Source organism: Nocardia brevicatena NBRC 12119, assembly GCF_000308495.1.
Lineage (GTDB): Bacteria > Actinomycetota > Actinomycetes > Mycobacteriales > Mycobacteriaceae > Nocardia > Nocardia brevicatena.
Genome location: NZ_BAFU01000245.1, coordinates 1 through 56049, shown reverse-complemented (window position 1 = coordinate 56049; position 56049 = coordinate 1). Strand labels below are relative to the sequence as shown.

General features: G+C 66.0%; 60 protein-coding genes and 6 pseudogenes (1 of these 66 only partly in view). 49 read left to right on the top strand and 17 right to left on the bottom strand.

Annotated features, from left to right (window positions below; genetic code table 11):
- A protein-coding gene (locus ON20_RS30700) for a hypothetical protein (RefSeq protein WP_040841527.1) crosses the window boundary here: on the bottom strand, window positions 1-355 show its 5' end (the start). The gene continues 803 nt to the left of window position 1, outside the view; the window shows 355 of its 1158 coding nt (coding positions 1-355); its start codon is at window positions 353-355; its stop codon lies beyond the left edge, outside the window.
- 236 nt (window positions 356-591) lie between these two features.
- Window positions 592-1812 carry a CaiB/BaiF CoA transferase family protein gene (locus tag ON20_RS30695; protein WP_040841526.1) on the bottom strand — a complete coding sequence of 407 codons (1221 nt, stop codon included), beginning with the start codon at window positions 1810-1812 and terminating at the stop codon, window positions 592-594.
- A gap of 300 nt (window positions 1813-2112) precedes the next feature.
- Here ON20_RS30695 and ON20_RS30690 point away from each other — a divergent pair, with 300 nt between their 5' ends.
- From ON20_RS30690 to ON20_RS37545, 12 genes and pseudogenes are all read left to right on the top strand, one after another.
- The gene (locus tag ON20_RS30690; protein WP_040841585.1) at window positions 2113-2514 is read left to right on the top strand and encodes a DUF427 domain-containing protein; all 402 of its coding nucleotides are present in this window, start codon (window positions 2113-2115) and stop codon (window positions 2512-2514) included.
- Window positions 2511-3383 (top strand): acyl-CoA thioesterase, encoded by an 873-nt coding sequence (locus ON20_RS30685; protein WP_040841525.1) that lies wholly within the window; start codon window positions 2511-2513, stop codon window positions 3381-3383. Before ON20_RS30690 ends, ON20_RS30685 begins: the two co-directional genes overlap by 4 nt.
- 338 nt (window positions 3384-3721) lie before the next feature.
- Window positions 3722-5239 carry a serine/threonine-protein kinase gene (locus tag ON20_RS39530; RefSeq protein ID WP_083865519.1) on the top strand — a complete coding sequence of 506 codons (1518 nt, stop codon included), beginning with the start codon at window positions 3722-3724 and terminating at the stop codon, window positions 5237-5239.
- 235 nt (window positions 5240-5474) lie between these two features.
- A complete protein-coding gene (locus tag ON20_RS30675) occupies window positions 5475-6800 on the top strand; it encodes a bifunctional o-acetylhomoserine/o-acetylserine sulfhydrylase (RefSeq protein WP_040841524.1) in 1326 nt (441 codons plus the stop codon).
- Between the two features lie 148 nt (window positions 6801-6948).
- Window positions 6949-7692, top strand: a complete 744-nt coding sequence (locus ON20_RS30670) for a hypothetical protein (RefSeq protein ID WP_040841523.1) — start codon at window positions 6949-6951, stop codon at window positions 7690-7692.
- A gap of 141 nt (window positions 7693-7833) precedes the next feature.
- Window positions 7834-8766 carry an ATP-grasp domain-containing protein gene (locus ON20_RS30665; protein WP_245547583.1) on the top strand — a complete coding sequence of 311 codons (933 nt, stop codon included), beginning with the start codon at window positions 7834-7836 and terminating at the stop codon, window positions 8764-8766.
- Window positions 8721-9083, top strand: coding sequence for a CocE/NonD family hydrolase (locus tag ON20_RS39525; protein ID WP_245547582.1), 363 nt, complete (start codon window positions 8721-8723; stop codon window positions 9081-9083). The genes ON20_RS30665 and ON20_RS39525 overlap by 46 nt, the downstream gene beginning before the upstream one ends.
- Before the next feature lie 8 nt (window positions 9084-9091).
- Window positions 9092-9751, top strand: a pseudogene (locus tag ON20_RS41170) (CocE/NonD family hydrolase); the annotation flags it as partial.
- Between the two features lie 19 nt (window positions 9752-9770).
- A pseudogene (locus ON20_RS40770) lies at window positions 9771-9854 on the top strand (hypothetical protein); the annotation flags it as partial.
- A gap of 246 nt (window positions 9855-10100) precedes the next feature.
- Window positions 10101-10373 carry a hypothetical protein gene (locus ON20_RS39520; protein WP_245547580.1) on the top strand — a complete coding sequence of 91 codons (273 nt, stop codon included), beginning with the start codon at window positions 10101-10103 and terminating at the stop codon, window positions 10371-10373.
- Window positions 10374-10460: 87 nt separating this feature from the next.
- A pseudogene (locus tag ON20_RS30655) lies at window positions 10461-10697 on the top strand (DUF3140 domain-containing protein); the annotation flags it as partial.
- 22 nt (window positions 10698-10719) lie between these two features.
- A complete protein-coding gene (locus tag ON20_RS37545) occupies window positions 10720-10866 on the top strand; it encodes a hypothetical protein (RefSeq protein ID WP_086009110.1) in 147 nt (48 codons plus the stop codon).
- A gap of 476 nt (window positions 10867-11342) precedes the next feature.
- Here ON20_RS37545 and ON20_RS30650 read toward each other — a convergent pair whose 3' ends face one another.
- Window positions 11343-12695 carry an NAD(P)/FAD-dependent oxidoreductase gene (locus tag ON20_RS30650; RefSeq protein WP_040841522.1) on the bottom strand — a complete coding sequence of 451 codons (1353 nt, stop codon included), beginning with the start codon at window positions 12693-12695 and terminating at the stop codon, window positions 11343-11345.
- Between the two features lie 215 nt (window positions 12696-12910).
- Between ON20_RS30650 and ON20_RS30645 the strand changes: the two genes are divergently transcribed.
- From ON20_RS30645 to ON20_RS30630, 4 genes are all read left to right on the top strand, one after another.
- Window positions 12911-14008: an NAD-dependent epimerase/dehydratase family protein gene (locus tag ON20_RS30645; RefSeq protein ID WP_040841520.1), complete on the top strand. Its 1098-nt coding sequence runs from the start codon at window positions 12911-12913 to the stop codon at window positions 14006-14008.
- A gap of 180 nt (window positions 14009-14188) precedes the next feature.
- Window positions 14189-14614 carry a DUF4383 domain-containing protein gene (locus ON20_RS30640; protein WP_083865539.1) on the top strand — a complete coding sequence of 142 codons (426 nt, stop codon included), beginning with the start codon at window positions 14189-14191 and terminating at the stop codon, window positions 14612-14614.
- Window positions 14615-14721: 107 nt separating this feature from the next.
- Window positions 14722-15156, top strand: a complete 435-nt coding sequence (locus ON20_RS30635) for a phage holin family protein (protein ID WP_040841580.1) — start codon at window positions 14722-14724, stop codon at window positions 15154-15156.
- Complete coding sequence (locus ON20_RS30630; protein ID WP_040841518.1) at window positions 15153-15875, top strand: DUF3618 domain-containing protein; 723 nt, start codon at window positions 15153-15155, stop codon at window positions 15873-15875. Before ON20_RS30635 ends, ON20_RS30630 begins: the two co-directional genes overlap by 4 nt.
- Here ON20_RS30630 and ON20_RS30625 read toward each other — a convergent pair.
- A complete protein-coding gene (locus tag ON20_RS30625; RefSeq protein ID WP_040841517.1) occupies window positions 15872-17059 on the bottom strand; it encodes a zinc-dependent alcohol dehydrogenase in 1188 nt (395 codons plus the stop codon). The two genes, ON20_RS30630 and ON20_RS30625, sit on opposite strands and share 4 nt — an antisense overlap.
- 287 nt (window positions 17060-17346) lie before the next feature.
- Here ON20_RS30625 and ON20_RS30620 point away from each other — a divergent pair, with 287 nt between their 5' ends.
- The 4 genes from ON20_RS30620 to ON20_RS30605 all read left to right on the top strand — a co-directional run bounded on the left by ON20_RS30620 (window position 17347) and on the right by ON20_RS30605 (window position 19658).
- Window positions 17347-17532 carry a DUF2795 domain-containing protein gene (locus tag ON20_RS30620; RefSeq protein WP_040841578.1) on the top strand — a complete coding sequence of 62 codons (186 nt, stop codon included), beginning with the start codon at window positions 17347-17349 and terminating at the stop codon, window positions 17530-17532.
- A 43-nt stretch (window positions 17533-17575) separates the two neighbouring features.
- Complete coding sequence (locus ON20_RS30615) at window positions 17576-18043, top strand: DUF6098 family protein (RefSeq protein ID WP_040841577.1); 468 nt, start codon at window positions 17576-17578, stop codon at window positions 18041-18043.
- A 66-nt stretch (window positions 18044-18109) separates the two neighbouring features.
- Entirely contained in the window at window positions 18110-18988 is an 879-nt protein-coding gene (locus ON20_RS30610) for an SDR family oxidoreductase (protein WP_083865518.1), read from the top strand.
- Window positions 18981-19658, top strand: coding sequence for a catalase family protein (locus ON20_RS30605; RefSeq protein WP_040841515.1), 678 nt, complete (start codon window positions 18981-18983; stop codon window positions 19656-19658). Before ON20_RS30610 ends, ON20_RS30605 begins: the two co-directional genes overlap by 8 nt.
- A gap of 22 nt (window positions 19659-19680) precedes the next feature.
- Here the strand turns inward: ON20_RS30605 and ON20_RS37540 are convergent, their stop codons facing one another.
- Window positions 19681-19839, bottom strand: coding sequence for a hypothetical protein (locus ON20_RS37540; RefSeq protein ID WP_169332409.1), 159 nt, complete (start codon window positions 19837-19839; stop codon window positions 19681-19683).
- Window positions 19840-19959: 120 nt separating this feature from the next.
- Entirely contained in the window at window positions 19960-20520 is a 561-nt protein-coding gene (locus ON20_RS30600) for a CGNR zinc finger domain-containing protein (RefSeq protein WP_040841513.1), read from the bottom strand.
- 87 nt (window positions 20521-20607) lie between these two features.
- On the opposite strand from ON20_RS30600, the gene ON20_RS30595 reads away from it, so the two are divergent.
- Both ON20_RS30595 and ON20_RS30590 read left to right on the top strand, forming a co-directional pair.
- A complete protein-coding gene (locus ON20_RS30595) occupies window positions 20608-21564 on the top strand; it encodes an alpha/beta fold hydrolase (protein WP_245547579.1) in 957 nt (318 codons plus the stop codon).
- Window positions 21565-21988: 424 nt separating this feature from the next.
- On the top strand, window positions 21989-22417 hold the full coding sequence (locus tag ON20_RS30590) for a hypothetical protein (RefSeq protein ID WP_218002712.1): 429 nt from the start codon (window positions 21989-21991) through the stop codon (window positions 22415-22417).
- 70 nt (window positions 22418-22487) lie between these two features.
- Here ON20_RS30590 and ON20_RS30585 read toward each other — a convergent pair whose 3' ends face one another.
- Window positions 22488-23195 carry a hypothetical protein gene (locus ON20_RS30585; protein WP_051163658.1) on the bottom strand — a complete coding sequence of 236 codons (708 nt, stop codon included), beginning with the start codon at window positions 23193-23195 and terminating at the stop codon, window positions 22488-22490.
- A gap of 304 nt (window positions 23196-23499) precedes the next feature.
- Window positions 23500-24606, bottom strand: a complete 1107-nt coding sequence (locus tag ON20_RS30580; RefSeq protein ID WP_040841511.1) for a type III PLP-dependent enzyme — start codon at window positions 24604-24606, stop codon at window positions 23500-23502.
- 136 nt (window positions 24607-24742) lie between these two features.
- Here ON20_RS30580 and ON20_RS40765 point away from each other — a divergent pair.
- The 10 genes and pseudogenes from ON20_RS40765 to ON20_RS37100 all read left to right on the top strand — a co-directional run.
- Window positions 24743-24982 (top strand): annotated as a pseudogene (locus ON20_RS40765) (acyl carrier protein); the annotation flags it as partial.
- A 117-nt stretch (window positions 24983-25099) separates the two neighbouring features.
- A complete protein-coding gene (locus ON20_RS30575) occupies window positions 25100-26380 on the top strand; it encodes a condensation domain-containing protein (RefSeq protein WP_040841510.1) in 1281 nt (426 codons plus the stop codon).
- Window positions 26381-26393: 13 nt separating this feature from the next.
- A complete protein-coding gene (locus ON20_RS30570; protein ID WP_051163657.1) occupies window positions 26394-27968 on the top strand; it encodes a (2,3-dihydroxybenzoyl)adenylate synthase in 1575 nt (524 codons plus the stop codon).
- A gap of 416 nt (window positions 27969-28384) precedes the next feature.
- Entirely contained in the window at window positions 28385-29377 is a 993-nt protein-coding gene (locus ON20_RS30565) for an NADPH:quinone oxidoreductase family protein (protein WP_040841509.1), read from the top strand.
- Between the two features lie 277 nt (window positions 29378-29654).
- Window positions 29655-29738: pseudogene (locus ON20_RS39515) on the top strand (sigma factor); the annotation flags it as partial.
- A 136-nt stretch (window positions 29739-29874) separates the two neighbouring features.
- Window positions 29875-30558 (top strand): sigma factor-like helix-turn-helix DNA-binding protein, encoded by a 684-nt coding sequence (locus ON20_RS30560; RefSeq protein ID WP_245547578.1) that lies wholly within the window; start codon window positions 29875-29877, stop codon window positions 30556-30558.
- 596 nt (window positions 30559-31154) lie between these two features.
- Window positions 31155-31862, top strand: coding sequence for a DUF8017 domain-containing protein (locus tag ON20_RS30550; RefSeq protein WP_218002711.1), 708 nt, complete (start codon window positions 31155-31157; stop codon window positions 31860-31862).
- 29 nt (window positions 31863-31891) lie between these two features.
- A complete protein-coding gene (locus ON20_RS33725) occupies window positions 31892-32914 on the top strand; it encodes a hypothetical protein (RefSeq protein ID WP_051163656.1) in 1023 nt (340 codons plus the stop codon).
- A gap of 7 nt (window positions 32915-32921) precedes the next feature.
- The gene (locus ON20_RS30540; protein ID WP_040841504.1) at window positions 32922-33176 is read left to right on the top strand and encodes a hypothetical protein; all 255 of its coding nucleotides are present in this window, start codon (window positions 32922-32924) and stop codon (window positions 33174-33176) included.
- A gap of 484 nt (window positions 33177-33660) precedes the next feature.
- Window positions 33661-34158, top strand: a complete 498-nt coding sequence (locus ON20_RS37100) for a hypothetical protein (protein ID WP_218002710.1) — start codon at window positions 33661-33663, stop codon at window positions 34156-34158.
- Between the two features lie 205 nt (window positions 34159-34363).
- On the opposite strand, the gene ON20_RS38305 is transcribed toward ON20_RS37100, so the two are convergent.
- From ON20_RS38305 to ON20_RS30490, 7 genes and pseudogenes are all read right to left on the bottom strand, one after another.
- On the bottom strand, window positions 34364-34486 hold the full coding sequence (locus ON20_RS38305) for a DUF262 domain-containing protein (RefSeq protein WP_218002709.1): 123 nt from the start codon (window positions 34484-34486) through the stop codon (window positions 34364-34366).
- Window positions 34487-34943: 457 nt separating this feature from the next.
- Window positions 34944-35940: pseudogene (locus ON20_RS30515) on the bottom strand (DEAD/DEAH box helicase); the annotation flags it as partial.
- Window positions 35941-36149: 209 nt separating this feature from the next.
- Entirely contained in the window at window positions 36150-36554 is a 405-nt protein-coding gene (locus ON20_RS30510) for a hypothetical protein (protein ID WP_218002708.1), read from the bottom strand.
- 139 nt (window positions 36555-36693) lie between these two features.
- Entirely contained in the window at window positions 36694-38109 is a 1416-nt protein-coding gene (locus tag ON20_RS30505) for a hypothetical protein (RefSeq protein ID WP_040841492.1), read from the bottom strand.
- Window positions 38102-38401 carry a WXG100 family type VII secretion target gene (locus tag ON20_RS30500; RefSeq protein ID WP_040841491.1) on the bottom strand — a complete coding sequence of 100 codons (300 nt, stop codon included), beginning with the start codon at window positions 38399-38401 and terminating at the stop codon, window positions 38102-38104. The genes ON20_RS30505 and ON20_RS30500 overlap by 8 nt, the downstream gene beginning before the upstream one ends.
- On the bottom strand, window positions 38398-38730 hold the full coding sequence (locus ON20_RS37095) for a WXG100 family type VII secretion target (RefSeq protein ID WP_281032939.1): 333 nt from the start codon (window positions 38728-38730) through the stop codon (window positions 38398-38400). Before ON20_RS37095 ends, ON20_RS30500 begins: the two co-directional genes overlap by 4 nt.
- Before the next feature lie 191 nt (window positions 38731-38921).
- On the bottom strand, window positions 38922-39332 hold the full coding sequence (locus ON20_RS30490; protein WP_040841489.1) for a MerR family transcriptional regulator: 411 nt from the start codon (window positions 39330-39332) through the stop codon (window positions 38922-38924).
- Window positions 39333-39382: 50 nt separating this feature from the next.
- Here ON20_RS30490 and lipP1 point away from each other — a divergent pair, with 50 nt between their 5' ends.
- Window positions 39383-40336 (top strand): LipP1 family hormone-sensitive lipase, encoded by a 954-nt coding sequence (gene lipP1 / locus ON20_RS30485; protein ID WP_083865508.1) that lies wholly within the window; start codon window positions 39383-39385, stop codon window positions 40334-40336.
- Window positions 40337-40534: 198 nt separating this feature from the next.
- On the opposite strand, the gene ON20_RS30480 is transcribed toward lipP1, so the two are convergent.
- Window positions 40535-41242: a WD40 repeat domain-containing protein gene (locus ON20_RS30480; RefSeq protein WP_040841487.1), complete on the bottom strand. Its 708-nt coding sequence runs from the start codon at window positions 41240-41242 to the stop codon at window positions 40535-40537.
- 305 nt (window positions 41243-41547) lie between these two features.
- Between ON20_RS30480 and ON20_RS30475 the strand changes: the two genes are divergently transcribed.
- The 15 genes from ON20_RS30475 to ON20_RS30405 all read left to right on the top strand — a co-directional run bounded on the left by ON20_RS30475 (window position 41548) and on the right by ON20_RS30405 (window position 53956).
- Window positions 41548-42342 (top strand): TspO-related membrane protein, encoded by a 795-nt coding sequence (locus tag ON20_RS30475; protein ID WP_040841568.1) that lies wholly within the window; start codon window positions 41548-41550, stop codon window positions 42340-42342.
- Between the two features lie 147 nt (window positions 42343-42489).
- The gene (locus tag ON20_RS30470) at window positions 42490-43428 is read left to right on the top strand and encodes a zinc-binding dehydrogenase (protein WP_438803457.1); all 939 of its coding nucleotides are present in this window, start codon (window positions 42490-42492) and stop codon (window positions 43426-43428) included.
- 85 nt (window positions 43429-43513) lie between these two features.
- On the top strand, window positions 43514-44026 hold the full coding sequence (locus tag ON20_RS30465) for a hypothetical protein (protein WP_040841486.1): 513 nt from the start codon (window positions 43514-43516) through the stop codon (window positions 44024-44026).
- A gap of 583 nt (window positions 44027-44609) precedes the next feature.
- Window positions 44610-45020 (top strand): hypothetical protein, encoded by a 411-nt coding sequence (locus tag ON20_RS30460; RefSeq protein WP_157229137.1) that lies wholly within the window; start codon window positions 44610-44612, stop codon window positions 45018-45020.
- 138 nt (window positions 45021-45158) lie between these two features.
- The gene (locus tag ON20_RS37090) at window positions 45159-45428 is read left to right on the top strand and encodes a transposase (protein ID WP_157229136.1); all 270 of its coding nucleotides are present in this window, start codon (window positions 45159-45161) and stop codon (window positions 45426-45428) included.
- A gap of 238 nt (window positions 45429-45666) precedes the next feature.
- Entirely contained in the window at window positions 45667-46767 is a 1101-nt protein-coding gene (locus ON20_RS30450) for a PQQ-binding-like beta-propeller repeat protein (protein ID WP_051163654.1), read from the top strand.
- Window positions 46739-46963 (top strand): hypothetical protein, encoded by a 225-nt coding sequence (locus ON20_RS30445; RefSeq protein WP_157229135.1) that lies wholly within the window; start codon window positions 46739-46741, stop codon window positions 46961-46963. Before ON20_RS30450 ends, ON20_RS30445 begins: the two co-directional genes overlap by 29 nt.
- A gap of 107 nt (window positions 46964-47070) precedes the next feature.
- Entirely contained in the window at window positions 47071-47556 is a 486-nt protein-coding gene (locus tag ON20_RS30440) for a tetratricopeptide repeat protein (RefSeq protein WP_218002707.1), read from the top strand.
- Between the two features lie 54 nt (window positions 47557-47610).
- Window positions 47611-48156, top strand: a complete 546-nt coding sequence (locus ON20_RS30435; RefSeq protein ID WP_218002706.1) for a tetratricopeptide repeat protein — start codon at window positions 47611-47613, stop codon at window positions 48154-48156.
- Window positions 48099-49040 (top strand): dihydrodipicolinate synthase family protein, encoded by a 942-nt coding sequence (locus ON20_RS30430; protein WP_083865505.1) that lies wholly within the window; start codon window positions 48099-48101, stop codon window positions 49038-49040. The genes ON20_RS30435 and ON20_RS30430 overlap by 58 nt, the downstream gene beginning before the upstream one ends.
- Window positions 49037-49513 carry a hypothetical protein gene (locus tag ON20_RS30425; protein ID WP_040841477.1) on the top strand — a complete coding sequence of 159 codons (477 nt, stop codon included), beginning with the start codon at window positions 49037-49039 and terminating at the stop codon, window positions 49511-49513. The genes ON20_RS30430 and ON20_RS30425 overlap by 4 nt, the downstream gene beginning before the upstream one ends.
- Window positions 49514-49617: 104 nt before the next feature.
- Window positions 49618-50490 carry a DUF4231 domain-containing protein gene (locus tag ON20_RS30420; RefSeq protein WP_040841476.1) on the top strand — a complete coding sequence of 291 codons (873 nt, stop codon included), beginning with the start codon at window positions 49618-49620 and terminating at the stop codon, window positions 50488-50490.
- Window positions 50491-50629: 139 nt separating this feature from the next.
- Entirely contained in the window at window positions 50630-51895 is a 1266-nt protein-coding gene (locus ON20_RS30415) for a TIR domain-containing protein (protein WP_040841475.1), read from the top strand.
- Window positions 51892-52797, top strand: coding sequence for a PfkB family carbohydrate kinase (locus tag ON20_RS30410; protein ID WP_157229134.1), 906 nt, complete (start codon window positions 51892-51894; stop codon window positions 52795-52797). Before ON20_RS30415 ends, ON20_RS30410 begins: the two co-directional genes overlap by 4 nt.
- A 214-nt stretch (window positions 52798-53011) precedes the next feature.
- Window positions 53012-53956 carry a DUF3048 domain-containing protein gene (locus tag ON20_RS30405; RefSeq protein WP_040841472.1) on the top strand — a complete coding sequence of 315 codons (945 nt, stop codon included), beginning with the start codon at window positions 53012-53014 and terminating at the stop codon, window positions 53954-53956.
- A gap of 204 nt (window positions 53957-54160) precedes the next feature.
- Here the strand turns inward: ON20_RS30405 and ON20_RS30400 are convergent, their stop codons facing one another.
- The gene (locus ON20_RS30400; RefSeq protein WP_040841470.1) at window positions 54161-54511 is read right to left on the bottom strand and encodes a hypothetical protein; all 351 of its coding nucleotides are present in this window, start codon (window positions 54509-54511) and stop codon (window positions 54161-54163) included.
- Between the two features lie 167 nt (window positions 54512-54678).
- Between ON20_RS30400 and ON20_RS33720 the strand changes: the two genes are divergently transcribed.
- Complete coding sequence (locus ON20_RS33720) at window positions 54679-55953, top strand: NsdA family TPR-like regulatory protein (protein WP_083865500.1); 1275 nt, start codon at window positions 54679-54681, stop codon at window positions 55951-55953.
- The last annotated feature ends 96 nt before the right edge of the window (window positions 55954-56049 follow it).

Below are 56049 nucleotides of genomic sequence, written 5' to 3'. Positions count from 1 at the left end.
CCGTGCTCACGGTTTTCTGGTACGCCGGGTTGATCTCACCCTCGCCGACCTTGTAAGGACCCGCTCTCATTACCAGTGGGGGTTTGGATGTGGGAGGAGGAACGGGTGCGCCGCTGCCGAGTACGTCGACCGCCTTCTGAATGATGACCTCGGCGCCCTTCTTGGGGTCGCGGATGGCCGCCTTCAATGCGGGCGACGCACCGGATGGGCACACCAGTGTGACCTTCCAGACGTGCTCTACCTTGATCGGAAGGATTTTGTTTCCGTCTTTTCTGATTCCGTCGGGCGTCTCACCTTCCTCGAGCAGCACGGCCTGGGCGGCTTTCTTGCCGCTGTCTCCGTCGGTGTTCGTCATCTCTGGTCCCTGGTATCTCATCCGCCGGTTCGGGTTCCCACCGAGGAATTCCGCCGAGCCCAGCCCGTAGTGGCGTTGGTCGCAATTGCTGTGGCCATTCTCGCATCTCTCCAACAGCGGGAGTACGGCCGAGCGGGTTGTACGGCGGTGGGGTACAGGGGCCGCTTGCCGATGGTCACCGGCCCCACGCGTTGTGTCGCCCGGTGATCCACACTGTGGTCGGACACGGAAGGCGGTTACAGCACCCCCTCGTTCCGCAGCGCTTCCAGTTCCGCCTCCGTTTTGCCGAGCAACCCGGTGTAGATCTCGTCGTTGTGTTGTCCGGGGGTGGCGGGTCCGGCGTTGCGGATCGTGCCCGGGGTGCCGGACAGCACCGGGACGATTCCCGGGCCGAGGACGGTGCGCCCGATACGTTCGTCGTAGTGTTCGGCGATCATCCCGCGGGCGCGCAGCTGCGGATCGTCGACGACCTCGGCGACGGTGTTGATGGGTCCGCTGATCACCCCGACTGCGTTGAGCGTGGCGATGATGTCGTCGGGCCGGCGGCCGGCCGCCCAGTCGCCGATGATCTTGTCCAGTTCGTCCTGGTTGCGTCCCCGGGCGGTATGGGTGGCGAATCGTTCGTCCGTCGCCAGTTCGGGCCGGTCCATCGCCGCGCACAGGCGGCGGAAGACGGTGTCCTGGTTGGCGGCGATCACCACCCAGCTGCCGTCGGCAGTGCGGTAGATATTCGACGGCGCGATGCCCTCCAGGCGAGTGCCGGACGGTCCGCGCACCACGCCGCCGATATCGTAGTCGGGGATGGTGGATTCCTGGACGGCCAGACAGGATTCGGTGAGCGCGGTGTCGACGATCTGCCCCTCCCCGGTGAGGGTGCGCCGGTAGAGCGCGGCCAGCGCGCCCTGGACCGCGAACATGCCGGCCAGGCTGTCGCCCAGCGAGAGGGCCGGCCGCGGTGGCGGCCCGCCGGGGAAACCGTTCATATGGCGCAGGCCGCTGACGGCTTCGGCGACCGAAGCGTAACCGGCCTTGTGTGCATCGGGACCGGTCTGACCGTAGCCGGACACCCGGACCAGGATGATGCCGCGGTTGCGCGCGCGTAGCGTCTCATAGTCGAGACCCCATTTCTCCAGGGTGCCGGGCCGGAAGTTCTCCACGACGATGTCGCAGCGTTCCACCAATTCCAGGAACAGCTCGCGGCCGGCGGGCTCGCGCAGGTTGAGCGTGACGGCCTTCTTGTTGCGGGCGTGCACCGTCCAGAAGAAGTGGTGTCCGTCGAGTTCGGCCTGACCCCATGTGCGCAGCGGGTCGGGGGAACCGGGTGGTTCGAGTTTGATCACCTCGGCACCCATATCGCCGAGCAGGCGACCGGCGAACGGGCCCGAGATCAGCGTGCCGACCTCGAGCACTCGGATGCCGTCCAACGCGCCGGTATCTCCACTGTCCGATGAGCTCATGCGGTGAGTGTAGGGCCGTGGTGCTCGTGCCGGCCGGTGATGATCCGCGGTCGGTCGCCGGCGGACGAGTTCCCTGCCGCGAGTGGCGAGATCATGTCGACAGCGCTCCCGATCTTCACGATCGGTCCTTGGATCTCGTAATTGGAGAATGTAATTCTCCTCTGTGTTCTATGTCATTAGTGCGCCGGCGTTCCGGCCCGCCCGGTGATTCCCGACGCGGCGCCGCCTGTGCCCCCGCTCTGGAATATGCTCGCGGACGAGCCGAATCTGCCCGTGCACCACCGAGTCTCCGGAGTCCGTATGAGCGAGGAACCCATCCGGTCGATGTATCAGGAGCGACCCGACTACCGGGTCGACCCGCTCGTCCGCACCGATGTCATGTCCGCCCGGTACGGAGATATCCGGCTCGCGCACAGTGACGCCCGTCCGATCGTGGACGAACAGGACCACGGACTGGCCGTGTACTTTCCGCGGGACGCGGTGGATTTCTCGCATCCGGAACCGATCGGCATCCGCACCGTCTGCCCGTTCAAAGGGCAGGCGGTGTACTGGCGTCCGGCCGCCGGCGGGGATCGCGGTATCGCCCGGAGTTATCCGGAACCGTTCCCGCAGGTGGCTCGGCCGGCCGGCTATATCGGGTTCGACCAGGACCAGATTCGGGTGACGATCGGCGCGGGCCGCTACACAGGAGGACGTTCATGACCGAGTCGTCGCTGAAGCGGATGCTCGACATCTTCGATGTCGAGCCGGATTCGGTGGACCCGACCCAGTTCTCCGGGGGCAGCGACGGCGGAGCGCGTCGGGTGGTCGACGGTAGCCAGATCCTGGCGCAGTCACTGGTGGCCGCGCACAAATCCCTGCCCGGTCGCGCCGTGCGCTCGGCGCACGCCCTCTTCGTCTCCGTGGCCGATCCGGCGCGCAGGCTAGAGTTCACCGTGACCCCGATCCGGGTGGGGCGCAGTGTCGCCAGCGCCACGGTCACGGCCCGGCAGGGCACCCGCCTCTGCACGAATACCACCGTGCTGCTGGACGATCCCCAACCTGATGTGATCCGCCACGACCGGGCGTCCCGTCCGCCCATCGTGGGGCCCGAGGTGGCGCAGCCGGCCCGCAGCCTTGCACTGCCGGGCCGTGAGGTGCGCATCGTCGGCGTCACGGATATCGACAATCCCGACGAGGTCGGCCCGCCCATCGTGGACGCCTGGCTGCGCTACGACACCGTTCCCGAACGGGACGAACTGCGCCGCGCCCTGCTGGCGCACTTCACCGGTCACCTCGGGATCTCCACCTCCCTGCGCCCGCACGCCGGCGTCGGTACCGCGCAGGCCCACCACACACTGTCCACCGCGCCGATGGGAATCGGGGTGACCTTCCACGATCCCGTCGGGTGGGGCGGATGGCTGCGCTACCACCACGAGAGCACCTTCGCGGGCGCGGGCACGGCCTACGTGCGCGGTCAGGTCTGTACCGAGGACGGGCGGCTGCTGGCGTCGTTCACGCAGGACGCCATGATTCGGGCCTTCGCGTCCGAGGGGGCGGCGATCGGAATGCCGAGCGAAGCCCGGTTGTGAACCCGGCGCCTCGGCCGAGGACGGTCGCGAGTCGGGGGAGTGGGCTCAGAGGCGGATGGCGTGACCTGATTCGATGGCCTGGCGGGCGATATTCGACGACGCGTCCACGATTCCGTTGTCGAAGGGGCTCGGCAGCAGCGCCTGGGTGGCGGCGAGGTGATACACGCCATACGCTCCGCCGTGCTCGCCCGGCCCGCTGCGATATCTCTCACGATCCGCTATCGACGGGGAGGCGGAAACCTGTGATAGCAGCGGTCCCCCGGTGAACCCGACCGGTTTCGGCTGTCGAAGAGTCCTGGGGCTCGGCGGTTTACCCGTCGGTGTGATAAGCGTGTCTGGTGGAAGGCACGCCGTTCGGCCGATATCGATTGCTCGAACTCTTGGGGGCGGGCGCCATGGGACAGGTGCATCGCGCCTATGACACGGGAACCGACCGCATCGTCGCGGTGAAGGTGTTGGCCCCGCAGTTCGCCGACGATTCGGTGTACCGCACGCGTTTCCGGCGTGAGGCGCAGACCACGGCACGCCTTACCGAACCGCATGTCATCCCGATCCACGACTACGGTGAGATCGACGGACGACTGTTCCTGGACATGCGCCTGGTCGAGGGGACCGATCTGGGTCTGCTGCTCTCGGACGAGGGCCCGCTGGAACCCGCCCGCGCGGTGGCGCTGCTCGCCCAGATCGCCGACGCCCTGGACGCCGCGCACGGCGCCGGGCTGGTGCACCGCGATGTGAAACCCTCGAACATCCTCGTCACACCCGCCGATTTCGCCTATCTGATCGATTTCGGGATCGCCCGCGTCGCTACGGACACCGGCCTGACCACCACCGGCGCGATGATCGGCACCTTCGCCTATATGGCGCCGGAACGGCTCGCACACGACACCGTCGACGCGCGTTCGGATGTGTACTCGCTGGCGTGTGTGCTCTACGAATGCCTGACCCAGAGCAAACCGTTCTCCGGTGACAGCGTCGAGCGGCAGATCACCGCACACCTCACCGAAGCGCCGCCCCGGCCCTCGCAGGCCGGTTTGCCCTCGGTATTCGACGCGGTGATCGCCACGGGCATGGCGAAAGACCCCGAGGACCGCTACGCTTCCGCCGGCGCGCTCATGGCGGCGGCGCGGACGGCGCTGATCGATCTCGTGGTTCCGAGCGCCGCGCAACCGCCGGAGGCGAACCCGGTGCCGGCCGCCACGGCGGTCGGCACCGCTGATATCGATACGGCGGGCCGCCCCGGGGGCCGTCGGCGTCGACTCGTGGCCGTGGCGGCCGCCGTGGCAATGGCGTCGTCGGCGGCTCTGGCGCTGAATATGTCACGCGAGGGGGCCGGCACCGCCGGCGCCGGCGACGGGGGAGCGAGCACTGTGTCTCCGACGCAGACCGGCACCGTGGGACCGGTGACCGATCCGGGTTACGCCGTGTCCGAGCCGAGTCCCCCGCCGGCCGTTGCGGGTACCGCCGTATCGGTGATCGAGTCGAGTCCGGTCGTCGGGATCGGCCCCGATGTATCGGTGCCCGGCCCCGCCTCCACGGTCGGGCCGCCGAGTGGCGGCGCCCCGGTAGCCGAGCCCGACCCATCGCAACCGCCCCCGGAACCCGGGCAGTCGCCATCGGGGTCCACGGAGCCGCCGCCGAGGCCTCCGGAGCCGCCGGCACCGCCATCGGAATCGAGTTCCGTCGTGCCCGCTCCCGAAACGACCACCGGTACGTCCGTGCCCGTGCCCACCACGGGCGACGGAGCCGGCGCCGAGGGAAACAACCACGGGGGAGGCGAGGAAGGCGGCACGACCAGCGGCGAAACGACCACGGTGACCACCCCGCCCGCGCCGGCGGTCACGACCTCCGGATAGGCTCGCCCACCGTCGTGGTGGCGTCGGGAAGGTGTCCCGGTTGGGTTCACGGTGAGCCGAATCATCGCCACCGGATTCCCGGCCGCGTAGCCTCGACACGCCGCACCGAGCCGCGGTGTCCGCGGGATGCGCCTGCCCGGTGTCCGCCCACGCAACCGACGGTCCGCGGCTCCGCGGAATACAAATCAGCCGTCGCCCCCTTGAAGTGGAAAACAACCGATAGGAGTTCCTCCCGATGACCGAATCCCCGCAGCCGGCCGACCCGACCGCCGCCTGGAGCTTCGAAACCAAACAGATCCATGTGGGGCAGGCGCCGGACGCGGGCACCCACGCGCGCGCCCTGCCGATCTATCAGACCACGTCCTACACCTTCCGTGACACCGATCATGCCGCCGCGCTGTTCGGACTGGCCGAACCGGGCAATATCTACACCCGGATCATGAACCCGACCCAGGACGCGGTGGAGCAGCGCATCGCCGCGTTGGAAGGCGGGGTCGCGGCGTTGCTGCTGGCGTCCGGGCAGGCCGCCGAAACCTTCGCGATCCTCAACCTCGCCGGGGCGGGCGACCAGATCGTCTCCAGCCCCCGGCTGTACGGCGGCACCTACAACCTGTTCCACTACACGCTGCCGAAACTGGGTATCGAGGTCACGTTCGTGGACGATCCGGACGACCTGGATCAGTGGCGCGCGGCGATTCGGCCGAACACCAAGGCGTTCTACGGCGAAACGGTATCCAACCCGCAGAGTCATATCCTGGATATCCCCGGGATCGCGGAGATCGCGCACGGCGCCGGGATTCCGCTGATCGTGGACAACACCGTCGCCACCCCGTATCTGCTCCGGCCGTTCGAGCACGGCGCCGATATCGTCGTGCATTCGGCGACGAAGTACCTGGGCGGCCACGGGGCGGCCATCGCCGGTGTGATCGTCGACGGCGGCACCTTCGACTGGGCCGTCCGGGCCGGTGACGCGCCCCGATTCCCCGGTTTCGTCGAGCCCGACCCCAGCTATCACGGTGTGGTGTACGCCGACCTCGGCGCTCCCGCCTACGCGCTGAAGGCCCGGGTGCAGCTGCTGCGCGATGTCGGCGCCTCGATCTCGCCGTTCAACGCGTTCCTGATCAGTCAGGGATTGGAAACACTGAGCCTGCGGGTGGAGCGGCATGTGAGCAACGCGCAGGCGGTCGCCGAGTTCCTCGAACAGCAGCCGGGAATCACCCGGGTGGATTACGCCGGTCTGCCGTCCTCGCCGTGGTACGAGCGCGGCCGCCGGTTGGCGCCGAAGGGGACCGGCGCGATCATCGGGTTCGAGCTGGCGGGCGGTGTCGACGCGGGTAAGAAATTCGTCGAGGCGCTCACCCTGCACAGCCATGTCGCCAATATCGGTGACGTGCGGTCGCTGGTGATCCATCCGGCCTCGACAACGCATTCCCAGCTGACCCCCGAAGAGCAGCTCGCCTCCGGGGTCACCCCGGGACTCGTGCGGCTCGCGGTCGGTGTGGAGGGGATCGACGATATCCTCGCCGATCTCCGCGCGGGCTTCGCGGCGATCGCGGGATAGGGAGGTGGCGCGGGCCCTGCCCCGGTAGTGGGGTCCGCGCTAGGGGCGAAGGTCCCTCGTCCGCCGGAGAACGGATGGGGTCCCCGATGGGGAAACCCGGGACCTTCGACTCGTTTCGGATCGATGTTCGCCGCCTAGCGTCGTCACTATGGACGAAGGACCGACCGATGCCGGCCCCGGTGAGGTCGTCCCGCCCGCCGGCGCTTCCACGCCGGGCGACCGCCTGCCCTGGTATTGGGTTTTCGACGGTCGGGAGCTGCATCCGTTCGCCGCGCCGACGTTCGTGCTCCCGGCGACCGACACCTTCAGCCTAGGGATGTCGAACAGACCGGCCGCCACCCCGGCGAAGGACCCCGACCTCGGGGACTCCCCGCCGTCGCCGGTCGAGCCCGTGGTCCGGAATGCCGAGGCCGAGGACACCGCCACCGATGACGACCGGCACTGTCGGGACCGCACCGGTCGGCGAACGAGCGGCGCCGCGATGAGTGCCTTCCCGACCTCCTATGCGACCGATGGACGCCGCACCGCGCTGTATCTCCTGTCGGGGGTCATGGCGGTGTGTGCGGTGATCGGCGCTCTCGGCCTGGCCGTCGGGTTGGTCGAAGCCGATGCCCGCATCCCCTTCCGCGGCTCGCCGGTGGGCGCGCTCCTACTCGCACTGATCGTGGCCGTACCCATGTCCTGGACGTCGGTCGGCGCGGCCCGAAGGAATCCGCTGGCGCCGATGCTGGCGTTGACCAGTGGTCTGCTGCTGGTCGGATGGATCGCCGCCCAGTGGGTGCTGGTCGGTACCGCGGGCAGCCTGCAGCCGGTCTATGCGATGGCCGGGTGTGCGGTCGCCGCGCTCGGTATCGCGCTCGGCAGACCCCGCCGTGCCGAACGACCGCGGTAGCCGCGCGTGCGCGCCGGTGGGTTCGAGGGAACCCCGCGCTGTCCCGGCCCGGCCTACGGCCCCATGGGGAGCAGTTCTGCTCGGATGCCTTGGAGCGTTATGTTTCGGTGATCGGAGCGAGGCAATACCGCAGAAATGACGGTGAACATCTTTGTACCCGGTCTCACGTCGCTCCAGCGGCAGGAGATCGAAACGGTCGATATCCCGGAGCTTCGACTGCACGGGCTGCTCGACTACGAGTCATTGGTCTCCGCCGAAGAATTCGATTTCGATGAACTTCTCGAACGGGCCCGCGCCGAACTGCGGGCGTTTGACGGCAGTATCGATGCGATCATCGCCCACTGGGATTTCCCCACCAGTGTTCTCGTCCCGATCCTCGCGGCCGAGTACGGTCTGCCATCGCCCACCCTCGAGAGTGTGATCCGCAACGAGCACAAGCTGTGGAGTCGGGTCCTGCAATCGGAAGTCGTGCCCGAGTGCGTGCCGAAGTTCTGCGCGTTCGACCCCTTCGATCCGGACGCTCTGGAACGGATCGACATCCCGTTCCCCTTCTGGGTCAAACCGATCAAGGCCCACTCGTCGCAGCTGGGGGTGGAGGTGGCCGACGCCGAACAGTTCGCGGAAGCGATCGCCGCCATCCGAAAGGAGATAGGCAGGATCGCCGACCCGTTCGACCAGGTGCTTTCCCGGGTGGAACTCCCGGAGGAGGTCCGCGTGGCCGGGGGCCGCACCTGCCTGGCCGAAGAGGTCGTCACCGGCACCCAGGTCGCCCCGGAGGGCTCGATATTCCAGGGCGAATACCACGTGCACGGGGTGTTCGACATGCGCAAGGACGAAACAGGCCACAGCTTCTGCCGGCTCGACTATCCGGCGTGCAGTGTGCCCGAAGAGATCCAACAGCGGGTGATCGACCTCACCGAGCGCTATCTGCGGCACGTCGGATACGACAACGGCTGCTTCAACTCGGAGTTCATGTGGGACGCCGAGACCGATACGAGATACGTGAAATCGAGAACGTCTTCATCCCGATGCGCGACGGGGTGCGGCTGGCGGCACGCATCTGGCGGCCGGTAACCGACGAACCGCTGCCGGCGGTGTTCGAGTGCATCCCGTATCGCAAGCGCGACCTCACCCGGGCCCGTGACGCGCTCAACCACCCCTACCTGGCCGGGCACGGCTACGTCGCCGTCCGAGTGGATCTGCGCGGCAGCGGCGATTCCGACGGTGTGCTCACCGACGAGTACCTGCCCACCGAGCACGCCGACGCCTGCGATGTCATCGAATGGCTGGCCGCGCAGCCGTGGTGTGACGGCAATGTCGGCATGATGGGGATATCTCCTGGGGCGGTTTCAACAGCCTCCAAGTGGCCGCGCAGCGGCCGCCCGCGCTGAAGGCGATCATGAGTGCCTCCGCCACCGAGGACCTCTACGTCGACAATATGCACTACATGGGCGGATGCCTGTTGTCGGACAACCTGTCCGAGGCGACGGTGATGTTCGCGTTCAACAGTATGCCGCCCGATCCGGCCATCGTCGGTGACCGCTGGCGCGAGATGTGGCACGAACGGCTGGCGGGCAGCGGGCTGTGGATCGATCAGTGGCTCGAGCACCAGCACCGGGACGACTACTGGAAACGTGCCTCGGTCAACGAGGACTACAGTGCGGTGCACTGCCCGGTCCTGACCGTGGGCGGGTGGGCCGACGGCTACACCAACGCGATCTTCCGGCTGCTCGAACACCTCGACGTGCCGCGGTTGATCGGGCCCTGGGGCCACAAATACCCGCACCTGGGGATTCCCGGGCCCGCGATCGGCTTCCTGCAGGAATTGGTGCGCTGGTGGGACCACTGGCTCAAAGGCCGCGACACCGGGATCATGGACGAACCGATGCTGCGGGCCTGGATGCAGGACAGCGTCTCGCCCCAATCCTCGTATGCGGACCGGCCCGGCCGGTGGGTGGGCGAGCCGAGTTGGCCCTCGCCGAATATCCGGCCTCACCGCTACACCCTCGACCGCTGGTCGCTGACCGAGAACCCCGATGAGGTGACACCGCGCCGGCTGCGGGTGCAGTCGCCGCTGAGTGTGGGCATGTTCGCCGGTAAATGGGCACCGTATCCGGCTCTCGCTGTCCTCGTCGTATTGGCCGCTGGCGTGGCCGTCACCGGAACCGGTCATGCTCTCGGTGCGCACGGGCGCCAGTACGCTGACCCTGCCGCAACGCCCCCCGAGTGCCGAGGACGACCGGCTGCACCCGTTCGAGCCGCCGGAGGCCGCGCCTGTGATGCCGGCCACCCGCCTGCAGCCCGGCGAACACCACTGGAAGGTCGAACGGGACCTGGCCACCGGTGTCTCCACCCTGGAGATCAAGAACGACCAGGGCACCATCCGGCTCGACGACATCGGCACCGTGGTGCGGCGCGCCACAACCGAGTGGTTCAGTTTCCGCGGTAACGACGTCGACTCCGTCCAGGGCGAAACGCACACCGTGCGCCGCCTCGAACGCGACGACTGGCGGACCGAGGTCGTCACCCGGACCGTTCTGCGCTGCACCGCCTCGGAGTTCGTGATCGACGCCCAGTTGGACGCGTTCGAACTGGGCGGGTCCCGAGCCGACCCGCGGACCGCGCAGCAGCGGGTGTACTCGCAGAACTGGCACCGCAGAATCCCCCGCAAACTGGTGTGACACCGGATGCCCGGCGCCCGCGCCACCCATGCGCCGAGGTTTGGCGCATTACGGCGCGGGTAGTCGCCGGGCACCGAAGGCGCGAACGCCCGCGCCGAGACGGAACCGGACCGCTCCGGGCCGGAGATCGGCCGGCATATCCTGGCGATCCTCGGCAAACGCCGGACCGATCTGGACACAGACGATATTGCGGTGATGCGCACAGCGGTGGACGAGATCACCGCCGCACGGGGGCCGGAGTCCGACCTCGAGCCGCGGGCCGGCAAGGACGAGTGGCGGCGTCGCCTCATGTCGTTGGGGCACGATCCTCTCCTCCCGTTGTGAATCCCGGAGCCGGAGGTTTTCGATGAGTGAACGGCATGATTCCGACCAACCCGAGAACCGGTACGACCCGGAGCAGGACCCCGACGCCGATCCCGAAATGCTGCAGCCGGAACGAGTACGGCCCCAGCCGGATCAGGCCGAGGGTGAAGAAGAACCGGATCAGGGTTGAGCCGCCCGGAACCACACCGATCGCCCTGTCCGGCAGTTGTCCACCGCGCTCGGCCCCCGGTTGGCGGGGTGGCCGTCGCGGCGCTCGTCGTGCTCGCGGTATGGGTCATCACGGGCCATAGCCTGTGGGAGCGCGCGGAGCCGACGGTGCACGGTCCCGGACTCCCGCTGAGCAACGCCGGGACCGTCGCCACCGTCGCCGTCGGCACGGGCGTGTTCTTCGCGGCTCTGCTCCTGCTCACCCTCGCCGGTGTCGCGCTCGTCATCCCACCCGACTATCCGGGCGCGGTGCCGAGCCGCTCCACGGGTATCGGCGACTATCCGACGATCGCGTTGATGGCGAGCGTCCTCGGCACCGTGGCGGGCGCCGTCGGATCGGGGCCGGCGGACGACACCACCGTTCGCAAGGCCACCTACGGGACCGGGAGCGGGAACGCCGGCACCGGGCCGAGCAGGATCAGCGGGCCCGAACCGGTATCAGGCAGAACGCCCCGCTGCGGACGCCCGCTCGGGTTCGCGGGGGATCCCTTCGCTCGAATGGAACCCGGCCTCGTCGGAACTGACCAGCCCGAGCAGCGACAGCGGGCGTGCGCTCACCAGATTCGTGAGATAGGCCGACATGATCGCCCACCGGTTGGCTCCCCGGGGCACCACCAGCAGGTGGTAGCCGCGCGTCACGGCCTTGGCGGGCAGACCCGACATGTGTACACCGAGCGGATTGGCCACCGCGAATCCGGGACCGAGATCGACCACCAGGCCCATATCCCGGTGTTTATAGTTCCGGGTCCGGCCGACCCCGAGGCTCGCCGCGACATTGCACGCGACGGTCCGGCCCTGCCGCACCGCGTGCTGGGCGGTGGGCGGGGTGATCTTCCCGGGCTGGGTGAGGTCCGGCACGGCCGCGGCATCACCGGCGGCGAAGACATGCGGATGGCCCGGCACGCTCAGATCGGCTTCCACCTCGAGCCTGCCGCGGTTCAACGGCAGCCCGAGACCTTCGAGCATGGGAGCGCCCGTCACGCCGGTGACCCAGGCGACGGTGTGGGTGCCGACGGTCGTGCCGTCGGTCAGGGTGACCTCGTCCTCGGTGAGGCGGTTCAGCGTGGTGCCGAGTCGGATATCGATCGCGCGTCGGCGCAGCACCTCCAGGGCTTTCGCACTCAGTTTCGGTCCCACCTCCGGCATCACCCGGTCGGCGGTATCGAGCAGCAGGAAGCGCACCGCCGACGGGTCCAGGTCGCGCTGCCGGGTGTACGTATCGGCGAGGGCACGTAATTGGGAGACCAGTTCGGTGCCCGCGTAGGACGCCCCCACCACGACCACGGTCCGCCGTGCCTGGCGACGCACCGGATCCGGCTCTTGGTCGGCGAGCTCGAGCTGGTGCAGAAAATGCTCGCGGATATACAACGCCTCCGCGACGGTTTTCAGCCCGCGGGCGTGCTCGGCGAGGCCGGGAATGTCGAAGAGCCGGGTCACCGAGCCGGGTGTGAGGACCAGACGGTCCCAGTGCATCGTGGCTATCTCGGGCGCGCAATCGGTGACCGTGATCGTCTGCGCGTCGAAGTCGACCGATTCGACCCGTCCCATGCGGTACTGGACACCGGGCAGCGTATTGGCCAGCGGGATCGCCACATAGCGTGGGTCGACCAGCCCGCCGGCCACCTCCGGCAGCAGCGGCGTGTACAGCATGTAGTTGTGCGGCGAGACCATCACGATCTCGACATCCGGCGCCTTGGCGGCGAGCCGCTTCCACAGACCACGCGCGCATTCGTAGCCGGCGAAGCCGCTACCCACCACGATCACGCGCTTGCGCTGTCGTGCGTCCGGCATATGGGTTCCCCTTTCGGCATCGGTCGGTTCCGCGCGGACTACCCGCGTTCGTGCCGCTCAAACCTGGGAACGGGGTCGACGCCCGGCCCGGCCCACCCGTTCGCCCGGCGAGTCCGCGGTATTTCCCTCGTCCCGCGCTGTGTCGCCGACGCGGGCCGGGGTATGCCGCCGCACGGCGACCGACAGCCGCCACGGCGACCAACAGAGGAGGACAGATGCGAGTGGTAGTGGTGGGGGCGACAGGCAATGTGGGAACCGCGGTCCTCGACGCCCTGGCCGACTTCCCGGAGGTGACGTCGATCCTGGGTGTGGCCCGCCGCAAGCCGAGCCACACCCGGGAGAGTACGCAGCGTGCCGGGGTCGAATGGGTGAGTGCGGATATACGCTCCGGTGACCTCACGACACTGTTTCGCGGCGCGGACGCCGTCGTCCACCTGGCGTGGCTGTTCCAGCCGACCCACCGGCCCCTGGACACCTGGAGCGTCAATGTGACCGGTACGTCACGAGTCCTGGACGCCGTGGCGCAGGCCCGGGTGCCCGCCCTGGTCCACGCTTCCTCGGTGGGGGCCTACTCGCCGCGGGACGGCGACGTGCCCGTCACGGAGGATTGGCCGACCGAGGGCTGGGCCGCCGCCTCCTACATGGTGGAAAAGTCCTATGTGGAGCGGCTTCTCGACATCTTCGAGGGTGAGCATTCCGAATGTCGGGTGGTGCGGATGCGGCCCGCGTTCAGTTTCCAGAACACGTCGGCGAGCGAGCAGCGACGCCTCTTCGCCGGGCCTTTCACGCCGAATCCGCTGCTGCGACCCGGACGGCTGCCCGTACTGCCGTACCCGCGCGGGCTGAGGTTGCAGGTCGTGCACAGCGCCGACGTGGGGCGCGCCTATGCCCTGGCGATTGTCGGGGATGCGCGCGGACCGTTCAACCTGGCCGCCGATCCGGTGCTCGACCGCGAGACGATCGGTGGCCTGCTGCGGGTCCGCACGGTCACCGTACCGGCCGGGTTCTTCCGCGCCGCCTGTTCGCTCGGATGGCGGCTGCGGCTGCTGCCGGCGACTCCGGACCTGTTCGACGGGATGATGCACCTGCCGATCATGGATACGACCCGCGCCAACCGGGAGCTGGGCTGGAGCCCTCGGTTCGATGCCGTGGACACGCTCACGCGGTTCCTGGAAGCCTTCGCCGACGGTGCCGGCGGGGACACTCCGCCGCTCGATCCCGCCTCGGGTGGTGTCCTGCGCTATCGCGAGATCGTGTCGGGGGTGGGGCAGCGCGATCCGGTGGATCGGTTCGCGGTCCAGGGCGCCCACTGAGGGCGCGATCCGCACGTCGGACATGTTTGTCGAACACATCTGCGGGCACCCGGCCCACGTCCGAGGTTGCGCTGTGAAACAGTTCGCGGTCGCAGCCGCGTGGAGACGAAAGGACGAATTCTCGTGTCGAACCGCTACAGCAACGCAGTGACGACGCGTTCGCCGGTGCAGTTGGCCGCCATGGCGGTCGGGGCGGTATTCCTGCTGGTCGGCGTGGCAGGATTCATCCCCGGTATCACCACCGACTACGACACCCTCGAATGGGCGGGCTACCATTCCGACGCCCAGCTGCTGGGCCTGTTCCAGGTCTCGGTACTGCACAATCTCGTGCATGTGCTCTTCGGCATCGTCGGTCTGGCCGCCGCGTCCACCGTGGCCGCGTCCCGCATGTTTCTGATCATCGGCGGCGTGATCTACCTCCTGCTGTGGATCTACGGTCTGGTCGTCGACAAGCACAGCGCCGCCAATTTCGTTCCGCTCGATACCGCCGACGACTGGCTGCACTTCGGGCTCGGAGTCGGGATGATCGCCCTGGGCGCTCTCCTGCCGAGGCAGGTGAGGCCGAGCACCGGTCTGTCCGGACAGCAGCCCGGAATCATCGAGTAGCGGTACGGCCCGCCGCGGGTCGGCGGGCCGCACCATGCTCTCGCGCGGGGCTGTCGAAGCACGGATCGTGCGGAGAGATCGATTGAGGAGACAACACCATGGTCAACATGGCACACAGGTACGAGGGGGCACATCGCGTCGACGGGGACGCCTCGGCGGATAGACGTTCGATCGCCGAACTCGTCGACGACGCCACCACCCAGCTCGGCCGGCTGGTGCGTGACGAGATCCGGCTGGCCCGGATCGAAACGATGGACAGGACAAAGGGAATCGCCAAGGGCGCGGGCCTGGCCGGCGCCGCGGGAGTGCTCGCGTTCTACGGAGGTGGGGCGTTGATCGCCGCCGCCGTGCTGGCCTTGGCCCTGGTCCTGCCCGCATGGGCATCGGCGCTGATCGTCGGCGCGGCGCTGCTGCTGGTGGCGGGGGTGCTGGGAGTGGTCGGAAAGAAGAACGTCACCGACGCCGCACCGCCGATACCGAGCCGGACCGCCGAGGAAGTTCGCACCGATCTGGAAACCATTACGAGCGGGAGGCGATCATGACCCACACCGGACGGGACGGGGACCCGAACGAACCGGAGCTTCTGCGGGAGGACCGGGACCGACTGCGCCGCGAACTCGGCCAGACCGTCACGGAACTGAGCGACAAATTCGATGTCCGCGCCCGCGCCGAGGAGAAGGCACACGATATCGCGGAATCGGGCCGGCATCGGGTCCGGGAAGCGAAACACGGTGCCCTCGAGACCGCAGACCAGGCCCGCGAGCGTGCCCATGAGCTGATCGTTCGCGCCGAATCCGCGGCACCGGCACCGGTGGTCGACCGCACCCGGCAACTGGCCGACGCCACCCGCGCGCGGCCGGTGACGGTCCTCGCCGGCGGGGCTTCGGCCGCGGTACTCGGGTGGCTCATCGTCCGCCGGCTCATGCCGCAGCGGCGTGCCGCGGCGGAGCGGCGGGCGCGGGGGGCCGCTCGACGGTCCGCGAGTACACGCCGTCGGCTCGAGGCGCAGCGGCACAGGAGCCGGCAGGCCGCCGAGCGTCGGCGTATCCGAAGCCGCGGGCGCGCGATCGTCGGCCGAACCGTGAAGCCGGTCGGCCGTGTGGTGTCGATGAGCCGCGCGACCACCCCGCTCGGTGTCGGCACCCTGCTCGCCGCGGGCGCCAAGCGGCGCGCCGACGTGAAGCGTGCCCGGGCGAAGGGCGCCGGCGCCGGGCGCGCCGACGCCAAGCGGGCTGCGCGCCGAGCGGGGGATAAGCGCTAGGCGGCCGGGTCGAGTATCACCTTGACCGCGCCATCGGTTTTGCTCTGGAACATCCGGTAGGCGTCCGGGGCCGACGACATCGGCAGCCGGTGTGTGGCGAAGTGTTCCACGCCCAGCGGATCGCTGTCCTCGAGCAGCGGCATGATGTCGTCGGCCCACCGCTTCACATTGGCCTGACCCATCCGCAGCTGGACCTGCTTGTCGAAGAGGATCCGCATGGGCATCGGGTCCGTCATGCCGCCGTACACGCCGATAATCGAGATGGTGCCACCGCGCCGGACGATATCGATCGCGGTGTGCAGCGCGGCGAGACGATCCACGCTCACGGTGTTCATCGCGGGGCGGGCCACCCCACCGGGCAGGTAGGAGGTCGCGCGTTGGGCGACCGCCGCCAGCGGCGAACCGTGAGCCTCCATCCCGACCGCATCGATAACGGCGTCGGTACCGCGTCCGTCGGTGCGGTCGCGGATGGCGTCGGCCAGGCCGTCGCCCACCGATCGCAGGTCGATGGTTTCGATACCGCGGGCCGCGACCCGGGCCATCCGTTCGGGCACCAGGTCCACGCCGATCACCCGCAGTCCCCGATGCGCCGCGATGCGGGCCGCCATATCACCGATAGGCCCCAGCCCCAGCACCGTCACCGATCCGCCCTCGGGAACATCCGCGTACTCCACGGCCTGCCACGCGGTGGGCAGCACATCCGACAGGAATAGATAGCGGGTATCGTCCGGGCCCTCGGGCACGCGAATGTGGGTGAAATCCGCGTGCGGTACCCGCATGTACTCGGCCTGCCCGCCCGGAACCTGGCCGTACAGTTTCGAATAGCCGAATAGCGCCGCCCCGCATCCGTGCTCCCGAACCTGGGTGGTCTCGCACTGGGTCATCAGCCCCTGCCGGCACATCACACAGCGGCCGCAGCTGATCTGGAAGGGCACCACCACCCGGTCGCCGACGGAAAGTGTCCGCACCTCGGAGCCGACTTCCTCCACGAGGCCGATCGGTTCGTGACCGAGCACATCACCAGGGCTCATATAGGCGCCGAGCAGTTCGTACAGATGTAGATCCGATCCGCAGATGGCCGTGGAGGTCACCCGGACGATCGCGTCGGTCGGTTCCTGGATCCGCGGATCCGGGACGTCGTCCACCGCCACATTCCGCTTGCCCTGCCAGGTCACAGCCTTCATACCTTGCCACCTTCCAGGCTCGACTGTCTCCGTGCCCGACATGTGGACCGTTCGCTGTTTCCGGGAACTTCCGTGAACGCGGAACGTCTCATCACCGCCGGGCTTGAACGCTCAGTGGCTACCCGGGGCCTATCTGGGCAAACGTGGCAGGTACCGGTGGTATCCGATCCGGTTCGGCGAACGGGGTTCAGCGAACGCCGAGGGGTAAGCGTCCGATGTCCACGTCTCCCCGACTCCGACCGGGGGCGCCGACCGAACCGAATCCGGGAAGGAGCTGTGCGAATCTCATGAGCCAGGTCAGTCCGATTCAGATCCAGAAGTTCCTCGGTGGTATCGACTACCCGTGTGATCGGGACGAGATCATCTCCACGGCAGAGGCGAACGGCGCCGACGACACTGTGCTCGACGCCCTCAACGCACTGCCCGATCGCACCTACGACGGCCCGAACGCCGTCAGCCAGGCCGTTTCCTAGTGCTTCGTTCTCCTCGGACGCCGGCGGGGACGGTCCATCCGCGATCCATCGGCGTGCCGCCGGCCGGTCGCCCGGCGCCGAGTTCCCGGTATTGCGTCGGTTGTCCGACGTGGTCGAGGTCATCACCGGCTCGCCGGACACGGTCTTTCTCCGTTATTCCCACGGGCCCGGCAAGGACACCGAAGGCGACCCCGTCAGCCGCGACTACGAGGCCGGTATCGATATGCCGGGCCTGTCGGTGAGCACCGTGGCACCCGAGGCGTGGTGGCCGCGCCCCGCGCAGGAGTGGGTGGCCCGCCGGATCCGTCAATATGCCGACCTCGGTGAGCAACAGGACCGTTACGCCTGGCTGCTCACCGGTCATATCGTCGGTTACGGCCCGGACCACGAACCGCTGCTCACCGATATCCGACCCCTCGCCCGCCTGGACGAGGCGGTCCTCGACGAGGCCGCCGATCTGTACCGGCGCCGGTTCGAGGTGGGTCAGGACTCCACCGACGGTGCCGAGTAGCTCTCCGATGGCGGTGATGGCGCGTTTGCCCGGTGTCACTTCGACGTGACCGGGTAGCCGGGCAGTATGCCTACTATCGCTCCCTTACCGAAAGAACGCATCAACCCCACGATGCGCGCCGTGGTAACCGGCTCCGACTCGGGAATCGGGCGCGCGATCGCCGTGGCTCTGGCCGGTGGCGGCGTGGACGTGGGAATCACCTACCACTCGGACGAAGCGGGTGCCGCCCACACCGCCGAACTGGTACGGGAACGTGGCGCGATCCCCGCGGTCCGCCGGCTCGACCTGGACGACCTGCCGACCAGCACGGCCGTCGTCGACGAACTCGCCGAGGAACTGGGCGGCCTGGATGTCCTGGTGAACTGCGCGGGCACCGGCTCGGCGCAGAAGGCGATGGACATGGAGTTCGACACCTGGCGCCATGTGCTGTCGGTCGACCTCGATGGGGCGTTCCTGTGCTCACAGCGCGCCGCGAAACATATGATCGACGCCGGTCGCGGCGGGCGGATCATCAATATCACCAGTGTGCACGAGCATGCGCCGAAGGTCGGAGCCGCCCCGTACTGCGCCGCCAAGGCCGGGCTCGGCGCTCTCACCAAAGTGCTGGCGCTGGAATTGGCCGAACACAACATCACCGTGAACTCCGTTGCCCCGGGCGAGATCTCGACACCGATGACCGGGCAGGAGGATGTCGACCCGCGCACCCAGCCCCGTCCGGGGCTGCCGCTGGGACGCCCCGGTCACGCCGATGAAGTCGCGTCCGTGGTGGCGTTCCTGGCCATGCCCGCCTCCGGATATGTGACCGGAGCGTCGTTCGTCGTCGACGGCGGCATGCTGCTCATGGGACCGCAGACCAGCCAACTGGTCGACAACGATGAATGGCGTGACCCGGGCGATTCCGGGCGCTCCGCCGAAACCGCTCGTCGAAAGGATTCCGATGCCTGATCTTCCCTCCGCCGTGGTGACAAATGTCTTCGATGTGCTCGCGCGCGTCCGGCACGCACGGGTCTTCCACCCGAACGGGATACCGCTCGCGGGCCGCTTCCGCGCCGTGCCCGCCTACGAACCGCTGTTCGGTTCGGGCGATCGGGCGGTGATCGGGCGCCTCTCGAAGGGCACCGGCCTCCCGAACGGTGTGCCCGATGTCCTCGGACTCGCCATCCGTATCCTCGACCGCGACGAAAACCCTTGGGATTTCGCCCTGGCCACCACCGGGCAGGGCAATATCACCCGCCTCGCGTTCACGGTCGCCCGCAGCTGGAAGAGCGCACGCTACGGCACCCTGTTGCCCTACCGACTCGGCGACGCGGGCCTGGCCTGGATCTTCGCCGAACCGGCCGCCGACCAGCCCGACACGCCCTCGCTGGAAGCGATGGAGGAGCACCTGCGCGAACACCTTGCCCTCTTCGAATTGAAGGCCGCGGGTCTCGGCTCCGCACCGGGCACGTTCGGTGAGCTGGCGTTGCGCCCGGCCGAGCCCGGCGAATATCGCACCGACTTCTTCGACCCCATGCTCAATCACCCCCCGGAGGTCGGTCTCGTCCCGAATTTCGTCGCGCGAGTCCGGGAACTCGCCTATACCGGCAGCCGCCACGGCCGCGGCGAGGAAAGCTGACAGGGGAGAAGCGCGGCGCCGGTCAGGCGTCGCGTTTTCTCCTGTCCTGCTCGTGCTTCGGTTTCCTTGTGTAGGCGCGGGCGGATCTCACGGGCCGGGCGGCATTCGAGCGCCGCATCTCGTGCCGGCGGCGCCACGCGGCCAGGTCCGGGCGTTCGGTGTTCTCGCGGGTGGTGTTCATACCGAAGAGCTCTTCTCGTGACGGATGCGTTCGATGCCACTCAACGCCTCACCGGATCTGCCGGCAACCGAATATCCTTGCCCGCGCGCCCGTCCGAGCCGATGTGTCGGACCACAGTTCTCAGCTCGTGCCCGGCTTGTGCCGCCGGTAGTAGCGAGCCACTCGGGTCCGGTTACCGCAGCGTTCCGGTGAGCACCACTGTCGGCGGGGGTGGGCGGCCAGGAACACCAGCACACAGTCTTCGGCGGCGCACCGCTTGAGCCGTTCGACAGCGGGATCGGTCAGCAGATCCACCGCCGCGTCCGCCAGGGCGGCGGCCAGACGGGCCCCCGGCTCACCGATACGCCGTGGTGTCTCGACAACGGACTCACCGTTCCATTCCGGCCGACGGACGGCCGGAGCCGCCGCCAGTACTCCTTCGAGTCCGCGCAGGGCCTTCTCGGGCGGACGTTCGCCGTGCAAAAGTGCCTCGACCGCGGCGGTGATGTGGTCTCGGACGGTATGTACCGCGGCGAGATCGCTGCGGGTAGGGGCGGGCAGCTGCTCCGGCAATCGTTCCGCCTGGAGGTCCAGCCAGGCCGCCAGCGCATGCGGGGTGCGCAACAGGTCCCCGCCGGCAGGGCGGGTGTTGACCAGATCCAGGGCCAGTGGCTCGCCGGTAAACGGTTCGGGATCACTCACGGTTCTAATGCTAACCGCACGAGTTGACGCATTAGACTTATCTCGGTATTACTAATGTCTCCTCTCCTTGAGAAAGCATGTGAAAAATTGATCGAGCTTCCCGTGGTCCGGCACGCCCATATCCATGTCGACGGTGTCGAGGTCTTCTACCGCGAATCCGTCCCGTCCCACCCCGACGCGCCGATCCTGTTGCTCCTACACGGTTTCCCCTCCGCTTCGCACCAGTTCCGCCGCCTGATCGATGCTTTGGGAACCGACTACCGCCTCATCGCCCCGGACTATCCCGGCTTCGGAAACACGGTCACGCCGGACGATTTCGTCTACGACTTCGACCGACTGGCCGACACCATCGAGGGATTCGTCCAACAGCTCGGACTGTCCCGCTTCGCCATGTACATCTTCGACTTCGGCGCTCCCGTGGGGTTACGACTCGCGCTCCGTCACCCCGAGTGGATCACCGGTCTCGTGATCCAGAACGGCAACGCCTACGAAACCGGGCTGTCGCAGACGGCACGGGATTTCATCGCCCTACGCCCCGACCGGGAAGGTGCCGAGGACACCATCCGCCGACTGTTCACCCTCGACGGCACCCGAGGTCAATATCGACATGGCGTCACCGACCCCGCGCCCCTCGCGCCGGACGGGTGGGCCCTCGATCAGCACTACCTCGATCTGCCCGGACGGGACCGTGCCCAACTCGCCCTCGCCTTCGACTACCACTCCAACCTGGCCGCCTACCCCGACTGGCAGTCCTGGCTGCGCCGATACACCCCGCCCGCACTGATCGTCTGGGGCGCCAACGACCCCTTCTTCCCGGCGGCGGGCGCCCACGCCTATCTGGCCGATCTCCCCGACGCCGAACTCCACCTGTTCGACACCGGCCACTTCGCTCTCGAAACCCACCTGCGCGAAATAGCGCCCCTCATCGCGACCTTCCTCGACGGCGTCCATGCCCTCGAGCCTCCCGCTCGTGGCCGAACCGCCCGAGTCCCCCCGTCCGTCACTCGAACACTCCTCACTCCTTCCGACGAAGCCATGCCGTGAAACTCGGAATCCTGTTCCGGCGGCTCGCCCTGGGCGTCACAGCAATCCTTGTCGCGCTCATCATGTCTCCCTTCTCACCGACACGCGGCGAGGTCCGGGCGTTGGTACTGCAACGACACTCGGTTCGGTAGCTTGCCGGGATAGTCGTGGATGTTGTTGCGGCGGAGCCCGAGCCGGTACAACCAGGATGACGAATACCGGCCGGGGCGCGTGTATTGTTTTGTCGGCCGGCAAGGTTCCGGCGCTGCTGCGACAACAGTCCGAACCGAGAGAGGACGAATCATTGGCTGTGCACCGTCAATGGGGAGCCATGGTCCTCGCCGGCGCCGTCATCGGCGCAGGCGCGCTTTTCGCGCAGAGTGGGATGAGCCCGGCTCCGGCGCATGCCGCCACGCCAATAATGACCTGCAAGGAGACAGGGAATGTGACCTGGCTGGGGCCCGGACTTGTGGCATGGCTGGGGCCGGGGATCGCGGGCGCGGCGGCAACCGCCGACTGGACGGCTACGGTCCTGTACAGCGACTGCTCCGGTCCCGCGGTCGAAGCCGGTAAACCATACCCCACGTACATGGTCCTGAACGGAACCGAAAAGATGCAATGCGAGGGTCCGACTACCGACCACAAGGGCACCGGCGAGTTGACGTGGTCCGACGGTACCACGAGCACGATCCGGGAAGACCAGATCAGTGCGACCATGTCAGGGGGCTCCGGCAAGGGAGAGTTTGCGGTCACCGCCGTGTCCGGAACGTTCGAAGGACACGAGATCGTTGAGGAAACCGCACTGATGTTCTCCGGCGGACTGTGCCCGGGAGTGACCACGGCAACATTCACCGGCGCCTTCACCATGTTCTGACGTGATCGGCGGGCACTCGTCCGCGGTACTGCACTACCTTCTCACCGCCCCGCGACCACGTCGAGCAGCGTCAGTCCCGAGTGCCGCAGTTCGGGCAGATCCCAACCGGCTCCGTCGCCGGCACCCGGCCGTGAACGCGTAACTCCAACCGTCGGTAGGGAATTGAGACGTCAGTGCGAAAAGTACGGAAATACAGTGCCGTGCAATCCTCGAACGAGTTGTATCCGCCGCCGTCGGGTAGTAGTCCGCCGTGCTCAACCAGCAGCGAAGTTACCTCCGCGACGATCACGTCGTCGGTCGTGTCGAGCTGCAGCGCAATATGCGACTCGTTGCGCCCCAACCGCTCACGTGCGGCGATCGGGGCCAGTTCCCCACCCGCGGCCATGGGCAGGGCGAACAGTTCGACCGTTGGAGAGTCGGTGTTGTCCGCGTGGTCGCGCACGTGAACCAGGGTGACGTCCAGGGCGTCGGCGTCCAGACCGTAACGGCGGCCGAGCCGGTCGCGTACCACCACGCTCGGGACCGGCTCGCCGACGGCCAGGCCCCGGCTGCGCAGCTCGGCAACCAAACCCTCGATCGACGCGGGGAAGACCAGAGCAGCCGCGTGCGCAACAACGGTATGCGCCGCCACCTCGGTCCGTTGCCGTTCGGTCAGCCTCGGAACCACAGCGGCGAGAACGGCCTCGACCACGGCACTCCGCGCGAACGACAGCGCATCATCGAGCAATGCCCGATCGGTTCGGTCGAGCTGCGTCGACGCCACCTGCGGGATTCCCATACCACTCCTCTGTTCGGATGCGAGCGGAACCTGTGCACGCACGCGGTCCCTGCGGATGCCCAGCCCATCGATCTGCGACTGTCCGCACTGCGCGACCCCGGATCGACGACCAGGGGTCCGCTCCGGCGACGATGGAATCACCGACGACCCCGGCCGAGCAATCACACGGAGCGGCCGGCCGAAAGCCGCTCACGGCCGCATCCTACGAGATCTATCACCACCGCGCCCGAATCGGAGGAGGCTCTTCGGAGCCCTCGACCTGTAGTAGGTTGACGGCATCGTTCGCCGGGGCACGGCCATCTCGCTACGTGCCGAGGACATGGACTGCCAAGGGTGGAAAACCGTTGAAGAACACCGACGAAAAGCTCGCCGTATAGGCGCCGGTATCAAGGATCCGCACGGGATCACCGGCTCGCAGCGTGGTCGGCAGAAGCACACGGGTGCGCTGATAGAGCACATCGTCTCCATGACAGGTTGGACCGGCGATCACCGTCTCGTCCGTGGGATCGCCGTCTCGACCCGTCTCTATTCGGTAAGCGATGTATTCGGTATCGATCATTCCGCTGTAGCGGCCGATATCCAGATACACCCAGCGCCGCCCGTCCGGCGCTGTGCGCACGTTCACGACCTCGGTGTGGATCACACCGGCGCTGCCCACCAGGGCGCGGCCGGGTTCCACCACCAGATCGGCGTGCTCCGGGAGGTGTTGCGCCGCCGCGGCGGCGATCACCGCACCCAGCTCGGTCAGCTCCGGAGCCGGGTCTGTATACGAAATCGGCAGGCCCCCACCGATATTCACAGAGCTAACCGGGATATCTTTGACGGCCGGTGCTTTCGCGATGCCGCCGGCCTGTTCGATGCCGATCCGCCAGGCGGCCGGATCCAACTGTTGCGAGCCTACATGGAAGCACGGTCCGGCCACCCGCAGCCCGAGATCGCGCGCCCGCACCAGCAGCCGCACCGCCTCACCGGGCGCACAACCGAATTTGGCGCCGAACGACACCCGCGACCGCGGCACCGAGGCCAGGAATCGGCATTCGACCTCCGCTCCCGGGGCGTGGGTGGCGATACGATCCAGCTCGTCCTCGGTGTCGAAGACATACCGGCGCACCCCCGCCGCGTATGCGGTGGCGATGTGGGACGCCTTCTTGATCGGATTGCCGTAGCACATGACGGCCGGGTCGACGCCCAGTCTCAGACACTGCTCGATCTCGCCGACGCCGGCGACATCGAACTCCGCACCCTCGTCGGCGAGCAGTCGTATGATCTCCGCTACCGGAGAGGCCTTGACCGCGAAACGGATTCGCGCCGCCGGCAAGGCGGATCGGAGTGCGTGGTAGTTGCTGCGCACCCGTTCGAGATCGATGACGAGGCAGGGCGACTCGGGTGCAGTGGAATCAATCGGAATCATGGTGGTTCACCATATGACCACCATGAGAAGCTGCCGGCGCGCGCTCGTGGTCGAAGCCGGTCGGTGTCGACGTCAGGGACCGATGGCTCCATGGCTCGTGCGACAATGGCGTCTGCCGTGAGAGAGGGTGCCGCCGATGGCTCACAGTGCGGGTAATGGTGACGGTTCCCGACAGGATCCGGTCGATAGAGCGCCGGAAATCGTATTGTGCGGGCTGTTCGCCGAGGTACTCGAGATCCCGAGTATCAGTCCATCCGACAGCTTCACCGAACTCGGAGGAGACAGTGTCCGAGCTATTGTGCTCACCGTGCGCGCCAGGGCTTTGGGCTTACCGCTCTGGACGGAGGATCTGGTAGCCGAGGGCACCCCTGAACGCCTCGCCGCCTTGGCGGCGGTCAGATCCTCGTGGCCTTCTTCGGCGCCTACGGATCGATCCGATCGACCGGCAGCAGGCGCGGGTCGGTCACGGACACTGTCGCCTCTGCAGCCGCACATGCTCGACGTTGTGGGGGTCTATGGCGCGGAGACCGAAGCCGTATTGCTCTACGTCGACATTTCGGGTGACCTCGACGTGCCGCGGCTGCGGGCGGCTGCGGAGCAGCTTCTTCAGCGACATCCGAACTGTCGCTCCGGATTTCACGTCGATTCGGGCGACGGCGGGTGGGTTCGCGAGGTCGACGCCGGAGTGCGACTGCCTTGGCGCTACTGCGACCTCGGCGAACAGGAAATCGATGAAGACGCCTTGCTGCGCAACGAACTGGTGTTGCGTTTCGATCCAACTCGCCCACCATTGTTCCGGATGATGCTCGTCAAGCGCGGGTACGCTCGATATCGCCTGGTCGTCACCCACAGCAACATTCTCTGGGACGGATGGTCCACCGGAATCCTCGCAGAAGAACTGGCAATGCTGTACGACGCTCCCGAAGGGACGACGACGGATGTCCATACCGATCCGTGCGACACCGATCCGTACGACGACTATCTACGCTGGCTTTCTCGACAGGATCATGAGAGCGCGGTCCGTGCATGGCAGCAAGTCCTGGCCGGGGTCGACCGGCCGACTATTCTCGCGAGCGCGGAACCGCCGGAATCCATCGGCTCGGCCGCCAAAATCGAGCTGACGCTACCGAATTCGGTCGGTCCCGATCTCGAGATCCGAGCACGCAACCTGGGAACTACGCTCAGTACGGCCGTCCAATGCGCCTGGGGTCTGACTATCGCGGAAACCGTTGGGAGCGACGACATCACTTTCGGATATACGACCTGCGGTCGTCCGGCGGCTGTTCCTTCGATCGATAGAGCGGTCGGACTGCTGATAAACGATGTTCCGATCCGTATGCGGATTTCCGATGGCGATACGACCGCAGGCCTGCTCGCGCAAATCCGAGATCAGCATGCCGAAATGCGCCGATACGAGTTCCTGGACTCGGACAGCATCCAGGGTGCCGCAGGATTTGTTCCACTGTTCGACACCCTGGTCGTCTTCCAGAACCTCATGCGGCCCACAGTATCCGCGAATCAACGATCGGGCATTCGGATCGACGACTATGGGATCATCGAGTCGATTCACTACGCGCTCGTACTCTACGCCTACTCAGGGGATCGCCTTTCCTTCGAGTTGTCCTATCATCCGAATGTTTTCAGCCGATCATTCGTCGACGATCTCTGCGAACGCTTCCGCCACTACATCGAATTGATCGCCGATCACGTCGACCGTTCCATTGCGTCGCCGGCCTCGGGAAATATCCACAGCCGTCGCTCCTATACTCAATAGTCGAGGAGTCCCGATGTGGCCGATCGAGTTCGCACAGTCCTACCGATCCGAAGGTTACTGGCGAGGAGAAACGTTCGGTGAGCTTCTCGCTCGACTGGCCGCTCGGCACGGTGATCGCACAGCCATCGTCGCCGATACCGTCCGTATCAGTTACGCCGAACTCGACGACCGGGCCGACCGATTGGCCGCGGGGTTGCTCGAATGCGGAGTTCGCCCCGGCGACCGAGTGGTCGTACAGCTGCCGAATGTCGTGGAGTTCTTCGACGTGATGTTCGCCCTGACCCGTCTCGGTGTAGTACCGGTCCTCGCGCTACCCGCGTATCGAGCAACCGAGATCGAGAACCTCTGCGAGGCGACGGCAGCGGTTGCCTACATAACGACAGATATCCCCGACGAATTCGAACATCGAATGTCGGCCCGTTCCGGCAGAACTGTTCTCGTTATCGTGGTGGGTGACCCCGGGGGAAATCTCGCGCTATCCGACCTCTACACGACCGCCCGCAAACTGCCCCCGGGGCCGGAGCCATGCGATATCGCGCTGCTGCTGTTGTCCGGTGGCAGCACCGGCGCACCGAAATTGATCCCACGCACACATGACGACTACCTGTACGGCGTTCGCGCCGGCGCACAGATCTGTGGCCTCGGATCCGACAGCGTTTATCTGTGCGTGCTTCCGGTGGCGCACAACTTTCCACTCGCATCACCGGGAGTTCTCGGCACGCTGTACTCCGGAGGGAAGGTCGTCCTCGCCGATCGTCCGGACCCGGACCTCGCGTTCGGCCTCATCCAGCGCGAACGCGTGACGATCACCGCTCTCGTGCCCTCGCTGGCTCTGGTCTGGCTCGAGGTCGCGGCCGCGATGGCGACAGATGTCTCCAGCCTGCAAATCCTGCAGGTCGGCGGCGCCAAGCTTTCGCCCGAAGTCGCACGGCGCATAGGCCCGACCTTCGACTGCCTGCTACAGCAGTCATACGGGATGTCCGAAGGACTTGTCTGCTATACGCGACTCGACGATTCGGACGAGATCATCACGACAACGCAGGGCAAGCCGATGTCACCGGCCGACGAAATCCGTATCGTCGACAGCCGCGACCTCGATGTACCACCAGGCGCCATAGGCCGGCTGCTGGCCAGAGGCCCGTCCACGATCAGGGAATACTGGAACGCCGACGAGCGGAATCGAACCGCGTTCACCCGCGACGGCTTCTACCGAACCGGAGACCTGGCACGCATCACAGCAGACGGCGATATCGTGGTCGAAGGCCGAGCCACGGACATGATCAACAGAGGGGGAGAGAAGATCGCCGCAGCCGAAATGGAACGCTATATCCGCGCCCACCCCGCTGTGTACGATGCGGCAGTCGTTGGCGTACCCGATCGATACCTCGGGGAACGCATCTGCGCATTCATCGCGACACATCCCGGTATCGAACCGCCCACCGCGGCGGAGCTGAACGGATTCCTTCGCGAACGTGGCCTCGCCGAGTTCAAGGTGCTGGATCGCGTCGAGTTCGTCGAAAGCCTGCCGACAACGGCGTTCGGCAAAATCGACAAAAAGCATCTTATGAGAATGCCCACGAATTCGTAGGAGGCATCGGTCATGCCGAACTGGTCAGCGCGTGGCAGTCACCGGCACGCGCGCCTGGCCAGATCTCTTTCACTCCGAACACGTTCCGACATGTGAACTCGCTGTCATCAGGAGCCCGAACTGTCGACAACCTCTGTCGGTTCATACCTGGGATGTCCTCGCTGATCCGGAGCGGGAGGACGTGCTCACGCCCGAGGGCCGACACGGCCTCACGCCGTTGCTCTGGTTCCGTGTCCTGCCGTATGGGGAGGTCAAGCCGAACATGAACGGCCGGCTTGCCCTCGGCGGCCGACGCGGTTCGGGGAGGCCGATTCCTTTTTGTGGTGGCCGGGGTCTACATGGTGAGAGGAGCGGCCCGCGCGGCGGGCCCCGTTCGCTCTCTCATGTCCGTCGAAAGTAAGAGAGGCTGATCGTCGATGAGCATTCCCGCGACCATGCGCGCGCTGCAGCAGACCTCCCTCGACGGCCCGCAGGATTCGCGGCTGATCACCGACGCGCCGGTGCCGAGCCCCGGCCCTGGCGAGGTCCTGATCCGGGTCACCGCCGCGGGCGTCAATTTCCGCGACATAATGCAGGCCCACGGCACGTCGCCGGATGGGCCGCGGCCACCGTATGTGGCGGGTTTCGAGGCCGCCGGTGAGATCGTCGCGGTGGGCGAGACGGTGACCGGCCCGCAACCGGGTGCTCACGTCGTCGGCGTCGGAGACGGTGCTTTCGCCGAGTACATGATCCTGCCCGCGGCCTCGGCGATGCCTGTGCCGCCCGGCTGGACCGATCAGCAGGCGCTGGGTCTGGTCGTGAACTGGCCCACCGCGCTGGCCGCGCTCAAGCCTCTCGGTGGCATCGCTGCAGGACAGACCGTACTGATCCACGCCGCGGCGGGCGGTACCGGCCAAGCCGCGGTCAGAATGGCCAAGCACTACGGTGCGACGGTCATCGCGACCGCCTCGCCGGCCGAGCACGACACGGTGCCGGCACTGGGAGCCGACCACGTCCTGGACTCCCTCGTCGGCGACCTCGCCGCCGAGGGGAGAAGGCTGACCGGCGGCAGCGGCGTCGACGTGGTCCTCGAGTCGGCCGACGGAACCACCTTCGCTGCCGGCCCTGCCGCAGCCAAACCGGTCACCGGCCGAGTCGTCGTCTACGGCGTGGCAGGCGGCGAAGCCCCGGTCACCAACTGGGAGCTGGTGTATAAGCACCAGGCCCACATCATCGGCCTCAACATCGGCGTGCTGATCCAGACCGCACCGCAGATCTTCGGTGAGCTCATGGACGAGCTGTCCGCGCTGATCGCGGCCGGCGTGCTCGCCCCGAGCGTGCCCACCGTGTACGACCTGGCCGACGGTCGGAAAGCGCTGATGGAACTGGAAGCCAGGTCCACCGTCGGCAAACTGGCCCTGCTGCCCTGAGACAAAGCCCTCGGTGTCGATGCGATGACACCGCGCACGAAGGTTCCCATGACAGGAGTTGAACAGACGAGGTTTGATTGCGCCCGCCGCCTCTGTGGAGCGGGTACCCGCATCGTCGATGGTGGCTGCGGCGGGGCCGGCGGCGTCGGCGCGCGGACCGCACCCGGACGTTTAGGCTCGCGACGTGACATCACATCTGCGGGCGGTACCGAATCGAGACCGGTTCACCGCCGAGACCGAGCGGTTCCGTCGGGAGCTGTTGGCGCGCTGTTACCGTATGGTCGGCTCGGCGCACGACGCCGAGGATCTGGTGCAGGAGACGTATCTTCGGGCATGGCGTTCCTATGCCGGATTCGAGGGGCGGACGTCGATTCGGTCCTGGCTCTACAAGATCGCCACCAACGTCTGCCTGACAGCGTTGGAGCCGCGCCCGATTCGGGTGCTGCCCTCGGGTTTGGCCGGTCCGTACGACGGACCCGATCGTCCGCCGAGTCCCGTTGTGCCGGGCGAGGTCTCGTGGCTGGGAACCGCTGCCGGACGCATGGATCGCCCCGCCCACCGACGATCCGGCAGCGGTGGTGGTCGCGCGCGAGTCGCTGCGGTTGGCGCTCATCGCGAGCCTGCAGCACCTGCCCGCCCGTCAGCGTGCGATCCTCATCCTGCGCGAGGTGCTGGCATTCTCCGCTGCCGAGACAGCAGAGATCCTCGGCACCACCACGGCGGCGGTCAAGAGCGGCCTGCAGCGCGCCCGCGCCCGGCTGGACGAACTGGAGCCGGAGCCCGAGAAACTGCTCGAACCGACCGACCAACGGGCCCGCGCGCTGCTCGACGGCTACATCGCAGCCTTCGAGCGCTCCGACGCCGGCCTGCTGGAACAGGTGCTGCGCACGGACGCCACCCTCGAAGCGACGCCATTCCGCGAATGGCAGGCGGGCCGGACGAACTGTATCCATATGCTCGACGCGTACGTGTTGTGCACACCGGGCGACTGGCGGATGATCGCCACCACCGCCAATGGTCAGTCCGCCGCTGTCGTATACCGCCGGGACGCGGACGGCGCGCTCCGAGCCGACGGCGCCGTGGTGCTGGCCCCCACCATCACTGGCGTCTTCTGTGTGATCAAGTTCCACGATCCCGCGCTGGTCGCGACGTTAGGCTTCCCGGACGTGTTCACGCACTGACCCGCCTACCGGTACAGCCCGAGCCTGGCCTGCTCGAAGCTTCAGACTCCCGACGCTGACCCGTGCGATGTGTGGATCGGCGCCCGTGGTCCAGCCGAAGGCGTACGACGCGAGTTCGCTATGGGGACCGATGAACTCGCCGAACGCCCGGCGGTCGATGCCGATCGCATCCGGTGTGGGAGCCTCGACGAGCTTGCCGGGGATGACTTGCACATTCACGTTGGCGGTCGCCTACCGCAGGAGCAGCCGATGATTCGTGCTGTGACCACCCACGCGTGGTCCCCGTTTGATGATCAGTACGGGCATTGTTACCCTTCGGCCGAGACGCAGTAATGGTTTTCGGGGGGATAACAGTTGGCAGTGACGACAGTGCGCCTCGTCCGATCGGACGGTTGCTCTCGAATGAAGTCCGGTGTGTACCTCCATGGGCTCCGTTCCCTGCACCGCGAGACAGATAGTGCCCACCCACACCGAAGTGCTCCGGGCCGGTGAGTGACCGGTCGAACCGGCCGCTACACGGCCGGACGGCAACAGCCGCCGTGCGCCTCGGGGCTGCCATGGCGACGATCACGGTTGCCATGGCCACGCTGATCTCCGTGAGTGTTCTGTCCGACCGTTCCGAATCAGAGGCAGAACTGCCGGTATCGAGCACTCCCGAGTCGCTACCGGTGATGACGACCCCGAGTCCGACACCGCCACTGGGTCTGCCGCAGATCGACTGGCCACCGCCGAAAATCGATGTGCCGCCCGGATCACCGCAGCCCATCGCCACAAAATATGGAATCACCTATGACATCCCGGCGGACTGGCTCAATATGCACAAGTTCATCGCCGGTTGGGAGAACAAGCGCGGCGAGATCGCTCGGTACAGCTCTATCGGTCAGTTCGGCAAGGGCTACTGCTCCGATGCGCCCCACGAGCCGCTGGCGATGACCGGGGTAACCGAGCGGAACGGGGCCGATCTCGAGACAGCTGCTCGTGACCAGGCCCACCTCGCGAAGCGGGTTTTCGCCTCGCGCAGCGGAATGTACGAGCCCGAGGCCGATTACACCGGGCCCACGCCGATCGTCGTGGCGGGCCGTGCCGCTGTGCGATACACCGCCATCGTCACCGACATACCGGTGGACGATTCCTGCAGGCCGCCCGCCGCACGGTTCGATGTCATCGCTGTCCCGGCGTATGCCACGGCAGCGGTAATGATCTTTATGATCGAACTACATCAAGGATTGCCGAACTCCCCCCACTCGGCAGTTGCCGATCAGATAGTCGCCTCCTTGCGACCGAGTGAAGGCTTCGGTTCGTGATGAGCTTCGGAAGGGAATGTTTCTAGGATATGACGTTTCAGGTTTCGGTCGAAGACCTGTTCGGCATGGGTAATTTGGCTAGCACACTGGCGCAGGTCGAGCGTGAAGCAAAAACCGTGGCGAATTCCCCGTCGAATTTCCCGTACACGGAATCCTACAAAACCAGCGGGGGAATCAATGTCCCGGGGTTGATCGAAGTTGCCCGTATCGACGAGGTGGTTTCCATGTTCGCCACCAAGATGGCGTCACGACTGACGAGCCGTTCCGGTGGTCTGGACCATATTGCATTCGAGCTGAAACGCGCTGCCTGGCGCTACAGTTCGACGGATCGCACGACTGCCGACCAGCTTGCGGATGCGCACTCTGGTATCGAGAACTACGGTGGCCACACCGGCTATAACGTCGACCCCATGGCGAATGCCACGGAATTCCCTGCGGCAGATGTACCGGATACCTCGCTACCGGCTCATAAGGAAACCGATGTACGTGCGATAATCAGCGCGAGCGAAGGGATTCTCACCGACCTCGATACGTATATCCAGCAGGGTACCAAGTGGCTCCACGATAACGTCACGCATAGTGGTAACAAGGATGGATGGAGCCCGCTCGAGCAGGTCGTCGGGCCGCTGCTCGGGAACTGGGCAGAATTGGAGCGGGCCGGTGAATGTTTCAGCAAGGCCGGGACCGCCTCGGAGGCCGTAGCCGCCACGTTCACCGCCGGAAACGGGCAACTGGGCCGTAGCTGGCAAGGCGAAGCTGCCGACGGCTATCACGACTATGGTGACCGCTTGGCAAAGGCTATGGACTGGGAAGGGCCCATAGGCCGCATCGCCGAAGCTGTTCTGGTAGCGACTTCGGAGCAAGCGCAGGCCGCCGCGACTTCCCTGTTGACCTATCTCAATACAAAATTCCAGGAAGTCATCATCGACCGGGGACTGCGGACCCTGCTGGAGACAGCGGTGACAAAGCTGGCTCCCGGAATAGGCTGGTTCAGTCTGATTCGAGATATCGGTAAATGGTACGACCTCGGCACGGACATCTGGAATATATGAAGAAGCCATGGCCATGATCGAGGATATCCAGCGACTGCTGGAAGATGCGAACGCTGTTCTCGAAGCCCTGCAGAACCCGAAAGACGCTGCGGCAAACGAAATCCAGCAACGGATAGACACGATAAAAGAGAAGATCGATCAGAACAAAGAACGCCTGGATCTCGCTGTCGATGTCGCCGAGGCTTCCGATGTCACGGCAATCACCGATGCTCCGGACGAGAACTACACCGCACCTACCGGTGCTGCGGCTTGGGAGGCCTGATGAGAATCGACAGGGGCGATATTCCGCCGGGGGCAGAAGCCGCCGTCCGGCGCTTCCAGAACTCTTTGGCAAATGTAGGTACCAGAGCAGCGCACCTCGAGCGTCTTGCCCGCGAGCCGATAGAGCCGTTCGCCGGATTCGATGAGGGCCGTTTGAACCAGTTGGCTCGTGGAGCGCGTGCTTCGCACGACCTGGTGGATGCAGCGGCGGCTGTCGCCCGGGGTGAGTGCACCTGGCGGGATATCGTAGAGGGACATCGCCGCCAGCCGCCGGAGATCATCACCTTGATCCGCGAGGGAATACCGTTCGCGTTCGCGACCGCACGGCTTGCCCCGCCGAATGCGTTACTGCCCGGCCGCGCGCCCGAAGTCGATACCCACCCCGCGAGCCGGCCACCATATGATGACGACGACGAGGACTATCCGCCCCGGAGCTGGTTGGTATGAGCATTATGAATAGCCGTCGACCGTATTACGCCTTACTGATGACAGCGCTCGTTGCGACGTTCGTAACGGGGTGCGGCGAGTCCGGGGGAACCGAATCCGGTGATACGCAGAATTGGCGTGCCATCGACCTGTGTACGCTTGCGGACCCGGACCAGGTGGTGCAGCTGGACAACAGCAGAACCGGCGAGGAAGCTGTGCAGCCGGAGCGATCGGACAATGACGTCAGTAACGGTTGCGCTTGGAGTGATCATTGGCGAGACTTCCTGTCCATCTCTATGAAGGATCGAACCGTTCCAGACCATGAGTCGCCCACGCACGTGCGCTATGTGGAGATCGCCGGGCGACAGGCCTCTGTCACCAATGAGAAGGGCGGAAAGTGCAGTGTGTGGCTGAAATACCGCGATGCGGAGATGGTGATCAACATCGATCCCGCCCCGAGCAAGACGGACGTGGACCTCGATGACCGTTCCCCGATCAGCTGCGATACGCAGATGCCACTGCTCAGCTCTATTGTCGGTCGAGTTGATCTTCCCTGATCCGTAGAATCCGATCGGCGCGTCGTGGAACTGGCAGAGATGATCGAGAACCTTCGGCGCTGACAAGACGCGTGCTCACCCGCAATCCCCGCCGGGCCGCCCAGCGATCCGGACAGCTCCGGCGAGTACCGGTGCCAGGACGACCGAGCCGATGAAATGGGTGGTCTCGATATCGGCGGTCCGGTCCTCGGCCAGTTGGGTGATATCACGCCACAGTTCCTTGAAGTTGTCCGATCCCCCACTGGTAGGGCCGTTGATAGAGCGGCACCAGATACTGGCTGGTGCCTTCGAGAATCTCCTGGAGACTGGTTTCCTGCGCGGCGACCACGGCCTGTTCTCCTCGATGAGCAGGCCGAGGCAGTGCCGGCCGGGTAGGTGATGGGATGCCCTCCACGGACATCGATTCAGGCGCATATCGGCGTTGCGTATCACTATGTTTCATGTCGGCCGACTCGGTATCGGAATCACCGGCATGCCCTGATTCCGGTGGGGGAGAGCGAGCCGAGACGGGTGCCGGTGGCGTTCGTGAGCGCCTCGAGGTCGTGGGCCCCGACCCGGCCGGCGATGGCGAGGGCGATATCGGCAGCCGCGGCGGCGTCGGCACCGGCCTGGTGGTGGGCGTCCAGGTGGGCACTGAGTGCGGTACTCACATCCGGCAACCGGTGCCGGGACAGATGCGGTGAGATTCGCATTGGTGGGGGCGCCTTGGCTGAACTTGTCGAGCTCCTTGACCGCCTGCTCCGCGGAAGGCGCGATCGGTTCGTAGCGCCGGTCGAGGCTCGGGTCTCGGTCGGCCGGCCATTCGTCGAGGCCGAGCCGGGTCTCCCCGACGAGCGCGTCCCCGGGGAACACCTCACCGAACACGGTGTGCACGAACTCGAGCATGGCGGTGGGTTCGCCCTGACCGCCGAGCGTCGCGGAGGTGGCGACCGGCGTGATCCGGCCCAACGGCCGGGCCCGGTCCTCGTCGGTGACCGGCGACGACTCCGACCAGTACGACTTCACGGCCGGCCCGAGTCGGCGCAACAGCATGGCGACATCGGTGCCCTGCGCGCCGTCGTAGGTGTGGAACTCGTCGAGCACCACATACTGCAGTGATTCCGCCGACTGCCGCCACATCGCCGCCCGATCGGGACGCAGCAGCAGATGGTCCAGCATCTTGTAGTTGGTGAGCAGGATGTCCGGCGGCGAATCGTGCATCAGCCGGCGGTCGGTGATCAGCCCCTCGGCCGATACCAGCGTCCGCCCACCAGAGCCCTGTTCACCGGTGTAGGGGCCGGCGGTGACACCCGCTAGCTCCGCATGGGTGCTGATCAGCTTCGCCGGCCGCTGTTCCTGATCGTTGGCCAGGGCGTTCATCGGGTAGATGATCAGCGCCTTCATTCCCGCCACACCCTGCTTCTTGGCGCGGACGACGTGGTCGAGGATCGGGATGAGGATCGACTCGGTCTTACCGGAGCCGGTGCCGGTGGTGACGAGGGTGGGCTGGGGGCGCTGCCGGAACTTGGTCGACAGCCGCTCGAACGCCTTGGCCTGATGCCCGTAGGGCGCGAACCCGTCCGGCAGCCAATCCAAGTGCATGCCCCAGTTGCCGCGGGCCGGGGCGAAGGGGAGGCGTAACCGGACGTAGGGGCCCTTGAACATGCCCTCCCGAGGATGGCCGACGAAATCGGTCAGCGCGGCCTGGGTGTCCGGGTCGGTGAGCGCGAAGGTGGTGGTGAGGTAGTCGGTCAGTCCTTCGCGCAGGCGATCGGCCTGCAGGGTCGGCAGTAGGACCCCCACATGCTCCTCCCTTGTCGGCCGACTCGGCGGGTCGGGCGGATACCTCGCCCGCTGACCCCATTCGTTCGCCGGTCGGGCACCCCTTCGGATGCTAGCCGACCGCGGAACGGGTCACAGGTGATCGGCTGTGAGGACTGCTGCCATCCGTGCCCTTCTACCCGTACACCACGAGTTCTACTGGCGAGCAGGCCCTCACCTCGAGTGAATAGCTACCTTGTTACTTCCTGAAGAAGCCCCCAGGAGAACCTCAAAAAAATCTGGTCGCCCATCCTGGGGTCTCGAGCGGTGTAGCTATTGTATGTGCCCCAGGAGTCGACCTCGCGAACTTCATCGAACATTTCTTTTACATCGAGCTCGAGAAGTTTCCAGGGCGCTATCTCCTCTTTGAAGTCTGTATAGCGAACGAACTCCACTCTCTTCATGAAGGGTAGGTCATCCAGCTCCAGCCTGAATGTGAGTTCTTTCCATAGGGGGAGGCGGTACAGAAAAACATCGGATTCCGTCCCGTGGGAATGCTCTATGAGAGCGTCATTCAGTATCGTTTTGAGAGCGTGCGCCGAACCTCCTTTGCCCGGCATGATCGACTTCGATACGGCCTCCGCGTCGGCGAGCATCTGATCCTTACCACAATTCAGAGCGGCCAGGGCAGGATCAAGGAGGGATTGGATAGGCTGCATCGTCTTCAACAGGTAAAGTTGAAATTCGGTTACACCTAGATTGTCCGATGTCATGGATTCCTTCCCGAGGCAGAGATCAGCGCGGACCCGTGGTGGTTACGTCGAGATCGGAACCGGGACCACCAATAGTTCCACGTTTGAAGACTACTTCACCGTCAGGGGTCACTTCGATCCACGCCATTACCTGCGGCTGCGTGGGAAGAACGACAAGATTTCCGTTGGGTAGGCTTGCTACCCCTGCGGTTTCTCCGAACGCTCGTTCTGCTGCCGCCTCAGCGGCTGTTGCGGCTTCCTGTTGGCCGAGTCCGAGTTTGGTAACTTCAGTAGCAATATGCTGTCCCTGGCCGGACCCCTTCGGAATCTGCGCGGCAGCTTCGCCCACGGCTCGACCCAATTCTGCGGGATCACCGCCGGCTCGGGACTGATCTGGACCACCGTTCGGTCCTTCTTCCCCGTCGGTGGCTATGCGGACGCTCAGTGCGGCGATGGAGGCCAAGGCGGTGTTGATGCCGTTGGTGGTGAGGTCGGGGATCGCGGTGAAAGCACCGGAGGCGGTTCCGGCTGCGACCACCGAGCCGAAGATCACCAGTAGCCGGCTGACGGTGATGGTGTTCTTGATGATGGTGGCCGCGCCGGCGACGATTTCGACGGTGACCGCGGCGCCGCCGCCGGCTACTGCGGGGGCGGCGAGTCCGGCGCTGAGGGCGGCGGTGATCGCGACGATGCCGGCGGTGATGACAATGGCGGCGATGAGTTCATTCTCCGCGGCAGCGATATCGGCTTGGACCTTGTCGCGCATCTCCTGGAGCGCATCGCGGTGCTCGGCTACCGGGGTGGTCAGGGCTTTGGCTGCCTGGGCCAGTATTTCGGCGGCCTGGGTCAATGTGGTGAGCTTGGTTTCGATTTCGGTGATGTTGGGGTCGCCGCTGCCGGTGAACACGGCGTTGATGCCTTTGATCCGGTCTGCCGCCCCGGTGATGGTGGCGTGTTCTGCAAAGGCCTGCCAGGCGTCTTCGGCTTTGCCGAGTTTGGTGACGTCGCCGTTGGGGATTCTGCCGACCCGTTCGAGTAGTCCGGTGATCGCGCCCTCGTCGAGACCTGGGCCGTTGTCGCCTTTGGCGGTGGTGGGCAGTGCCATCCCGGAGTCGTAGAGCGGTTCGGAGGCGGTGGGCCGGTCGGGTTCGGGTCCGCTGGCTTTGGCGCGGTTGGAATGCCACCAGTTGTATCCGTTGGCGGTCAGCACGTCGCCGAACCGTTGCAGGGCATTGGCCAGGGTCGCGGCGAGGGTGACGATATCGGCGGCGTGGCGGTCGTAGACGGTGGTCCAGGCCGCGGATTTCTCGTGGTCGCCGGCCATGCCACCGCATTCGTGTACCAGGGTGCTGTGCAGCGGCCCCAACGCCAGGCAGATATCTCCGGCCGGCAGGTGACATTTGTCGGCGGCGGCGAAGTACATGCCCGAGTCGATGACCCAGGTCGCGGGATCACCCACCCTGCAGCATCTTTCTGTTGACCTCGGCCGCCGTGGTGTAGCGGTTGTGCGCTGTGCGGGCGGCGTCGCTGATATCGGCCAGACCGGTGGCGAATTCGCGTGCGCCGGTCGACCACAGTCGATGGGCGTCGCGGTAGGCGTTCGCGGCCAGGGTTTCCCAGGCGCCGTCGAGGCCGGCGACCTTGTCGTCGATGAGGTCGAGTTGCTCGGTGAGATATCCGGCCAGGCCGGCCAGGCGGGTCACGATATCGTCGAGCCGTTCGAGGTTGACGGTGAATTCGGGATTGTTCACAGATTCAGGCTCGGGAATTGCTGAGAGGTGGCGTCGTCGGTGGTTTCGTAGCTGCCGGCCTGGAGCCCGAGTTGGGCGGCCATCCCGTCGAGTGCCTGCAGGATCTTGATGCCTCCGTTGCGGAGTTCGGTCCAGCCGCCGCCGAATTCGTCGGAGGCGTCTCCGCGCCATCCGTCGGCGAGTAGGGCGTCGACGTCCGCGCTCGCCGAATCCAGACCCGATCGCAGATTCCGGGCGATATCGGCGATGAACTGTCCGACGGCCCGGACCTCTTCGGGCACAACGACAATGTCACCGGTTGGGTTCGGATGTCCCCCTGAATCGACCACGGCTACGAAGCTAGCAGAGATCGTATGGCCGGTCCTGGCAGTGCGGCGAGCTCGTTCTCGATGTGGTGTCGTTGCGGCTGGGTACCACGGGAGCTGCCGCGCATGAGACGACCTCCGAGTAACCCGGCGTCGGTGCGCCTTCGGTGGAAGGCCGGTGAGGCACCACCGCCGGATCGTTCGCGAAAGTTCGGCTATGCGGAGGTGTGCGCTGTCTCGGCTTCCGGACCGGCGAGAATGCGTTGGAATTCGGGGCAGTCGACCAGCGGTTTATGGGTGCAGGTCGCGGTGTGGCGCAGGCCGTCCCGCATTCTGGTCAGGCGGGCGATGTCCTCGTCCAGTTGCTTGGCTCTGTCGACCAGGTGGGTGCGGAGTTCGGCGTCCTGGGGGGTGGCCGTCAGGAACCCGGCGATCTGCGCGATGGTGAATCCGGCCGAGCGGGCGCAGGTCACCAGAGCCAGTCGTGCGAGCACATCCGGGTGATAGGTACGGCGTAAACCGTTGCGACCGTTGGGTTCTATGAGGCCCCGTTTCTCGTAGAACCGCAACGCGGACGGGGTCAGCCCGGCCTGCTCGGCGACTTCGGCGATATCCAATGACGTCATGCCCGATCACTCCTTGACTTGAACTGCGCTTCAAGTTGCACGATAGGCGCATGACCGAAGAAACAGAAGACCGGATCTCGTTGCATCCGCAGGTCGAGGCGTATTTGGATCGACTCGCCCAATTCGATTTCGGTGAGCTGCACACGTTCCCCGTCGAGCAGGCACGCGAAGGGGTGCGCAGGGGGGTCGCTCTCCTGGGCGAACCCGAAGCCATTGCCGACGTCGAAGACCGCACGATCCCGCGGGCGGAGGGGGATATTCGAATCCGGATCTACACTCCGGCGGGTGAGGGCCCCTTCCCGCTGTTGGTGTTCTTCCACGGTGGCGGGTTCATGCTCGGCGATCTGGACACCCACGATGGTCTGTGCCGAAGTATCGCGAACGGGGCCGAGTCGATCGTGGTTTCCGTCGACTACCCGAGGGCACCGGAACACAAGTTTCCGGCAGCACCCGATGCCTGCTTCGCCGCGACGCGGTGGGTTGCCGATAACGCGGCCGGCATCGGCGGGGATCCCGCTCGGATCGCTGTCGGTGGCGACAGTGCCGGAGGCAACCTGGCGGCGGTTGTCGCGCGGACGGCACGGGATCACGGCGGGCCTGCCCTGGTCTTCCAACTGCTGATCTATCCCGACCTCGATTTCCGGAGAACGAATTACTCCATCCGCGAGTACGCGGGTAAGTACGGCAATATCAGCAGGGCCACCCAGCACTGGTTCATGGACAACTACCTGACCACCGAAGAGGAGAAGCTCGATCCCCGAGTCTCACCCCTGCTCGCCCCCGACTTGGCGGGGCTCCCACCGACACTCATCATCACCGCTCAGTACGACGCCCTGCGGGACGAGGGCGAACAGTACGGCCGGCGGCTGGAAGCGGCCGGCGTCACGGTCACCGTCAGCCGCTACCCCGGCATGATCCACGAATTCGTCCGGCACACCTTCGACGAGAGCGCGAAAGCGCGAGCCGAGGCGGCGACAGCCCTCCGGAAGGCGTTCACCCGCTGACCGCCACTCCACGCGGGCACCCAACGGGCGCGCTCGAGATGGGCGTCGACGGGTGCCTCATGGGCGTCGTCGAGGTCCCGGACGGATCACAGGGCAGTCGGCGCGGAGGTTGTGCCGGAGCGCCGCCTGCCGGTGCCCGCCGATGACCAGGTGCGAGCCATCCGGTGACCACGCACAGTTCCATTGCGGTCGGCCCGCTCAGCTGGACGTGTGGGGTGCCGGATCGGCCGCGGCGGGAAATCGCTTCAGGAAACGCTCGGTCTCTTCCTCGTCGAGCTCCTCCGAAGAACTGCCCCAGGGAATGGAGGCCGGATCGCCCATTTCTGGATTCCCGCCGCCACGATAGAATTCGGCCAACACCGCATCGATAGTATTCTCGATGAATCGATCCGGCTCCGACTCTTTCGGCACCTCGGATATGCAGCTGATCTCCAGAACCTTCCGTTGCTCGGGCAGATCATCCGAAGTGAGTTCCTCGTTGTATTGCAGCCACTGCTCCACGAGCTTGAAAGAATCGAACCAGTCTTCTTTTATGGAGAAGCACGTGGGCTCGTCCCCGACTTCGAGCGCCATTCGCTTTGCGTAGATCGAGACGAGTCGGACCGCGTCGTCCATTGTGCCGTAGATGTGCACGCTTCCCCGGAACATGGTCATGAGAGTACGGTCGCGGGCCACCGTCGCCACCTTCGCCGAATCGGGTGAGCAGGCCACCCTCGTGACCATGTCCGATGCCCCTCGAGCGTTCGAGCGCACTGTCGTGAGTGAATCCGCCGACCACAGGCGTGCGGTGCCGTCTCGTGAGGCTGTCGCGATCAATCGGCCGTCCGGCGACCAGGCGACGTTGCGAACGGCGTCGATGTGCTGGTCGAGCACACCGACGAGCTGATGGTGCGCCGGCACCGCCATCAGCGCCCGAGTAGCGCTTCGGCTGCTTCGCCGACCCGGCCCAATCTCCCTGCCAGGCGATACTCGACCGCAGGGTCCCGACCGCGATCTGCTGGGCCGGCTCAGGTCGGCGCCCAGGTCGCGGCATCCCAGGAGGAAGTAAAGAGGTGACGGACCGGTCGTGCCGGCCCGGATCGAGCGATTCACCGGTAAGGACGTCGACTCGCCCCACGGAGGCGGCTCGGAGGCGGAGACGGTTCCGGATTCCGAACGGGCCATCGACCGAGCGGGTGGTTGAATACCCCGCGAGCGGGCATACGCGCTACATGACCGACCGGTCCTCCGATATCTCCAGGCAGGTACTGCTCGCGGTGGCTGCCGTGATAGCGGCGATCGCCGCCGTGATCGGTTCGGGCGCGCTGGGCGGTACACCGATCGCCGAGGCCGCCGACGGGGCGCTCGCGGCCGACGCCACCTTCGTCGCGCCCGGCGGGCCGGCCTTCGCCATCTGGTCGCTGCTGTACATCGGTTTCCTCGCGCTCGCGGTCTGGCAGCTTCTCCCGGCGCAACGCGGGAACCCGCGGGTACGGGACGTGTGGTGGCCGATCGCCCTGTCGCTGCTGCTGAACGCGCTGTGGATCGCCACAGTGCAACTCGGCTGGGTCTACGTCAGTGCCGTGGTGATCCTCGCACTGCTCGCGACGCTGGCGGTGATCTTCGCCCGCTGCCTGCGCTCGCGTCCCGCGGACTGGGTCGAAGCCGTGCTGCTCGACGGCGTGATGGGGCTTTATTTCGGGTGGGTCTTCGTCGCGACGGTGGCGAATATCGCCGCGGCGCTGAAAGCCGGGGGCGTCGACGACCTCGGTCTCGGCGCGGAGCCGTGGGCGGTGGTGGTGCTGGTGATCGCTGCCGTTGTCGGGGCGGGATTGGCGTTCATCAGCGGCGGGCGGGCCGCGTTCGCTCTCGCCATGATCTGGGGACTGGTGTGGATCGGGGTCGCCCGTCTCGCCGACGCGCCGGAATCGGCGGTGGTGGGAAGTGTCGCGGTCGCTGCCGCCGCGGTGGTCGCGCTCGCTACCGTCGCAGCCCGGATCGGGCGGGCGAACAACGTCCTGGTCTAGCTGTACTCATCAGGACGTGTTTCACAGTGGCGGCAAAGAGGCCGACAAGTTCGGCGCCTTGGATTTCGTTCCAGCTCAGGGAACTCACCGGTGCGCCGGCGGGCGCTCTCCGGGAATGTGGGCTTCGGCGGGCGGAATTCAGGCTCCATGCCCCGGGTTATCGGGATCATGAGAGCTTTGGTTTACGACCCGACCGCCAGGCATGGTCTCCGGTTGGGCGAAGCGCCGGATCCAGTACCTGGTCCTGGGCAGGCGTTGGTGCAGGTCGCGGCGACTTCACTCAACTTCGGTGAGGTTACGTATCTGAGCAAGAACTACGCGCCCGGCGGGGTGGCCGGCTGGGACGCCTCTGGGGTCGTCATGGCCGCAGCGGCGGATGGGAGCGGTCCAGCGGCCGGGACACGGGTGGTGACCTTCGGCTGGAATGGCGGGTGGGCCGAGTTGCGGGCTGTCGATACCGGTGAGCTTGCCGTGTTGCCGGAGGGCCTCGACCTCGGTGCGGCGGCAGCGCTGCCTGTGGCCGGAGTGACCGCGTTGCGCGCATTGCGTCGACTGGGTTCGATCCTCGGACAGCGTGTACTGATCACCGGGGCATCCGGTGGGGTCGGCCGGTTCGCCGTCCAGCTCGCCGCGCAGGCAGGCGCACATGTGGTTGCCGTTGTCGGTCGGCCGGAGCGCGGCATCGGGCTGGTGGAGCTGGGTGCGGCCGAGGTGGTCTCCGGTGGCCTGGCCGAGGTGCGGGAGCCTGTGTCCGCGGTGATCGACAATGTGGGCGGACAACTGTTGGCCGACGCGTTCACGCTGCTTGCCCCGGACGGCCTCGCCGTCAGCGTCGGCAAAGCATCGCTGGAACCTTCCACGATCGATTTCGAGCAGGCCCGACTGACCAATCCGGGCGCTCGTATCGAGGCGTTCACGGTCGGTCCCGGTTTCGGCCCGGACCTGGCCTACCTGGCTTCGCTCGTAGCCGCAGGTCGGCTCGACCCTCAGGTGGGTTGGCGCAGCGGCTGGGAACGCGCCGGCGACGCCGCCGAAGCGCTACTCACCCGCAAGGTCGCCGGTAAGGCAGTACTCGACGTGGGCTAGCTCGTCCTTTGCCGCCGAGGTTCGGTTGTTTCGAGTATGCGCCGGCCGGTTGGTTCGCAGGCCGGGAGACTCGGTTGCTGTGGACATGGGTATCTCTGGTTTCGATCCGTCCTTCTTGGTCGGAGTCGAGGCGGTTCGACAGGCGCACGGATCACGTCTGGTGATGCTCGTGGGTAGGCGGTTGACGGGGTTCGCTCTGGTGCGCTTCGTCGAGGACGGAGAATGGTTCGCCGACTGCCCGGTGGTGCTGGGCTTCGACGGCGTCCAGGTGGAGATCTGCCACGGGAAACTCGACGAACTCTCGATCGGCTGGGATACGATCGACACCGCTGTGACCATCATCGGGTGGGAGTGGTTCGAGCTCACGCCCGAGTGGTCGCACAGCGATGAACGCCTCGAACCGTTCGTCGGCCAGGAACTGCGAGAGGTCGCGCTGCTCGAGTGGCGGCCGGCAGGCCGTGACCTGGCAGCGGGAACAGTGGCGGTGGAGTTCGCCTTCGCCGGCGACCGTCTACGGATCGTCAACGGACTCGACGAGAACCGCATCGAGGTCGGTGCGGCCCATCCGGATTACATCCGGCACCGGCTGGGTTGCTGAGCGCTACTGATCTGTCGAATGCTGCCTGAGCCCCATGACAGGCAGCTGGGTGGCCTGGGCAGGGGACGTGGTGGTGGTCTTCCCGATCCCGGCCGGGCGATCGCGATTCCGGACGCCCGTGGGTTCGAGCCCCGTGGGTTCGAGCGCTGACCTAGCCGGTGGGCACGGGAGGCCGATCTGCCGAGGAGTCACGGTATCAGATGTCCTGTGCCGGCAAAGTTGGCCCAGCAGTGGGGCTCTGGGCCCCCGGATGACTCGGGGCGGAGCGGCAGAGCGGCAGAGCGAAACAAGGCTTCTGACGTCCGCGCAATGATGACGCCGTGGTCCCCTGGCGCGGCTTCGTCATGGAAAGTGGGCCGGATTCCCGGCGGCGAAGGCAGGCAATGTGGGCACGAGCAGCTCCACAGGTGGCGCATCACTGTATCCCTGCTCGAGCCTGCGAAGCTCGGTCGGCTACAACGCTCGTCCGCGTGCCGACAGCAGACAATGACTACCGTCGGGAATTGCTTCCGCTGAGAATTCGGCTCTGATATGCATAAGATTTCGGGAATTGTGCTGCAGTGCAGCGAAAGAGAGGAACTCGGTGTTCATCCTCGAGAGAAGTGCCCGGCGGCTATCGATCGTGGGCGCGGTGATATCCGGTCTCGCGGCCGTGGCGGTATCGACGACCGTCGGCGCGGGGCCTGCTCGGGCGCTGCCGCCCGGTGACGCGTTCTGCTCATCGGTTCCGGTCGACAGCCGGCTCGATATCGAATGCACGAATACTGATGTGGGCCCGGCAACCGTCGGAGTAATAGTAACGTGCAGCAACCTCCGCCCGCTGGTCCAGGAGGTACGGATGCGCCCAGAATCGACGATCCAGTTCAGCGAGGACTGCGGCCCCGGCGCACACCCGATCTCGTGGAACGTGGGCGCCAAAACCGACTATCAGCGCGACCGCGAACGCGACTACGAAATCGACCACGAACGCAACTCTGGCCACGAACACATCTGAGGCTGCGATTCGGTCACCGAGCGCCCGAACCGACTACCATCGCTCCCGCGATGGCGATTACCGACGTGATGTGCCCCCGGTTCTACGGAGTCGGTTTGCTTGACTCTTGGTCACGAAGTCATCGAAGGAGACTTGTTCGTGCCAAGGCGTTACCCCGAAGAGTTCCGTCGCAAGATCCTGGACCTGGTCGCTGCCGGCCGCCCGGTCGCGCAGGTAGCCGCGGACCTGGGCATCAGCGACCAGACGATCTATGTCCGGCGCAAACAAGAACTGATCGACACCGGCCAGACTCCGGGCGCCACCAGCGCCGAGCAGTCCGGACCGATCGCAGCCAAGCGCCGCATCGGACTTCGGAGCCCGGACGAAGCACGTCACCGGGTCTTGCCGGCTGCACATCCCGGCCTCTGACGGGCAGCCGGCCAGGTGACCGGCTTCTGAAACAGATTGGCCACCCTGCTCATGTGGCTTCGAGGACCGACCCCGGCCGGTGATACCGAGCGCTGCACGACGGTGTTCGAGGAACGTCTCGTACGATCCGGAGGGAGCGCCGGCGCCGGATTCCCAGGACCGGCAGGCTCTTTCTCCGAATGTCGGTGCCCCTTGCTAACTTGTCGCGTCCTGATCCGACAAAGCGACGAGGCGAACTATGGCAATCGGGAACAACATCGGTTTCGAACAGTCCGAGAATGTGAAGTCCGCGCCGGTGCTGTGGAGTTTTCGTTCCGGCGCCGCCGCTTCCGGTGTCGTCGTGGACGAACGGGGCTGCTGGGTGGGCACCGAGAGCGGTGACGTGTTCACCTTGACGCCGGAGGGCGTGGTCACCGGCCGATTCCGACTACCGAGCGCGGTCGAACACATTGTGGCCGATGGCTTCTGGATCTACGCCGCGTGCGCCGACAACCACGTCTACGACCTGTCCGGCACGGTGCCGAGAGTCGCCTACGAAATACCGGCCGAAATCGACATCTGCTCGCTCGACATCCATGAAGGCCGGCTCTGTGTCACCGACCGGAAAGGTGGCATCACCGCGATCGATTGGAACGGGGAATTGCTGTGGAGTACTCCCGGCGACGAGGGCGGGGTGATCCAGATCGACTCGCACGCCGTCTACCACGGGCATTCCGCCGGTGTCACCGGATATGACTTGGAAGCCGGATACCGCGTGTGTCACGAGGACACCGATGGCGCGGTCCTGTCCGCCTGCCAGGACTGGGACGCGTTCTACGCCGGCACCGATGACAACTGTGTCGAGGTGGTCGGCAAGAACGAATGGGCGGGGATCGGCTACCTGTGCGATGCGCCGGTACAGTCCTGCGCCACCTCCCCCGACGGCCGAGTCTTCGCCGGGGACGACTGCTCCTCGGTGTACTGCTGGGACATGTCGCGATGCGGTGCGTGGAAATGGGCCACCGGCTGCGGCTCAGCCTCTTGCATGCAGTACCACGACGACAAGCTGTACCTGGTCACCACCACCGGAACCCTCGCCTGTCTCGATGTCGGCGAAGCCGCCCTCCGCGATGCCGAGCAGGGTGTGCTGCCCGAGACGGTGTCGGTGACGGCTCCGGAGATCTCCGCCGTGGGCTCTGGTGATTTCTGCAGCCTGGCTGGTCGAGATACCGGCCAGTGCGTTTCTGCGGTCCTGGGAGCGGTCGCGGGAGATGCTGTCCACACTTCCGAGCTTCGAGGGGGCGGGTCGCGACGCGAGTATCTACGTCTCGGTGGCAGTCTCCGTGGACGCGGTCGGTGACGCGGCGCAGCGGCTGTTGCGCGTGCTGTCGATGCTGCCGGCCGGAGCCTCGAGTGACTTGATCGACGTCATACTGGGTGACCGTTCGCTTACCGCTACGGCCGAAGTGGTTCGGAAATCCTTGGTGGAACGGATGGGAACGCAGTTGAGAATGCTGGTGCCGATCCGTGAGTTCGTGCCGGCACGGAAGCACTGAGCCCGCTCGTGCGCACGGCGATCGCTGTCCATATCGATAAGCTTCGGCACCTCACCGGGTCGGCGTACCGGCTCGATGCGGGGGCCGAATGGGATTCGCTTCAGGACATGCTGGCGAATGTAGGTGCGTTGGTGGATCGCGGTCTCGGCGATCCGGCGACCACAGGAGCTGCCGTCGAACTCACGGTGGCCGCTGCACTCGCATTCCGCGCCACAGGTCGAATCGGTGAGGGGGTCGACCATCTGCAGAAGGCATTGGCACGGGTGCCGGTGAACAGTGAGACGGCGGGCAATCTTCAGGAAGAGAGCGGGCATGTCCTGCGTGCGGGGGCGCGTTTGCAGGAGGCCGCCGCGTGTTACGAGACGGCACTGACGACCTGGACAGAGCTGGGTTGGACGGATCGGGAAGCCGTATGCCGGCTGCGGCTCGGTGATGTGCAGCGACTGCTCGGGCGTTATCCCGCCGCTCAGGAGAACTACACAACCGCACTGGGTCTGTATCGGACCTTCGACGACCAACTCGGTCTCGCGGATGCCTACGAATGCGTTGGCGATGTGGAATGTATGACCGGCGACTTCGTGGCGGCTCTCTAGCATTACGAGCAGGCGCAGGATATGTTCCGGGCGATTCCCGACGGGACGGTCGGAATGGTCGACACAGCACACAGCCTCGGTGAAACCAGGCTGGCCATGGCGGATCCGGCCGGAGCGCGCGTCGACTACGACCAGGCCCTGTCGATCGCCACGCGAATCGGTGATCTGCAGGGCCGGGCGAATGCCCTGTTGGGTATCGCGAAAACGCACCTCCACGACGGCGAACTCGAGACGGCACGCGACCGGATCGACCAAGCCGACGGCCTGTACCGGCAGATCGATGACCGGCTCGGCCTCGCGAATACACAGATCGCCATCGGCGACCTCCACGCTGCCACCGGGGACTCAGCGGCTGCGGACGCGGCATACGAACGGGCAGAGGTAGCGTTGACCGCGATGGCCGGCCCGGCCAACCGGATCCTGACCTCGCTGCGGCGGGTACTCGGACGGCAGCTCGCCTGGGACAGCCCGCAGGTGGTGCGGATCCGGGACGAGTTCGCGCGGCTGGTCGACCGCACTGTCGATGTGGAGGAGTGTCGCCGATGGCCGTTGGAACGGAAGGGGAGCGTGTTCCACGGTGGGCTGGAGCTGTCGGGCTGAACCCGATACTCGCCACCGTCACGCCCTTCACGCGTGATCATCGCGTCGACACGGGGGTACTCGGCGACTATCTGGGATTTCTGCACGAGTCTGGAGTGCGGACGGTACTGGTCAACGGCACCACGGGGGAGTTTCCCGCGCTCACGGTTGCCGAGCGGAAAGCAGTTCTCGAATTCACCCGGTCCCACTGGTCCGGTCAGGTCGTCGCCCATATCGGCGCTTCTGCTATCGGCGATGCGATCGAATTGCTCGACCACGCGCACGACCATGCCGGCGCGGTGGCGGCCATCCCTCCCTATTACTTTGCCGAACCGCCCGAAGCCGGTCTCCGCGAATACTTCGGCCTCCTGCTCGGCCGGACGAAGCTGCCGCTACTGGTGTACAACTTCCCTCGCCATACCCAAGCGCTGATTCCGCCCGCGCTCATCGGCAGCCTCGCGGCGGAATATCCGATGCTTGCCGGGGTCAAGGACTCGGGGACCGATCGCGGAGTCACCCGGAACTATGCCGATACCGGAGTCTCGGTGTTCATCGGATCCGATGGTGCTGCCGCGCACATCGCCGAGCACGGCGCACTCGGGATCGTCTCGGGAGGCGGTAGCCCGGTGCCCGAGTTGCCGGTCCGGATCGCACAAGCCCTCCGTGCCGGCGACCACGACGAGGCAATCCGGTGGCAGAAGGTGTTCGACGAATGCCGTGCTCTGCGCCGCCGATCCGGTCTCACGGACACGGCGTTCGTGAAAGCCGCCCTTGCCGAGCGGGTCCCGGGCTTTCCGGTAGTGGTCCGGCCGCCGCTGGTGGCTGCGGACGATGCGCAAAGCCAGGAGATTCGCACTCGCCTCGGGACGAAGATCTTGCCGCAGATGGACCCGAGCCGATCATGACTCGACTCGGCGTGACCGGGCATATCCACCTCACGGCAGACACGGTCGATCTCATCAGGCGCGAGCTCTCGACCCGGTTACGGAGGTACGGCACCGGCCTTGTGGGGGTCAGTTGTCTCGCGCCTGGTGCGGACACGATATTCGCTGCGGCCGTCCTGGCAGCGGGGGGCCGGCTCGAGGTGGTTCTTCCGGCCCGCAAATACCGCGATCGTAGTGTCCCGGCCGAGGCGCTCGATGTCTTCGACGAGCTGCTCGCCCAGGCGGAGACGGTGCGGGTGATGTCGTATGAGGAGCCTGCGGCGGACGCCTACCGGGCGGCCAATGACGCCGTTCTCGGCGACATCGAACGGCTTCTCGCGGTGTGGGATGGCGGTGTGGGTGGGCCCGGTAGTACAGCCGATACGGTGAATTCCGCTCGCGATCGCGGCATCCCAGTGGATATCGTGTGGCCGGCAGGGGCGCGCCGGGCCTGAAATGATCCATTCGGCAATGGGTTTCGGCAATCTCGAATCACAAGCTGTGTTCCGGCCACCCTGCTACGGTGACATCATGATCGCCGTCGAATTCGGTCGATGCGATGCTCCGGAATGAAGACCTGCCCGGTCTGTTCCAAGCCGCCGATGAAGCGGCAGTAGGGGGACAGCGCTCGTACCTGCGCAGCTACGGTCTTCGACTGATACTCGCAATCGTCGCCGCTGTATGCGCTGCGCTGAGTTTTCGGGTGGGGACACAAGCCACCGACCTTGCTGCGCTCGGTACAGCACTCGCATTCGTATGCATCCTGACCTTGGATATCGGGCTGCTCAGCTCGCGCCCCAACCGGACATGGCACGAAGGTCGCGCGTTGGCCGAATCGGCGAAGACCCTGGCCTGGAAGTACGCGGTCGGCGGCGATCCGTTCGACCACACGCTGACAGAGCAAGAGGCCGATACTCGGCTCATCGACCGGACTTGGCGACTACAGCACAGCTTTCCGGAGGTTCAGCTCGAACCCACCACAGTGGCCACGATTACCGATCGTATGCGCGAACTACGCGGTTGCATGTTCGCCGAACACAGGCAGGCATACCTGGAACACCGGATCCAGGACCAGCAACGTTGGTATGCCGCCAAATCGAAACAACACCGTCGTCGCGGACGACGTCTCCGCGCGATTGCTCTGATGCTGGAGATCGCGGGTATAGCCGCAGCGCTGGCGAAGGCGTTCAATGCCATCAATTTCGACCTGGCCGGTGTGGTCGCCGCATCCATCGCCGGGATCGCGGCATGGACTTCTGCCCGGCAGGACGATCGGGTCTCCGCAGCCTATGCGACCACGTCGAATGAGCTGGCCCTGATCGCGGAAACCATCCGCAACTCCGGCGAAAGCGACTGGGGTGCTGCGGTATCCGATGCGGAGGAAGTGATCAACCGCGAGCATGCGCTGTGGCGGGCTTCCCACGTCGAGTAGGGGAGAGATGACGATAAACTCAGGAGCCAGTTGACATCAGGCGTTATCCGGTTCGGGCCCGACGTGCGTGCGGAGGTGTTCGCCGAATGTCGTGGTGGGTCGGCGAGATGGCGTTCTACGCACAGCAGGGGAGGGTCTGATGGCGGTATTCATCAGCTACCACAGCAGTAAGCGTCCGGTGGTCGAACATATCGCCCGGTATTTTCAGCGGCGGGGGATCTCGACCTGGTGGGCGCCGCGGGATATTCCGCCGGGGTCGAAGTGGGACGAGGCGATCTCCGCAGCGATCAAGCAGGCTTCGGCGCTGGTGCTGTTGTTCTGCGCTTCGGCCGACGCGAGTGTGCACGTCAAACGTGAGGTGGCGCTCGCGGATCGCGCTCGGATCCCCATCTACTGGGTGCGGTTGGAACAGGTCGAACCGGAAGGGCTGGGCTATTACCTCTCGCCGACTCAATGGGTGGACTGGCTGGATCAGCGGGACAGTACGCTCGACAATTTGGTCAACGACCTGAAGAATCCCGCCGTCGACGGCCAGGGGCTGGGCCCGGCTCAGGGGCCACCGGTGGCGAGGCAAGTTGTATCCGGCTGGCCTGCCGGTGTCGTGGCCTTCGAGAGTGAAGAGATGGCGGCAGAAGCGGCTGCGCACACGTATTTTCGATCCGCGCAGGCTGCGCCACACCGGAGCGTGGTCCTGCCGACGGGTCGTGCCGCGACACAGCTTTTCGGGGCGATGCTGCGGGTTGCGGACGAGTACGGGCCGCGGCCCTTCGGGTCCGCGCGAATACTGTCCGACACCGAAACCTTCGGTGTCCACAACCGGCACCTTTCGTCGCGTACCCGTCATGTGCTGGAGGCCCTGATCGAGCCGCTCACCGAGCGGGGACTGGGGCCGGAGCCGCATCAATTGCACCTGCTGTCGGGGCAGATCGGCGCGGACGCCGATCCCATGCAGTCGACGCAGCGGACGCTCAGGCTGTATCCCCCCGGTGTTCACGGTATTTCGATATCGCCCGACGGGGAGGTGCTCGGTTACGAGGTCGGCACCTACAGCGATGTCGATGAGATCGCCGGCGACGGATGCCGGATCGTGGAGCTCACCGAACACGGCCGCCGCTACATCGACCCGAACCAGCCGTCACGGTCCGTGCTCACCATCGGCTTGGCCGCCGCCATCGAATGCGCGGGCCTGATGGTGCTCGGGTTCGATCCCAGCAAGGCTCGGATCATTCGCCAGATGGTGAAGTTCCCGGAGACAGCGGGTGTGCCGGCGACTCTGCTCCGACGCAACACCAGAACGGTTATCGTCACCACGCGGCGCATCGCGGAGGAGGCGGAACTCGACGATGTCCACCATCCGGTCTCGGCTGAAGCGGGAAGTGAATGGATAGTCGGCAGGTTCTCTTGAAAACATCCCCTGCGGTGGCGGTCGCCGGTATGGCGACCATCGATTACCTCTATGTGCTGGACAGCCATCCGGTCGAGGACAGCGAGAATCCGGTGCGGCAGCACGATGTCGTCGTCGGCGGTCCGGCGGGGCGGGGTGCGATCGCGGCCGCACGGCTCGGGAACGGCGGCGTGAAGCTGTACCTGCTGTGCGGTACCGGCGTGCACGCCGAGGTGCTGCGAACCGAACTGGGCAAGGAGCCGCTCGAGGCGAAACTGTTCGAACGGAAACAGGTGAGTCAGCATTCGGCGGTGATCGTCACCGCGGACCGGGGCACCCGTTCGACGATATGGCTGCCGCAGCCCTATGCCGACGAGGAGTTCCTCACGGAACTGCCGTCGCTGTTCGACGGTGCCGACGTCGCGCTGCTCGACTGCACCGACCCGGTGTTGAGCATGGCAGCCATCGCCTCGTGCCGAGAGCGCAACGTACCGATCGTCATCGACACCGGCGGATACAAGGAGTCGAGCGAGGAGTACCTGCGCGGAATCGACTACATCGTCTCGCCGCAGAAGTTCTTCGGGAAACGGACCCCGGGGGTTTCGCTGGAACACGCGATGGAGCAAGCGTTCGACGACTTCAGGCCGCGCGTTCTGGTGGCAACCCAGGGGCAGCAGGGTGGAATTTTCCTGGACGAGACCGGCCGGCACAGGTACCGCGGCCATCCGGTGGAAACCAAGGACTCCTGCGGGGCGGGCGATACCTTCCACGGAGCCTTCGCATGGACTGTAGCGGCTGGTGCCGGTACGGCCGCGGCGCTGGATATCGCTTCATGGTCCGCGGCGCGGAAATGCGCAGTATTCGGAAATGCAGGTATCCCGGACAGTATTCAACTGCAACAGTTCCTCGCCGACGAGGCGTAGATCGGGGTCGCGGCGGGTGCCGAGGACGCCGGCGAGGACGTTGAGCTCGCCGTGCTCCTGCCGCCAGAACCAGTTCTCGACCGGGCCCGTCGGCTGGAGCAGCAGTTCGCGGCCATGCTCGCCGGGCGCGCAGTTCCAGCGTCCAGCGGTCGGCTCGACCACTCCTGCCCTGGTCCAGCGCGGCGTAGAATCGGCTGCGTCAGAGGTTGCCCCTATGCAACAGCGATGGTGGGTGTGGATTGCCGCGTTCCTGACGACTCTGGGAATGTGCGCTGTGTTCGCATGCAGTAGCGGCACCCGGCCCGAGCGCGCTGCTCCCGGCCCGGACACATTCTCACGGGTAGGGGTGCCCGTGCTGGTCGCGAAGATAGACAACAGTCCGCAGGCACGGCCACCGATAGGTCTCGCAGCCGCCGATGTGGTCTACGTCGAGCCGGTCGAGGGTGGTTTGAGCCGGTTGGCCGCGGTGTTCTCGACCGACAAACCCCCGGTGATCGGACCTGTCCGAAGCGCGCGGGAAACGGATCTGACGCTGTTGGACCAGTTCGGCAACCCGACGTTGGCCTCCTCTGGTGCCGCACCCGAGCTGGTTGCCGCCGTCGATCGCGCCTCGCTGCAGAACGCCTCGGCCGATCGGCAACCTGCGGCGTACTACCGCGACTACAGTCGCGCCGCTCCGCACAACCTGTTCGTCCGCTCGGATCAGTTGCCCGTAGGCGGCGGATGGCCGCCGGCTTCGCAACTGCCCTTCGGCCCTACGCCTGCCGGTGGCCGGCCCACGCAACATCAGGAAGCGCGGTATCCGGACACTGTGATCGGTTTCGACTGGTCACCCAGCCACCACCGATGGCTGGTGTCCATGGACGGTGCCGCCTACACCGAGGCCGATATCGGACAGCTCATGGCAAGTACGGTCGTGCTGCAGAGTGTGCAGGTGCACGACTCGGCCGTCAGCGATATCGCGGGCAGCGTCTCGCCTGTGGCCCAGACGACCGGTAGCGGTCGCGCACTCGTACTTCGCGACGGTCAAGCGTTCCCGGCCGCGTGGTCCCGGCCCTCCCCACAGGCAGGCACAACCTATACAACCCCCACCGCTACAGCCATCCCCTTCGCGCCGGGGCAAGTCTGGACTGTCCTGGTTCCAGCGCAGCTCTGGTAACCGAGACCGCGCTGCATCCACTTCTTACCGGACGTGCCGTCGAGGCCCATGTAGGGATCGGATGGAAGCCCGTCTCGCCGACGGTGATCATGTATGCCCGGTCGAAAACCCCGGCCTCGTACACCACCCTGCCGGACGCAACCTGCCCCTCCACGATTCGGTATGGACCTATCGCGACCGAGACGCATGCCCTCAGGCCGGCAGTCACTGGTGGTCCTCGATGTACTGTGCTGCGAGCCGGAATCGGGGGCAGCTGTGTTGGGCATGGTCGGCCATCAAGTGGATGGCGTGCGCTCGCCCGCGGATGGCGTCGGTACTCTTGCAGGCTGCCGGGTGATCGAGGTGGTGGAGGCCGGCGGCGACGCGCTCGAGCAGGTCACGGTTTCGGGTGTGCCAGAGCCGTATGGTGGCCGCCATCGATTGGTTGTGCGTGCGTCTGGTGGGGAGTTCCGGTAGTTCCTGACGCGGGTGGTCATCGACCGGGGCGATACCGGCCGGGGTTGGATCCACGCTGGCCGGCTCGCGGGCGCTGGTTTCGGCTGAGGGTACGGGCATAACGGTCGGCTCCGGGTTCTGTCGGGGCGAAAGTCGAGCGTGCGCCTCTGCGGATTGCGGTAATGATTGCTTTCAGCATTGCCGTGTTGTTGCGTCAGAAGGACACACCGAACCCGTATTGAGCCCGTACCCTGGCGGTACTACAGCGGAGGGGAGAACGCCGAGAGATGACGATCATCAAGTGGACCGGGCTCGAGGTCGCCGCGCTGCGTACGGCATTGCGGGACACCCAGGTTCAGTTCGCCGACCGAATCGGATGTTCGCTCGAGGCGGTCGGCAAATGGGAACGCAGAGGTGCCGACATCACCTTGGGTGCGAAGTATTCCGAGTGCATGGACACTACCCGCCGCAGGCTCGACGACGAGCAGCGGGCGCGCTTCGAAGCCGCACTACAGGATCTGGACGCACCTCTCCGAACCGCCTGGCGCGCAATGTCCCCCGGGTCGGACGTAGATGGTCACACACAGTTCGCCCAACACTCACCTTCCATCGTTGATATGGGTTCCATCACCAGCTCTGAGGCGTCAGTGGACGTCGACAGCGATTACGTCGACACACTCCGCAGCCGCATCCGTCAGCTTGTCGATCTCGATGCCACCTTCGGGGGTGACCAATCGTCGGAATTCGCGCTGCAACTGTTCCGATCGGTGCACCGGAAGCTGGGGAGCGTGCGCTGCGATCCGAGGATCGAGCGCGAACTGTATGCGGCGGCCGGCGAGATCGGTGAGGTCACGGGGTGGCTGCTCTACGACGCAGGCAAACACGAACTTGTGCGCCAGGTGAACAACGAAGCACTGCACCTGACCCGGATGGCGGGCGATCGGAGTATAGAGCTGCTGACCTTGCAGAACATGTCCATGCACGCCGGTTCCCTCGGCCGCCCGGCGGAAGCCTTGCGTATCGCCAACATGGTGTTGGAAACCAATACGCTCTCGCCCCGGCTGGAAGCGTTGTTCCGCATCCGCGAAGCCCGTGCTTTGGCGCAGGCGGGCGACGATACCTCAGCCAAACGTTCTTTCCGCCGAGCCCGATCCCTCTACCTCGACGGCACCCATGACAGCGACCCGGCGTGGGCCTGGTGGATCGACGACCGGGAATTGGCCTGGCACGAAGCCGTGATCCACAGCGACTGCGCCGACTGGAGTGCAGCGGTCGATACCTTCTACGCCTCTGTCGAGTTCACTCCCAACCGTGAGGTCCGCTCCCGATACCATCACCTCGCCGCACTATTCAACGCGCAAATCCGTGCGCATGCCTGGCGGGACGCGGTCGACACGCTGCGACGTGTGGTGCCCTTGATCGATGAGATTCGCTCTACCCGCACCGCCACCACCCTTCTGGAAGCTATCGGCTACCTCGATACTGTTGAGCCCGCTCCCTCAATGCGCGAAGAGACCAGGCAGCTTCGGGGTATCCTGGCCAGCGCGGGATACGGGCGGTAGGAAGTTGGCACCACGAGATGAGGTACTGACGGCCGAGCAGGTGAGTGAAAGGCTCGCTACTCTGGAGGGCTGGCGTGGCGATACCTCTGCCGTCAC

Excerpts from the sequence above, each read along its gene's own strand:
- ON20_RS30400 (WP_040841470.1), bottom strand. The coding sequence starts at position 54,511 with ATGCCCGTACCCTCAGCCGAAACCAGCGCCCGCGAGCCGGCCAGCGTG.
- ON20_RS30620 (WP_040841578.1), top strand. The coding sequence starts at position 17,347 with ATGAGCCAGGTCAGTCCGATTCAGATCCAGAAGTTCCTCGGTGGTATC.
- ON20_RS30645 (WP_040841520.1), top strand. The coding sequence starts at position 12,911 with ATGCGAGTGGTAGTGGTGGGGGCGACAGGCAATGTGGGAACCGCGGTC.
- ON20_RS30415 (WP_040841475.1), top strand. The coding sequence starts at position 50,630 with ATGGCGGTATTCATCAGCTACCACAGCAGTAAGCGTCCGGTGGTCGAA.
- ON20_RS37540 (WP_169332409.1), bottom strand. The coding sequence starts at position 19,839 with ATGAACACCACCCGCGAGAACACCGAACGCCCGGACCTGGCCGCGTGG.
- ON20_RS30635 (WP_040841580.1), top strand. The coding sequence starts at position 14,722 with ATGGCACACAGGTACGAGGGGGCACATCGCGTCGACGGGGACGCCTCG.
- ON20_RS30420 (WP_040841476.1), top strand. The coding sequence starts at position 49,618 with ATGCTCCGGAATGAAGACCTGCCCGGTCTGTTCCAAGCCGCCGATGAA.
- lipP1 (WP_083865508.1), top strand. The coding sequence starts at position 39,383 with ATGACCGAAGAAACAGAAGACCGGATCTCGTTGCATCCGCAGGTCGAG.
- ON20_RS30490 (WP_040841489.1), bottom strand. The coding sequence starts at position 39,332 with ATGACGTCATTGGATATCGCCGAAGTCGCCGAGCAGGCCGGGCTGACC.
- ON20_RS33720 (WP_083865500.1), top strand. The coding sequence starts at position 54,679 with ATGACGATCATCAAGTGGACCGGGCTCGAGGTCGCCGCGCTGCGTACG.
- ON20_RS30570 (WP_051163657.1), top strand. The coding sequence starts at position 26,394 with ATGTGGCCGATCGAGTTCGCACAGTCCTACCGATCCGAAGGTTACTGG.
- ON20_RS30625 (WP_040841517.1), bottom strand. The coding sequence starts at position 17,059 with ATGAAGGCTGTGACCTGGCAGGGCAAGCGGAATGTGGCGGTGGACGAC.
- ON20_RS37545 (WP_086009110.1), top strand. The coding sequence starts at position 10,720 with ATGAGTGAACGGCATGATTCCGACCAACCCGAGAACCGGTACGACCCG.
- ON20_RS30425 (WP_040841477.1), top strand. The coding sequence starts at position 49,037 with ATGACTCGACTCGGCGTGACCGGGCATATCCACCTCACGGCAGACACG.
- ON20_RS30610 (WP_083865518.1), top strand. The coding sequence starts at position 18,110 with ATGCCTACTATCGCTCCCTTACCGAAAGAACGCATCAACCCCACGATG.
- ON20_RS30695 (WP_040841526.1), bottom strand. The coding sequence starts at position 1,812 with ATGAGCTCATCGGACAGTGGAGATACCGGCGCGTTGGACGGCATCCGA.
- ON20_RS30450 (WP_051163654.1), top strand. The coding sequence starts at position 45,667 with ATGGCAATCGGGAACAACATCGGTTTCGAACAGTCCGAGAATGTGAAG.
- ON20_RS30470 (WP_438803457.1), top strand. The coding sequence starts at position 42,490 with ATGCCCCGGGTTATCGGGATCATGAGAGCTTTGGTTTACGACCCGACC.
- ON20_RS30510 (WP_218002708.1), bottom strand. The coding sequence starts at position 36,554 with ATGCTCGCCGACGCGGAGGCCGTATCGAAGTCGATCATGCCGGGCAAA.
- ON20_RS33725 (WP_051163656.1), top strand. The coding sequence starts at position 31,892 with ATGACGTTTCAGGTTTCGGTCGAAGACCTGTTCGGCATGGGTAATTTG.
- ON20_RS30435 (WP_218002706.1), top strand. The coding sequence starts at position 47,611 with ATGGTCGACACAGCACACAGCCTCGGTGAAACCAGGCTGGCCATGGCG.
- ON20_RS30580 (WP_040841511.1), bottom strand. The coding sequence starts at position 24,606 with ATGATTCCGATTGATTCCACTGCACCCGAGTCGCCCTGCCTCGTCATC.
- ON20_RS30405 (WP_040841472.1), top strand. The coding sequence starts at position 53,012 with ATGCAACAGCGATGGTGGGTGTGGATTGCCGCGTTCCTGACGACTCTG.
- ON20_RS30465 (WP_040841486.1), top strand. The coding sequence starts at position 43,514 with ATGGGTATCTCTGGTTTCGATCCGTCCTTCTTGGTCGGAGTCGAGGCG.
- ON20_RS30675 (WP_040841524.1), top strand. The coding sequence starts at position 5,475 with ATGACCGAATCCCCGCAGCCGGCCGACCCGACCGCCGCCTGGAGCTTC.
- ON20_RS30430 (WP_083865505.1), top strand. The coding sequence starts at position 48,099 with ATGGCCGTTGGAACGGAAGGGGAGCGTGTTCCACGGTGGGCTGGAGCT.
- ON20_RS37100 (WP_218002710.1), top strand. The coding sequence starts at position 33,661 with ATGACAGCGCTCGTTGCGACGTTCGTAACGGGGTGCGGCGAGTCCGGG.
- ON20_RS30630 (WP_040841518.1), top strand. The coding sequence starts at position 15,153 with ATGACCCACACCGGACGGGACGGGGACCCGAACGAACCGGAGCTTCTG.
- ON20_RS39525 (WP_245547582.1), top strand. The coding sequence starts at position 8,721 with ATGCGCGACGGGGTGCGGCTGGCGGCACGCATCTGGCGGCCGGTAACC.
- ON20_RS30690 (WP_040841585.1), top strand. The coding sequence starts at position 2,113 with ATGAGCGAGGAACCCATCCGGTCGATGTATCAGGAGCGACCCGACTAC.
- ON20_RS30440 (WP_218002707.1), top strand. The coding sequence starts at position 47,071 with ATGCTGGCGAATGTAGGTGCGTTGGTGGATCGCGGTCTCGGCGATCCG.
- ON20_RS30670 (WP_040841523.1), top strand. The coding sequence starts at position 6,949 with ATGGACGAAGGACCGACCGATGCCGGCCCCGGTGAGGTCGTCCCGCCC.
- ON20_RS30640 (WP_083865539.1), top strand. The coding sequence starts at position 14,189 with ATGGCGGTCGGGGCGGTATTCCTGCTGGTCGGCGTGGCAGGATTCATC.
- ON20_RS30540 (WP_040841504.1), top strand. The coding sequence starts at position 32,922 with ATGGCCATGATCGAGGATATCCAGCGACTGCTGGAAGATGCGAACGCT.
- ON20_RS30565 (WP_040841509.1), top strand. The coding sequence starts at position 28,385 with ATGAGCATTCCCGCGACCATGCGCGCGCTGCAGCAGACCTCCCTCGAC.
- ON20_RS30475 (WP_040841568.1), top strand. The coding sequence starts at position 41,548 with ATGACCGACCGGTCCTCCGATATCTCCAGGCAGGTACTGCTCGCGGTG.
- ON20_RS30605 (WP_040841515.1), top strand. The coding sequence starts at position 18,981 with ATGCCTGATCTTCCCTCCGCCGTGGTGACAAATGTCTTCGATGTGCTC.
- ON20_RS30650 (WP_040841522.1), bottom strand. The coding sequence starts at position 12,695 with ATGCCGGACGCACGACAGCGCAAGCGCGTGATCGTGGTGGGTAGCGGC.
- ON20_RS30575 (WP_040841510.1), top strand. The coding sequence starts at position 25,100 with ATGCTCGACGTTGTGGGGGTCTATGGCGCGGAGACCGAAGCCGTATTG.
- ON20_RS30480 (WP_040841487.1), bottom strand. The coding sequence starts at position 41,242 with ATGGCGGTGCCGGCGCACCATCAGCTCGTCGGTGTGCTCGACCAGCAC.
- ON20_RS30585 (WP_051163658.1), bottom strand. The coding sequence starts at position 23,195 with ATGGGAATCCCGCAGGTGGCGTCGACGCAGCTCGACCGAACCGATCGG.
- ON20_RS30685 (WP_040841525.1), top strand. The coding sequence starts at position 2,511 with ATGACCGAGTCGTCGCTGAAGCGGATGCTCGACATCTTCGATGTCGAG.